At 62.7% G+C, this 57537-nt stretch carries 52 protein-coding genes and 2 tRNA genes (2 of these 54 cut by a window edge); 30 read left to right on the top strand and 24 right to left on the bottom strand.

What is annotated here, in order from left to right; genetic code table 11:
• A protein-coding gene (locus M0534_RS01110) for an alpha/beta fold hydrolase (RefSeq protein ID WP_248566562.1) crosses the window boundary here: on the top strand, window positions 1–556 show its 3' portion. 260 nt of this gene lie to the left of the window's left edge; 556 of the gene's 816 nt are visible here — the last part of the coding sequence; its start codon lies beyond the left edge, outside the window; it ends in the stop codon at window positions 554–556.
• 48 nt (window positions 557–604) lie between these two features.
• On the opposite strand, the gene M0534_RS01105 is transcribed toward M0534_RS01110, so the two are convergent.
• Window positions 605–2635 (bottom strand): FAD-dependent oxidoreductase, encoded by a 2031-nt coding sequence (locus M0534_RS01105; RefSeq protein WP_248566561.1) that lies wholly within the window; start codon window positions 2633–2635, stop codon window positions 605–607.
• 25 nt (window positions 2636–2660) lie between these two features.
• Between M0534_RS01105 and M0534_RS01100 the strand changes: the two genes are divergently transcribed.
• From M0534_RS01100 to prpR, 3 genes are read left to right on the top strand one after another with little or no spacing between them, the layout of a single operon-like run.
• Complete coding sequence (locus tag M0534_RS01100; protein WP_248566560.1) at window positions 2661–2906, top strand: hypothetical protein; 246 nt, start codon at window positions 2661–2663, stop codon at window positions 2904–2906.
• A 16-nt stretch (window positions 2907–2922) separates the two neighbouring features.
• Complete coding sequence (locus M0534_RS01095) at window positions 2923–3900, top strand: quinone oxidoreductase family protein (protein WP_248566559.1); 978 nt, start codon at window positions 2923–2925, stop codon at window positions 3898–3900.
• A gap of 39 nt (window positions 3901–3939) precedes the next feature.
• Complete coding sequence (prpR, locus tag M0534_RS01090; protein ID WP_248566558.1) at window positions 3940–5910, top strand: propionate catabolism operon regulatory protein PrpR; 1971 nt, start codon at window positions 3940–3942, stop codon at window positions 5908–5910.
• Between the two features lie 39 nt (window positions 5911–5949).
• Here the strand turns inward: prpR and M0534_RS01085 are convergent, their stop codons facing one another.
• The 9 genes from M0534_RS01085 to M0534_RS01045 form a co-directional block, all read right to left on the bottom strand.
• Entirely contained in the window at window positions 5950–6735 is a 786-nt protein-coding gene (locus M0534_RS01085) for an SDR family NAD(P)-dependent oxidoreductase (protein ID WP_248566557.1), read from the bottom strand.
• Between the two features lie 26 nt (window positions 6736–6761).
• On the bottom strand, window positions 6762–7658 hold the full coding sequence (locus M0534_RS01080; protein WP_248566556.1) for an aminotransferase class IV: 897 nt from the start codon (window positions 7656–7658) through the stop codon (window positions 6762–6764).
• A gap of 51 nt (window positions 7659–7709) precedes the next feature.
• Window positions 7710–8465 (bottom strand): SDR family NAD(P)-dependent oxidoreductase, encoded by a 756-nt coding sequence (locus M0534_RS01075; RefSeq protein ID WP_248566555.1) that lies wholly within the window; start codon window positions 8463–8465, stop codon window positions 7710–7712.
• A gap of 14 nt (window positions 8466–8479) precedes the next feature.
• A complete protein-coding gene (locus M0534_RS01070; RefSeq protein WP_248566554.1) occupies window positions 8480–8869 on the bottom strand; it encodes a RidA family protein in 390 nt (129 codons plus the stop codon).
• Window positions 8870–8969: 100 nt separating this feature from the next.
• The gene (locus M0534_RS01065; protein ID WP_248566553.1) at window positions 8970–9356 is read right to left on the bottom strand and encodes a nuclear transport factor 2-like protein; all 387 of its coding nucleotides are present in this window, start codon (window positions 9354–9356) and stop codon (window positions 8970–8972) included.
• 43 nt (window positions 9357–9399) lie between these two features.
• Window positions 9400–10146, bottom strand: a complete 747-nt coding sequence (locus tag M0534_RS01060) for an aspartate/glutamate racemase family protein (protein ID WP_248566552.1) — start codon at window positions 10144–10146, stop codon at window positions 9400–9402.
• A 370-nt stretch (window positions 10147–10516) separates the two neighbouring features.
• Window positions 10517–10774, bottom strand: a complete 258-nt coding sequence (locus M0534_RS01055) for a twin-arginine translocation signal domain-containing protein (protein WP_248566551.1) — start codon at window positions 10772–10774, stop codon at window positions 10517–10519.
• Window positions 10775–10787: 13 nt separating this feature from the next.
• The gene (locus tag M0534_RS01050) at window positions 10788–12887 is read right to left on the bottom strand and encodes an oxidoreductase (RefSeq protein ID WP_248566550.1); all 2100 of its coding nucleotides are present in this window, start codon (window positions 12885–12887) and stop codon (window positions 10788–10790) included.
• Between the two features lie 74 nt (window positions 12888–12961).
• Entirely contained in the window at window positions 12962–15094 is a 2133-nt protein-coding gene (locus M0534_RS01045) for an oxidoreductase (protein ID WP_248566549.1), read from the bottom strand.
• Between the two features lie 513 nt (window positions 15095–15607).
• On the opposite strand from M0534_RS01045, the gene M0534_RS01040 reads away from it, so the two are divergent.
• The 11 genes from M0534_RS01040 to M0534_RS00990 all read left to right on the top strand — a co-directional run bounded on the left by M0534_RS01040 (window position 15608) and on the right by M0534_RS00990 (window position 30780).
• Window positions 15608–16423, top strand: a complete 816-nt coding sequence (locus M0534_RS01040) for an alpha/beta fold hydrolase (protein ID WP_248566548.1) — start codon at window positions 15608–15610, stop codon at window positions 16421–16423.
• Window positions 16424–16644: 221 nt separating this feature from the next.
• Window positions 16645–16998 carry a hypothetical protein gene (locus M0534_RS01035; protein ID WP_248566547.1) on the top strand — a complete coding sequence of 118 codons (354 nt, stop codon included), beginning with the start codon at window positions 16645–16647 and terminating at the stop codon, window positions 16996–16998.
• Window positions 16999–17025: 27 nt separating this feature from the next.
• Entirely contained in the window at window positions 17026–18186 is a 1161-nt protein-coding gene (locus tag M0534_RS01030) for a class I SAM-dependent methyltransferase (RefSeq protein WP_248566546.1), read from the top strand.
• Between the two features lie 13 nt (window positions 18187–18199).
• On the top strand, window positions 18200–19795 hold the full coding sequence (locus tag M0534_RS01025) for an FAD-binding oxidoreductase (protein WP_248566545.1): 1596 nt from the start codon (window positions 18200–18202) through the stop codon (window positions 19793–19795).
• 114 nt (window positions 19796–19909) lie between these two features.
• Window positions 19910–22267, top strand: a complete 2358-nt coding sequence (locus M0534_RS01020) for a 3-hydroxyacyl-CoA dehydrogenase/enoyl-CoA hydratase family protein (RefSeq protein WP_248566544.1) — start codon at window positions 19910–19912, stop codon at window positions 22265–22267.
• Window positions 22268–22306: 39 nt separating this feature from the next.
• On the top strand, window positions 22307–24778 hold the full coding sequence (locus M0534_RS01015) for an acyl-CoA dehydrogenase (protein ID WP_248566543.1): 2472 nt from the start codon (window positions 22307–22309) through the stop codon (window positions 24776–24778).
• Window positions 24779–24885: 107 nt separating this feature from the next.
• Window positions 24886–25299 (top strand): organic hydroperoxide resistance protein, encoded by a 414-nt coding sequence (locus M0534_RS01010; protein ID WP_248566542.1) that lies wholly within the window; start codon window positions 24886–24888, stop codon window positions 25297–25299.
• Between the two features lie 11 nt (window positions 25300–25310).
• A complete protein-coding gene (locus tag M0534_RS01005; RefSeq protein WP_248566541.1) occupies window positions 25311–27368 on the top strand; it encodes an oxidoreductase in 2058 nt (685 codons plus the stop codon).
• Between the two features lie 229 nt (window positions 27369–27597).
• Window positions 27598–28374 (top strand): hypothetical protein, encoded by a 777-nt coding sequence (locus M0534_RS01000; protein ID WP_248566540.1) that lies wholly within the window; start codon window positions 27598–27600, stop codon window positions 28372–28374.
• A gap of 189 nt (window positions 28375–28563) precedes the next feature.
• Window positions 28564–30174 carry a SulP family inorganic anion transporter gene (locus M0534_RS00995; protein ID WP_248566539.1) on the top strand — a complete coding sequence of 537 codons (1611 nt, stop codon included), beginning with the start codon at window positions 28564–28566 and terminating at the stop codon, window positions 30172–30174.
• 402 nt (window positions 30175–30576) lie between these two features.
• Window positions 30577–30780, top strand: coding sequence for a hypothetical protein (locus M0534_RS00990; RefSeq protein ID WP_248566769.1), 204 nt, complete (start codon window positions 30577–30579; stop codon window positions 30778–30780).
• A 14-nt stretch (window positions 30781–30794) separates the two neighbouring features.
• Here the strand turns inward: M0534_RS00990 and cls are convergent, their stop codons facing one another.
• From cls to M0534_RS00975, 3 genes are all read right to left on the bottom strand, one after another.
• Window positions 30795–32246, bottom strand: coding sequence for a cardiolipin synthase (gene cls, locus M0534_RS00985; protein WP_248566538.1), 1452 nt, complete (start codon window positions 32244–32246; stop codon window positions 30795–30797).
• Window positions 32247–32601: 355 nt separating this feature from the next.
• Window positions 32602–32678, bottom strand: a tRNA-Pro gene (locus M0534_RS00980).
• Between the two features lie 66 nt (window positions 32679–32744).
• A complete protein-coding gene (locus M0534_RS00975) occupies window positions 32745–33059 on the bottom strand; it encodes a hypothetical protein (RefSeq protein ID WP_248566537.1) in 315 nt (104 codons plus the stop codon).
• 154 nt (window positions 33060–33213) lie between these two features.
• Here M0534_RS00975 and M0534_RS00970 point away from each other — a divergent pair, with 154 nt between their 5' ends.
• From M0534_RS00970 to yoaA, 11 genes are all read left to right on the top strand, one after another.
• The gene (locus M0534_RS00970) at window positions 33214–34542 is read left to right on the top strand and encodes a nucleoside recognition domain-containing protein (protein WP_248566536.1); all 1329 of its coding nucleotides are present in this window, start codon (window positions 33214–33216) and stop codon (window positions 34540–34542) included.
• Window positions 34543–34688: 146 nt separating this feature from the next.
• Window positions 34689–35195, top strand: coding sequence for an SUF system Fe-S cluster assembly regulator (locus M0534_RS00965; protein WP_248566535.1), 507 nt, complete (start codon window positions 34689–34691; stop codon window positions 35193–35195).
• 54 nt (window positions 35196–35249) lie between these two features.
• On the top strand, window positions 35250–36719 hold the full coding sequence (gene sufB / locus M0534_RS00960) for a Fe-S cluster assembly protein SufB (protein WP_248566534.1): 1470 nt from the start codon (window positions 35250–35252) through the stop codon (window positions 36717–36719).
• Between the two features lie 109 nt (window positions 36720–36828).
• Window positions 36829–37584 carry a Fe-S cluster assembly ATPase SufC gene (gene sufC, locus M0534_RS00955; protein WP_248566533.1) on the top strand — a complete coding sequence of 252 codons (756 nt, stop codon included), beginning with the start codon at window positions 36829–36831 and terminating at the stop codon, window positions 37582–37584.
• 10 nt (window positions 37585–37594) lie between these two features.
• Complete coding sequence (gene sufD, locus M0534_RS00950; RefSeq protein WP_248566532.1) at window positions 37595–38917, top strand: Fe-S cluster assembly protein SufD; 1323 nt, start codon at window positions 37595–37597, stop codon at window positions 38915–38917.
• Complete coding sequence (locus M0534_RS00945) at window positions 38914–40173, top strand: cysteine desulfurase (protein ID WP_248566531.1); 1260 nt, start codon at window positions 38914–38916, stop codon at window positions 40171–40173. The genes sufD and M0534_RS00945 overlap by 4 nt, the downstream gene beginning before the upstream one ends.
• Window positions 40170–40604 carry a Fe-S cluster assembly sulfur transfer protein SufU gene (gene sufU, locus M0534_RS00940; RefSeq protein ID WP_248566530.1) on the top strand — a complete coding sequence of 145 codons (435 nt, stop codon included), beginning with the start codon at window positions 40170–40172 and terminating at the stop codon, window positions 40602–40604. The genes M0534_RS00945 and sufU overlap by 4 nt, the downstream gene beginning before the upstream one ends.
• A gap of 235 nt (window positions 40605–40839) precedes the next feature.
• Window positions 40840–41361, top strand: coding sequence for a disulfide bond formation protein B (locus M0534_RS00935; RefSeq protein ID WP_248566529.1), 522 nt, complete (start codon window positions 40840–40842; stop codon window positions 41359–41361).
• Window positions 41362–41476: 115 nt separating this feature from the next.
• Window positions 41477–43810, top strand: coding sequence for a penicillin-binding protein 1B (gene mrcB / locus M0534_RS00930; RefSeq protein ID WP_248566528.1), 2334 nt, complete (start codon window positions 41477–41479; stop codon window positions 43808–43810).
• Window positions 43807–44337: a tetratricopeptide repeat protein gene (locus M0534_RS00925; protein WP_248566527.1), complete on the top strand. Its 531-nt coding sequence runs from the start codon at window positions 43807–43809 to the stop codon at window positions 44335–44337. Before mrcB ends, M0534_RS00925 begins: the two co-directional genes overlap by 4 nt.
• Window positions 44338–46272, top strand: a complete 1935-nt coding sequence (gene yoaA / locus M0534_RS00920) for a DNA repair helicase YoaA (protein WP_248566526.1) — start codon at window positions 44338–44340, stop codon at window positions 46270–46272. It abuts the gene before it with no gap.
• A 57-nt stretch (window positions 46273–46329) separates the two neighbouring features.
• On the opposite strand, the gene M0534_RS00915 is transcribed toward yoaA, so the two are convergent.
• From M0534_RS00915 to ectA, 3 genes are all read right to left on the bottom strand, one after another.
• On the bottom strand, window positions 46330–46719 hold the full coding sequence (locus M0534_RS00915) for an ectoine synthase (RefSeq protein WP_248566525.1): 390 nt from the start codon (window positions 46717–46719) through the stop codon (window positions 46330–46332).
• A gap of 109 nt (window positions 46720–46828) precedes the next feature.
• Window positions 46829–48187, bottom strand: a complete 1359-nt coding sequence (gene ectB, locus M0534_RS00910) for a diaminobutyrate--2-oxoglutarate transaminase (RefSeq protein WP_248566524.1) — start codon at window positions 48185–48187, stop codon at window positions 46829–46831.
• A 12-nt stretch (window positions 48188–48199) separates the two neighbouring features.
• Entirely contained in the window at window positions 48200–48739 is a 540-nt protein-coding gene (gene ectA / locus M0534_RS00905) for a diaminobutyrate acetyltransferase (RefSeq protein ID WP_248566523.1), read from the bottom strand.
• A gap of 595 nt (window positions 48740–49334) precedes the next feature.
• Here ectA and M0534_RS00900 point away from each other — a divergent pair.
• The gene (locus M0534_RS00900; RefSeq protein WP_248566522.1) at window positions 49335–50645 is read left to right on the top strand and encodes an MFS transporter; all 1311 of its coding nucleotides are present in this window, start codon (window positions 49335–49337) and stop codon (window positions 50643–50645) included.
• Entirely contained in the window at window positions 50632–51327 is a 696-nt protein-coding gene (gene tsaB / locus M0534_RS00895; RefSeq protein ID WP_248566521.1) for a tRNA (adenosine(37)-N6)-threonylcarbamoyltransferase complex dimerization subunit type 1 TsaB, read from the top strand. The genes M0534_RS00900 and tsaB overlap by 14 nt, the downstream gene beginning before the upstream one ends.
• Here tsaB and mobB read toward each other — a convergent pair.
• A complete protein-coding gene (gene mobB, locus M0534_RS00890) occupies window positions 51317–51916 on the bottom strand; it encodes a molybdopterin-guanine dinucleotide biosynthesis protein B (RefSeq protein WP_248566520.1) in 600 nt (199 codons plus the stop codon). The genes tsaB and mobB overlap by 11 nt on opposite strands.
• A gap of 182 nt (window positions 51917–52098) precedes the next feature.
• Here mobB and M0534_RS00885 point away from each other — a divergent pair, with 182 nt between their 5' ends.
• Complete coding sequence (locus M0534_RS00885; RefSeq protein WP_248566519.1) at window positions 52099–52689, top strand: NADPH-dependent FMN reductase; 591 nt, start codon at window positions 52099–52101, stop codon at window positions 52687–52689.
• A gap of 74 nt (window positions 52690–52763) precedes the next feature.
• Here M0534_RS00885 and M0534_RS00880 read toward each other — a convergent pair.
• Window positions 52764–52840: transfer RNA gene (locus M0534_RS00880), tRNA-Arg, on the bottom strand.
• Between the two features lie 191 nt (window positions 52841–53031).
• A complete protein-coding gene (locus M0534_RS00875) occupies window positions 53032–53376 on the bottom strand; it encodes a hypothetical protein (RefSeq protein WP_248566518.1) in 345 nt (114 codons plus the stop codon).
• A gap of 550 nt (window positions 53377–53926) precedes the next feature.
• Between M0534_RS00875 and M0534_RS00870 the strand changes: the two genes are divergently transcribed.
• Window positions 53927–55180, top strand: a complete 1254-nt coding sequence (locus M0534_RS00870) for a tyrosine-type recombinase/integrase (protein ID WP_248566517.1) — start codon at window positions 53927–53929, stop codon at window positions 55178–55180.
• A 369-nt stretch (window positions 55181–55549) separates the two neighbouring features.
• On the opposite strand, the gene M0534_RS00865 is transcribed toward M0534_RS00870, so the two are convergent.
• The 5 genes in view from M0534_RS00865 to M0534_RS00845 are tightly spaced (at most 15 nt apart) and all read right to left on the bottom strand, a layout consistent with a single transcriptional unit that may run on beyond the window.
• Entirely contained in the window at window positions 55550–56032 is a 483-nt protein-coding gene (locus M0534_RS00865; protein WP_248566516.1) for an RNA polymerase sigma factor, read from the bottom strand.
• A complete protein-coding gene (locus M0534_RS00860) occupies window positions 56022–56510 on the bottom strand; it encodes a hypothetical protein (RefSeq protein ID WP_248566515.1) in 489 nt (162 codons plus the stop codon). The genes M0534_RS00865 and M0534_RS00860 overlap by 11 nt, the downstream gene beginning before the upstream one ends.
• Complete coding sequence (locus tag M0534_RS00855; protein ID WP_248566514.1) at window positions 56503–57105, bottom strand: coiled-coil domain-containing protein; 603 nt, start codon at window positions 57103–57105, stop codon at window positions 56503–56505. The genes M0534_RS00860 and M0534_RS00855 overlap by 8 nt, the downstream gene beginning before the upstream one ends.
• 15 nt (window positions 57106–57120) lie before the next feature.
• Window positions 57121–57354: a hypothetical protein gene (locus M0534_RS00850; protein ID WP_248566513.1), complete on the bottom strand. Its 234-nt coding sequence runs from the start codon at window positions 57352–57354 to the stop codon at window positions 57121–57123.
• Window positions 57347–57537: the 3' portion of a hypothetical protein gene (locus M0534_RS00845; RefSeq protein ID WP_248566512.1), read on the bottom strand. 163 nt of this gene lie beyond the right edge of the window; only the last 191 of its 354 coding nucleotides appear in the window; its start codon lies beyond the right edge, outside the window; its stop codon occupies window positions 57347–57349. The genes M0534_RS00850 and M0534_RS00845 overlap by 8 nt, the downstream gene beginning before the upstream one ends.

Here is a 57537-nt window from a genome sequence, read left to right as displayed (position 1 = left end):
CGATGTGCTCTGGCAGGCGGTCACCGCGCTCCAGCTGACGCCGGTGCATCTGCTGGGTCATCACACCGGGGGCTGCATCGCTCTGGAAATGGCCGTGGCGCACAAGCCGCAGGTGCGTTCCCTGACCATCATCGGTGCGGTGCTTGCGACCGCCGAGGAGCGGGCCGAGTATCGCAAGACCTTTACCGCGCCGTACGCGCCTGATAAGGACGGTGACTATCTGAAAACCGCCTGGGACTACCTGGCCGGTCTGGGTGCCGATGTCAGCGTCGAGGTGCACAATCGGGAAATGGTGGATCACCTGCGTGCCTGGCGGGCGTTGCCACAGACCTTCAGCGCGGTCTGGGACCAGGATTTCGAGGCCCTGTATCGGGCCGTTGACGTGCCGCTGATGAATATCTGTTCCGAGGATGACGTGCTCTGGCCGTTCCACCAGCGCGCCCTGCGCGAGCGACCGGACTCCGCCAGCGCCACGGTCCGCGGTCTGGACTGGCAATGCGACCGGGATCCGGACGGCGTGGCGGATGCCGTGCGCGGGTTTCTCCGCCGGCAGTAATCCCTGCGGCGCCCGCATGACCGGGCGCCGAACCGGTCGAGCCGGCAGCTAGGCGAGTTCCCGACCCAGCCGCTCGCCCTCGTAAATCACTGCCTCGATGGCCCGCGGCGCGACACAGTCACCGATGCGGTGCAGGTTACCTTGCCGTGTTTCCTCCAGCTCACGGTAGAGCACGTCATTGCTGCGTCGGCCCAGGGCCAGCACCACGCGGTCCGCCGCCACCGGCTCCGGCTTGCCGCCCCAGATGCCGTAGATCTCGGCACCGCCGCCGGTGATGCGTTCGACAAAGGTCTGGCCGCGGATCACGACGCCGAGTTGCTGCAGGCGCGGCAGTACATGGGGCAGGTCCAGAGTCTTGAGCAGCCCCTCGCCGGCGAACAGCTTCGGCGTGACGAGTTGCACCTGGCAGCCGGCCCCGGCCAGCAATTCCGCGAGACAGAAGGGCAGGTGTTCACCGGTCTCGTCGATGATCAGGGTTCGTTGGCCGAAGACCGCTGGATCCTCAAGTGCATCGCGCAGCGCGGTTTCCACATCCGTGACATGGTCGGCATCGGCGCCGGGCAGCGTGAAGCGGTCGGGCCTGCTGGGGCTGTAGCCGGAACGTTCGAAACGCGCTCCGGTGGCACAGACCACGGTGTCCCAGTCGCCGCCCGACAGCGTATCCGCCGTAACCCGTGTCGCCAGTCGGAGTGTGACGCCGGCTCGCTCCGCCGCCTGCTGCATGTCCTCCACGGCCATGCCCCAGTTTTCCCTGCCCGGTAGGCGGCGAAGCAGTGCCAGGCGACCACCGCATTCCTCTTCCGCCTCGAACAGCGTGACCCGATGGCCGCGTTCGGCGAGACGTGCGGCGGCAGTCATGCCGGCGGGGCCGGCGCCGATAACGGCAATACGCTTGTCCTGTCCGGCGCGGACCGGGCGCAAGCGGCCCGCACCCCATTCCGCCTCACGTCCCGCGGCAGGATTCAAGGCACAGATGACGCCCTGCTGATCCAGTTGATGCTTGATGCAGATGTTGGCGCCCACGCAACGGCGAATTTCCTCGGGCCGGCCCTGCCGCAGCTTGTTGACCAGCTCCGGGTCGGCCAACTGGGTCCGCGTCATTGCCACCATATCGGCCCAGCCGTCGGCGATGATCCGGTTCGCCGTGTCGCCACTGAGAATGCGGCCGACAATAAAGACTCTGGCCCGGTCGCCGACCACGGCCTTGGCCTGGCGTCCGAAGTCGGCCATGAAGCCTTCGGGCAGGCTTCCCATCGGGGCCACTGCGATGTGCAGTGCGTGATAGCCACCGCCGGTTATGCTGAAATAGTCGAACAGGCCGGAGGCGGCGAGGATCTCCAGTTGGGCGCTGGCATCTTCACCGGTAATGCCCGCCTCGCCGATGAACTCGTCGAACGATAGGCGTACCCCGACCGTGATGCGGTTGCCGACCCGATTGCGGATGGCGTCGCCGATCTGCAGCAACAGGCGGCACCGATTCTCGACCGAGCCGCCGTAGGCATCGGTTCGACGGTTGAAGGACGGACTCAGGAACTCGCCGACGAACTGGGCATGGGCCCCGTGGATCTCCACGCCATCCGTACCGGCTACCGCGGCGTTCTCGGCGGAGCGCGCGAACCCGTCGATGACCTCGCGAATTTCCGCCTCGCCGACTTCCATGGGTGTTTCGCTGGAAAACGCGGACGGCATGGCGCTGGAGGCCCAGAGCGGGCGCCAGTCGTCGATATGCAGCATTCCCTTGCCCTGGGCGCCGCTGGCGAAAAGTTGGACGAATATCCGGCCGTCATGCGCATGGACTGCGTTGGCCAATGCCTCGTATCGGGGAATGACACGCCGCTCATAGGCGTTGCTGCCGCCCAGGTAGTTGTGGCCTGCCGGATGCGCCGCCTGTTGTTCAAGCACGAGCAGCGCACAGCCTCCCCGCGCACGCTCGGCGTAGTAGTCGATATGGCGCTGGCTTATCAGGCCGTCGTCGGCGTAGAGCTGCGCATGCGCCGAGGCCATGATGCGATGGGATACGCGGGTTGGACCGATGGTCAGCGGTGACCACAGCTCGGGCCAGCGAGAGACGGTCGGCATCGCGTTTGCTCCTGCGGCGAATGGCATGCAGGTTGCTGCAAACCGCATGCCGAAGAATCCATTCGAACGAAAGCCGGGCGTAGTGCCTGTTTCAGACCAATGCCTGTTGAAAAAATGGAAAATTGGTTGCGAAACTAAAACAGTTCCTTCTGGTGCTCTTGTCCCGGCCGCGGGTTCGGCGCGACAGGAGCGCATCCTGGTGGTGCAGGTGCCTGGCATGTCACTTGCTGGTTTCAATTTGGTAAACGAAAAAATCGACGTTGCATGTTGAGAGCGAGGAGAACGATGTGAGCATGGCGATTGTTCAGAACGCCCTTGGTGGGCCCGAGGCTCTGGAGTGGCGCGATCATGACCCCGGCTCTCCGGGACGGGGCGAGGCATTGCTGCGGCAGACCGTCGTGGGTGTCAATCTGATAGAGATCGGGATGCGGCAGGGGGCCTATCCCGGGCCGAATCCGCCCTTCGTTCCCGGATTCGAAGGCGTTGGTGTGGTGGAGGCCGTAGGGCCGGGCGTGGATCAGGTAAAAGTGGGGCAGCGGGTTGTGTACGCCTACCCACCGCTTGGCAGTTACGCCGAGCAGCGGGTTTTCCCGGCGGAGTTTCTTGTACCGCTGCCTGATGATATCGACGACGAAACCGCGGGAGCGGTGTTCATGAAGGGCCTCACCGCCTGGATGCTTGTTGAGCGCGTGCACCCCGTGCAGGCGGGTGAGACGATTCTGGTCCATGCGGCTGCCGGTGGAACCGGGTTGCTGATGTGTCAGTGGGCCAAGGCCCTCGGCGCAACCGTGATCGGAACCGTCGGCACTGACGAGAAGGCTGCGGTGGCGCGGGACCATGGCTGTGACTATCCGGTGGTCTACACCCGGGATAATTTCGTTGATACCGTCCGCGAGGTTGTGGGTGATGCCGGCCTTCCGGTGGTCTACGACTCGGTGGGCCGGGATACATTCGATCGCTCGATGGCATGTCTGGCACCGACCGGCACAATGGCGCTGTACGGCATGGCCTCCGGGGAGCCTGACCCCTACTATCTTATGCGCATGGGCCTGGACAAGTCCTACTTCCTCACCCGTCCGGCCGTTTTTGTCTATGTCAGTCGAAGGGACTGGCTCCTGCAAGCCGCCGATCGGCTGTTCGGCTTGATCCGGTCCGGCGATATCAGGGTCGAAATCCAGGCCCGGCACCCCTTGCGGGAGGCAGCACTGGCGCACCGCGACGTGGAAGCCCGGCGTACCACCGGTTCCACGATTCTATTGGTCTGATAGGAACGTGCGGGCACCTCGCCCGCCGGGAGAGAAAGTGTGGTTGGAGCAGATCAGGTCGGCCCCAAGGCTGGCGTCCCTCGTATTCCCCGCATTGTGGCGATCAGCTACAAGGGACTGACCCGGCTGATCAACAGTGTTATTCCGCATTATCGGGGCATAGCGTCGATACGCACTGTCGACAAGGTTTTCGACGAAGCCGTCGCCGCAGCCGAGGGGTTGATTGCCGCCAACGAGGTCGATGTCATCATCAGCGCTGGTGCCAACGCCTCCTACCTCCGAGAACGCTTGTCGGCGCCGGTGATCCGTATCAATGTCTCCGCCTTCGACATCCTGCGGGCCATGCTCAAGGCACGGAATCTTTCCGACAAGGTAGCGCTTATCACCTACCGGGAAACCGATGCCGAACTGCAGGAAGTGAAGCAGCTCATCAATCTGGACATCGAGCAGCGTTCCTACACCACGATTGAGGACGCCCGCCTGCAGTTCCGCGAACTCAAGGCTGAGGGCTACGGTGTCATTGTTGGTTCCAGCTTCATCACGGATCTCTCCGAGAGCGAGGGACTTACCGGGATCCTGGCCTATTCGCCCCAGGCGGTGCATCAGGCCGTGGACGCTGCCATCGAGGTGGCGCGGACACAACACATCGAGAAAACCCGCCGCAACTGGCTCGATCAGGTGATCCGGCACCTTAACGAAGGGGTCATCGCCGTGGACCCGGACGAACGGGTGCAATGCTTCAATCCGGCCTCGGAACGCATTCTCGGCGTCAGTGCCGACAAGATGCTGAATCGGCGCCTCAGCGAATTGCTGCCGTCCATGGGCCTGCGGGATACCCTGGCCAGTCAGGAAGTGGATCTGCATCAGATTATCCGGGTGGGCTCCCGGCTGCTGATGGCGAGTCGTGTGCCCCTGATGGAATACGGCGTCAACAGCGGTGCGGTCATCACCTTCCAGGATTCCACCAGCATCGAGAATGCCGACCGCAACATCCGCTCCCAACGCCGTACCCGTCACTACACTGCCAAGTACCATCTTGAGGAAATCATTGGCGAGTCCCGGTCCCTGGGCCGGGTCTGCGAGCTGGCCCGCCAATATGCGGCATCCGAGTCCACCGTGCTCCTGACGGGTGACAGCGGCACCGGCAAGGAACTGTTCGCCCAGGGGATCCACAATGCCAGCCCCCGGGCAGGGGGTCGGTTCGTGGCCGTGAACTGCGCCGCTTTTGCCGAGAGCCTGCTGGAAAGCGAGTTGTTCGGCTATGAGGAGGGTGCCTTCACCGGGGCGCGCAAGGGCGGGCGGACCGGCCTGATAGAGGCCGCGCACGGTGGCACGCTCTTCCTGGACGAGATAGGGGACATGCCCATCAACCTGCAGACACGCCTGCTGCGGGTGTTGCAGGAGAGGGAAGTCATGCGGCTGGGCGGCACGCTGGCCGCGCCGGTCGACGTGCGGGTCATCGCCGCAACCAATGTTGACCTCAAGGAGCGGATGATCAGCGGTGAGATGCGGGAGGACCTGTACTACCGGCTGAATATTCTTGTACTGCAGATCCCGCCGCTGCGAGAGCGGGGGGATGATGTCTTGGTGCTGGCGGACTATCTGCTGCGTCGGCATCTCACCCAAATGGGTTGCGACCGCGATCCCCGGCAGTTGCTTGAAATGCTGGAGGACAAGTTGCGGTCCTATTCCTGGCCCGGCAACGTGCGGGAGTTGGAAAACCTGGCGGAACGCCTGGCGGTGTTCTTCATGCACGCCGATGGCTGGTCCCGGGAGCAGTACCGGCGGGCCCTGTATTCGGTGGTCCCGGAACTGGTCACCGAGGTCGTCACGGATGATCCGAAGTCCCTCAAGGCGGAGCGGGAACGGATCGAGCTGAACCACATCCAGCGGGTGGTGGCGGAGTGTGACGGCAGTCTGCCGGAGGCGGCCAAGCGACTGGGCGTCAGTCGCACCACGCTGTGGCGCAAGCTGAATCGGGCCAATGCAGCCCGGGCGAGGAACGACTGAGTTGGTTGCCGTCTCGCCGGATCGAAGGTTTGCTCGGTCTCAGGTCAGCAGAGGCGTCAGTTCACCCAGGGTAATGCCGCCGTCGAAAACGACAGTCTGGCCGGTCATGTAACCGGCCGCCGGCGAGGCGAGGGTTGCCAGAAACTCGGCCATCTCCTCGGGTCTGGCCACGCGTCGCAGAGGGACGGCGGCGGTAAGCTTTTCCAGCCCGTCCGGGCCCACGGAGTTCACCGGGTCGGTGGACTGTGCGGTCCAGATCAATCCGGGTGCCACTGCGTTGACCCGGATGCAATGGGGGCCCAGTTCCACGGCCAGGGCCCGGGTCAGGCCCTCGATGGCGCCCTTGGAGGCACAGTAGTGCCCGTGGGCGGGCCAGCCCCAGGCGTGGCCCTCGATAGATGATACCGACAGGATCACCCCGGAGTTGCGGCGGATCATTCCTGGGGCAACGGCCCGGGAACACCGCACTGTGCCACCGAAATTGACATCCATGGTCTGGTTCAACTGCTCGTCGGTCATTTCCGTGAACGGTGCGGTGCGCGCAATGCCGGCATTGTTGACCAGCACGTCGACGCTACCCCAGGTTTCCTCCAGCTCAGCCACCATGGCATCCACCGCCGAGGTATCAGCGACGCTCAGGGTGTAGCTTTTGGCCTGGCCGCCACGACTTTCGATGGCCTTCCGGGTCTGGGCCAGTCCCTCGGCGTCGGTATCGCAGATGGCGACCCGGGCACCCAGCTCGGCGAAACGCCGGGCTGCATGGCAACCGATGCCGATCTGGCTGGCGGCGCCGGTGACGAGCACCACCTGGTTGTCGAAGGACATGGCTGAATTCTCCACGGTTGTCGGATTCATGAATGGATGGGGGTGCCGTGCTCGCCGGCTTCACGGCTGGCCCAGTAAAGGCGGTCCAGCTCCCGCGTGATCGGTCCCGGAGCCGGGCCGCGCAGTGTTCGGCCGCTAATCTCCCGAACGGGGAGTGCGCCGCCGGCGGTACTGGTGGTGAACACTTCATCCGCGGTGCACAGGTCATAGACCGTGAGCTGTCGCAGTTCGACCGGTACGCCGGCGCGCTCGGCGAGTTCGAGAAAGGTCTGCCGGGTGATGCCGTGGAGTATGTCCACGGCCGGGGTGTACAGGATGCCGTCGCGGATCATGAACAGGTTGGAGGCGGGTCCCTCTGCCACGAAACCGTCCTTGTTGAGCCAGACAAGATCATCGTAGCCGGCCGCGCTGGCCTCCACCTTGGCCAGCTGGAAATGCATTCGACTCAGGCACTTGTAGCGGGGGTCCAGGGTGTCCGACGCGAAGCCCCGCAGCTGCGACACCATAAGCCGAATACCCTGTGACCGCTGCTGCTCGTCGCCAAGGAAGATATAGGGGGCGGCCCAGATCACTTCCGTGGGCTGATGTACCCGGGGGTCGGCGACCACCTGTTCAGGAACGCCGCGCGTGATGATGAAGCGGATGCTGGCATCATCCAGGCCGTTGCGTCGGACCGTTTCGATGATGGCCTCGCCCCACTGTTCGCGATTCAGCGAGGTGTGCAGATGCGCCGCCTGCAGGGAATCGAAGAAGCGATTCACATGCTGCCGGAGCTTGAAGATGCTGCCCTTCCAGGCCGAGACGACGTCGAATACGCCATCCCCGAGCAGGAAGCCCTGATCAAACACCGAAATCCCGGCCCGGGATGCCGGAAGGTACTCGCCATTCAGGTAGACAACGGGTTCCTGCTGGTCCTGCTGCATGATTTTCTCCCTTGCCGGGGCAGGCCGGCCCCGATGTTTTACGCCGCGAATCTAGAGAAACACGTCGCCGCCATTGGGGCTCAGGGTCTGGCCGACGAAATGCCTTGAATCGTCACTGGCCAGAAACACGTAGGCCGGCACGATGTCGTCGATGGGCGCGATCCTGCCCTTCGGGATCGAGGCCCGGATCTGGTCCAGGACCTGTGGGTCCACATTGGCCAGAATCGGTGTGTCCGTGGTGCCGGGCGCGACGCAGTTGGCGCTGATGTTTCGGCTGCCGATCTCCAGGCTGAGGGAGCGCGTGAAACTGATCATGGCGGCCTTGGCGGCGGTGTAGTGGGAGAAGGCCGGTGCGCCCTTGTAGGCTAGTTGGGAGGCGGTGTTTATGATCTTGCCGTCATCCCGATCGTACATCCCGGGCAGCACCGCACGGGTGCACAGGAACACACCCCGCAGGTTGATGGACATCAGCTGATCCCACATCTCGGTGGGCATTTCATGGACCGGCGACATGCTGGCGATGCCGGCGTTGTTGACCAGGATGTCGATTCGGCCGAACTCCGCCTCTACCTGGCGAACCATGTCTTGCACCTGCTGCTCGTCGGACACGTCCGCCTGCACCGCCAGGGCCCGGCGGCCCAGGGTGCGCAGTTCCCCGGCCAGTGCCTCGGTGGCGTCCTGTTCCCCCGCGTGGGGATAGTTCAGCGCCACATGGGCGCCCTCCCGGGCGAAGGCGAGGGCCACGCCGCGGCCGATGCCGCTGCTGGCGCCGGTGATCAGTGCAAATCGGTTGTCGAGCTTGGCCATGAACCCGGACTCCTTCAGTCGCAGCGCGCCATTACGTCGATTTCCAGCATCAGGCCGGGCAGGGCCAGACTGCTGACCTCCACGGTGGTATCCGCCGGATAGGGAGGCGTGAAATAGCGCTTGCGGCATTCAACGATATGGTCGAAATACCGAACGTCGGTAAGGTAAATGTTGACCTTGAACACCCGGTCAAGGCCGGATCCGGCCTGGCGCAGCACATGCTCCAGATTGCTGAAGACCTGGCGTGCCTGGGCCTGGAAGTCATCCGCGCCGACAATGTTGCCTGCGGAATCAATGGATGCTTGCCCGGAGACATACACTGTCCGATCTACAATGGTTGCTTGGGACATATTGAATGGCTTATGCCAATCGAGTTCGGCTTGGCAGTGCTGAATGTCTTTCATGTGACGAACCCCAAAAAAATGGGCGCCGGGCGGCGCCCCAAGTTGCCCGCTCGGGCGGAGGAAGGGGCATGCGCCCCGAAGCATTCGTTGTGCAGCGCGATCAGCGCAGCACGTTCTCGCCACTCATGAACACATAGACGCGCTGGAAGCGGCCATCCTTGCAGTACCAGTGGTTGCAGTTGTGCAGTTCCACCTTGCCGCCTTTCTCGTCTTCCAGAATCACGTCGAAGCGGGAGGAAATGCGCTCCGCTTCCGCGTCCACGGTGTGTTCGAAATTGCCGTGCCAGATCTTGGTGTAGGAGCTGAACAGGGTTTCGAACATGTTCTTGATGCCCTGGTCGCGGCCTTCATGAACGATGGGCTGCGTCTGGACACAGAGGAAGGCATCCGCGTTGAAGCAGTCCAGCACCGGCTCCAGATTCTTCTTGTCGACATTGGCGAAATAACGGTTCACGGCCAGGTCGATCAGGTAGTCGCGGTCGATCATGGTTTTTTTCCTCGTGGTTTGTTGTGATCCTTGGTTCCGGGAATCAATTGCCGAAGCTGTGGAAGAGGGCGTCGTTGGGTGCTTCCGGCTGGGGGAAGGCGCGCTTGCTGTGGCTCAGGTTCATCGCAAGCATCGCCTCGCAGAACTTGTACATGACCAATCCCGGGTTGATCACCGGTACCGGCAGACGTTCGGCCAGGTAGGCGTGTGACTGGTGCATGGTGGTGGAGCCCAGCACGATGACATCGGCACCGTCTTCCTCGATGGCCCGCAGGGACTCCTCTTCCAGTTTCCGGAAGATCACCTCTTCCTTGCCGGCCAGAAGTTCCTTGAGATCGGGGCGGGTGTCGATGTTGCGCATGGAAGCCAACCGGTCCCACAGCTTGTATTCATTAAGATTCTTTTTGTAGAAGTGATACCACTTGTCCCACATGCTGATGATTGAGAATTTCTGGCCCAGCATGCAGGCGGCGTAGTAGCCCAGACCGCCGGGTCCGAAAACCGGGATGTCCAGGCGGGAGCGCAGCGGATACAAGGCGGAATCGCTTACCGTGTCGATGCACACGGCGGCATAGCCCTCATTCTGGGCCGCCAGGCCCGCTTCCATCACGGAAAAGTCCATCAGCAGGGCGTCATGGTAGCTGTCGCCGAAGGCCGCACCGGCCTTCACCGAGACGAATTCCGCCGCGTAGCCGGGCGCGATGATCTCGTCGGGCAGTTGCTTGGAACGGTTGGCAACGCTGTCCTCGTCCATGGGAATCGGCACAATGATCTTGACGCGCTTGGTCATGGTTCCTCCGGGGATTTTTGCTGGTATTCGGGCGGACTGCTCAAGTCCCCCTTTTAGTCCCCGGAACGGGAGCAAAACCCGGGCCAGTACGGCTGGCGTCCTGATGCGGATCACGGGAAATACTGTGCGGACAAGAGCTTGTCGTCGCTTTTAACGGGGTGATTTGACGTCAAATAAACTTTCAGGCCTCGGCTTTGTTGCGCATTGGGCTTGCTGGTTTCAGGCGTGAAACGTAAGGCGTGAGATCATTGCGGGTCGGATGTCGGGGCAGGATGAGGTAGTGCGGAGCCGGCAGAGGTGGATGCCCGTTTCGGTTGGGAAACCCGCCATCGCCGAGTTGTGACTCGGGATGGCGGGATCCGGTGTCGATTCAGCTCATTGCAAAATAGCCGACCGGTGCCACCACACTTGTGGTGGCGGTGGTGGGTAGATCGCAGCAGCCCGCCCAGCGGGCGTCTTCCTTGTAGAGGCGTCGCAGTTCGTCATCTCCCACCGGTCGGGTGGCCGGCCCGGTTTCCGGGGCGCTGCGACCAAGGGCCATGGTAGGCACGGCCAGGCTGGCGGTGCCGAAAGCGGAGGCCTGTAAAAAGCGCCGCCGGGACAGCTTGAAGTGATTGCCGGTTTTCATTGCCGTAGGCTCCTCAGAAGTCGTCGAACACCGCCGGGCGGGCAGGCGCCTCGAAGTTTTCGAGCTGCTCCAGGTCCCCAGGCATGATGTACCGTTCCTTGTTCTCAAACAGTTCCCGCCCCGCAAGCATGCCCTCGTAGATGGCGTGCTGGATCTGGCGCGGTGCCATGCAATCACCGATGCCGTGCACCGTGATCTCCGGCATTGCCTCCTTGAGCGCAATGTACAGACTGTTGTCCGACTTGTGACCGGTGGACAGCACCACGGTATCGATGCCCTCCAATACCTCCTCGTGCCCATTGAACAGGCTGAAAAGGGTTACCCGGTTGCCGTCGATCTCCTTCGCCCAGGTAACGGTTCGGTGTTTCAGGCCCTTGGTGAACAGTTCCTTGTACAGTACCGGCAGATCCAGGGTTGGTGCCATCATGGGGAACAGTGATGTATGCCGGGTGACCAGTTCCACCTCGTGGCCCCGATCCAGCAGCAGTTCGGTAGCGCCGGCGGTGTAACGGGTGCCGTCGTCATCCAGCACCAGCACGCGTCTACCAATTTCTTGATTCTGCAGCAGGACCTCGTAGAAGGTCACAACGTTGGGCTGGTTGACGCCGGGCAGTTCGTGGACCGTCGGGTTGACGCTGCTAAAGCCGTCCCGGGCAGGCGTGGAGCCGGTGGCCACTATAACGCCGTCCGGTTCCATGTCCCGGATCATGTCCACACCGGCCTCGGTATTGAGGCGGATATCCACGCCGTTCTTTCGCATGTGGTGGTCAAGATCGCGGATGATCCAGCCGAAGGTGTGACGACGTGGAGTGCGCAGAATCATCTGGACCTGGCCGCCCAATGCGTCGGATTTCTCCAGCAGGGTCACGTTGTGGCCCCGGGAGGAGAGCACTTCGGCGGCTTTCATTCCCGCCGGACCGCCGCCCACGACAACGTATTTCTTCGCCGTTTCCGCCTGTTTCAGGGTCTGCAGGCCGAAACGCCCCTCCCGTCCAGCGGCGGGGTTGAGGATGCAGGTGGTTGGCTGGCCCTGGAAGATGCGGCCGATGCAGCCCTGGTTGCAGCGGATGCAGTGATAGACATCCTCAACCCGGCCTTCCTTCATCTTCTTGACGATTTCCGGGTCGGTGATCTGGGCGCGGGTCATGGCCACCATGTCGGCCTCGCCCTGGGCGACGATGTCCTCGGCGCTGTAGACGTCCTTCATGCCGCCGACGAGGAAGACCGGGATGTCGCCCACTTCCCGCTTCAACTGAGCGGTCTTCTCCAGCAGCCAGCCGTCGGGCAGATCCGAGGGGCCGATGGCGTAGGTGATGCTGTGATACGTACCCGCCGTCGTGTTGATGAAGTCCACCAGGCCGGTGGCCTTGAGCTTCTTGGCCACCTCGATGCAATCGTCGGCCGTGAGGCCGCCGGGCACGAAGTCGCTGACCGGGATCCGCACGCCGACCACGAAGTCCGGGCCCACCTTTTCCCGGACCGCCTCGATCACCTTGATGGCCAGCCGCAGGCGGTTGTCGAGACTGCCGCCGTACTCGTCGGTGCGCTTGTTGAACAGTGGCGACAGGAACTGATGCAGCAGATAGCTGTGGCCGATATGCACCTCGGTGCCGTCGAAGCCGGACTCCCGGCAGTAGGCCGCACTCTGGGCCCACCAGCGCTTGAGTTCCTCGATGTCGGCCTTTTCCATGGCCTTGGGGATCTCGTGGGTAGCCGGCGAACGCACCTGTGAGGGCCCCCAGAGAATGCGGTAATCGTCCATCGGCGTGCTGGTGGCGTTGAGTCCGAAGTGGTTCAGCTGGGCGAAGATCTTGCTGCCGTACTGGTGCACGCCGTCGGTCAGCATGCGGTCGCGTTTGATGATCTCCTTGCGGAAGCCCCAGCCGAAGTTGCGCATACCGGTGGTGGACGTCGGATGTACCAGCCGGTTGCCGGCGATCATCAACCCCATGCCGCCCCGGGCACGCTCCACCTTGTAGTCGATGTGCCGCTGGTTGGTCATGCCGTCGATGTCATAGGCCTTGACATGGGCTGTCTGGAAGATCCTGTTGGGGACCGTGATGTTGCCGATCTGCAGAGGTGACAGCAGATGTCGAAACGTGTCATTGCTCATGGATAATCAACCCCGTGTAAGGGGCCGCCTGGGCGGGATCTGCCCAGGCGGCCGGATAGCGTTCCTGTTCTGGCTCAGCCCTTCATGGCGGGCGGTGCCGTCGTTGTACCGAGCATGGCCCGTTCCCAGGAATCGTCGAATTCCTCCAGTTCGCCCTGCTCGATGTAGCGCGAGTGATCGAACAATTCGCGCCCTGCCAGCATGCCTTCGTAAATCACATCCTGGAGCTGACGGGGCAGCAGGCAGTCGCCGATCCGGTGCAGATTCTCCACCTGACCGTCCAGCTCCCGGAACAGGGCGTCGTCCGCTTCGTGCCCGGCGGCGATGATGAAGGTGTCAGCCTCCAGGACTTCACTGTCCTGATCGGTGAAAAGATTGAACAACTGCGCCTTTTCACCTTCCACGCGCCGCACCCAGGAGTTGATCGTGTACTCCAGGCCCTTGCGAAACACATGCTGGTAGTTCACCGGCAAGTCCAGGGTCAGGGCCAGATTGGGAGAAAGGGCGTTGAAGCGACTCACCAGATGCACGCTGTGGCCACGGTCCAACAGGTACTCGGCGGTTCCGAGGGCGTAGCGGCCACCATCCTCGTCGAACAGCACCACCCGCTTGCCCACGGCCGAGGAGTCCTGCAGCACTTCCGGCACGCTAAGCACGTTTTGCTGGTCCATGCCGGGCACGACGTCCACCGCCGGCCGGGTGGAGGTGAAGCCCGTTTTCAGGGGGACGGATCCGGTGGCCAGCAGCACGCCGTCGGCACCGAAGGCCTTCACGGTCTCGGCATCGGCGGGCGTATTGAGGCGTACCTCGACTCCGGCCTTGCGGATCTGTCGTTCCAGGTCCTCCGTGACGAAGGCGAACTTCTGCCGCCGCGGTAGCATTGCCGCCAGGTTGACCTGGCCGCCGAGGCGCTCGGATTTCTCCAGCAGGGTCACGCGGTGGCCACGCTGTCGCAGGGCCAGGGCCGCCTTCATGCCGGCAGGCCCGCCGCCCACGACTAGCCAGTGGGCCGATCGGCCCGCCGGCTCCAGCGTATGGGGCCCGAAGCGCTGCTCACGGCCGGCCGCGGGGTTCACCACGCAGGAAATGGCATTGCCGACCATCAGCCTGGCGATACAGGCCTGGTTGCAACGGATGCAGTTGTTGATTTCGTCCTCGCGGCCTTGCAGAAGCTTGTTGGCAAACTCCGGGTCCGCGATCTGGGTGCGGGTCATGGCGATCATGTCCGCGGCTCCGGCTTCCACCAGCTCCTCGGCCCTGGCCGGGTCCACGATGTGACCGACGATGAACATGGGGATGTCCCGTACGGAACGGATCGCGGCGCGCATTTTCGCGCCGCGTTCCACCAGCCAGTTCTCTTCATAATCGCCAGGGGGGATCTGGTCGGCATGGGCGGCATAGGTGCCGGCGGTGGCGCTCACGTAGTCGACCATGCCCGTGGCCACCATCAGCTTGGTCATCTCTATGGCCTGGTCGGCTTGCATGCCGTCCACCGTGCACTCGTCCATGGACACCCGGATGCCCACCGTGAACTCCGGTCCCACGGCCTTGCGTACCGCCTCGATTGTCTCAATCGGGAAGCGCACGATGTTCTCGAGGCTGCCGCCGTACTCGTCGGTCCGCTTGTTGTAGACGAAGGACAGGAATTGCTGGTGCAGATAGCCGTGGGAGTAATGCAGTTCCACGCCATCCAGGCCGGCGGCCTTGGCGTTGATGGCAGCCTGCGCGAAATGCGCCGACACCTCGTCCATCTCCGCCTTGGTAATCTCCTTGGAGCATTCGTTGTAGGCCGGGGACTTCATAGCCGACGGTGCCCAGAGTACCCGGTAGTCATCGAGTGCGCCGGAGCGGCCCTGTGGGCCAAAATGCATGATCTGGGCAACGATTCGGCCGCCGAAGGCATGCACCGCCCGAGCCATTTCGGAGTCCCGCTCGATATTTTCGTGGCGGTTGCCGCGCACTAGTGTGCGGCCGGGGCCGGTGGAGGTCGGGTGAACGTGGCGTCCACCGGTCACCAGCAAGCCGCAACCTCCCTGGGCACGCGCCGCCTGATAGTAGATGTCCCGATTGTTGGTCAGACCATCCCTAGAATGATAGCCCTTGGCGTGTGCGGTCTGCATGAGCCGGTTGCGAACGGTGAAGCCACCGATCTTCAGCGGTGAAAGCAGGTGGGGGTATTTTTCCAGGCCGGGCTTGCTGTCACTCATTCTTCGAATCCTCTCTCCGTGCTGTGTGTGCCGTCGATTCTGCCGTCGACGGCTGACCCGAAACGAGTTGCAACCCCGATGCCAGTCTTCGGGCCGTGCGGTCAGTCATCGGCAGTATCGTTGCAGCAGCGGGCGCTCGGGGCTCACCTGGTCCGAGCCGGGTTGCCGTAATGGAATCGTAGCTGTTTCACCCCTGAAACCACGGGCGTTCCGCGAGGAAACAGCGCGTCACTGCCGAGTCGTTTGCGGATCCAGGGGCGGAACGCGATGGGAGCCGCCATGGATATGCCGGTGCGGGTTGCATTGATGTCAGCGGCCGCGGTTTTCGAAAGCGAAACGCAGTCTGGCACAGGCATTGCTGCATACGGGCCAGGATCGGGCCAGACGGCCTGGCATGTGAACGGTGTCGCTCGCGCCTGGTAGCGGGTGCGGCACGGATCGGGAGATGCGGGTAAGGGTGCCGCCGCCCGGGATCGCGGGTCTGGCGGCGTCCCCGCAACGGAGAGCAATGGCATGCAAATTCGCAAAGGATACGTGGATACCGCCGAGGGGCAGGTACATTATCGGTCCACCCAGGGAGCTGGTCCGCCGGTCGTGTTCCTGCACCAGACCGCCAGTTCCTCGGCCATGTGGAAAGGGATGATGACCATCATGGAGGGGCGTCGCTGTATTGCGCCGGACACGCCGGGCTTTGGTGGCTCCTATGATCCGGAAGACGTCCCGGACATTGGCTATTACGCGCAGGTCATGACCGAGGCGCTGGATGCCCTGGGTGTTCGCGAGTTTCACCTGTGTGGACACCACACCGGATCGTGTATTGCCGTGGAGATGGCTGCGGCAATGCCCGGCCGGGTGCTCAGCCTGACCATGTTCGGCCCACCGCAGCTGACGCAGGATGAGAGGGATCAGTTTCGCCCGCACTTCTCGACGCCTTTCGCGCCGGATGCAGACGGCGCCTACCTGAAAGCCACCTGGGACTATCTGGCCGGGCTGGGCGCGAACAAGGCCCTCGATCTCCATCACCGCGAGGTGGTGGACACTTTGCGCGCCTGGCATGGCCGGGTGCAGGCATACGCTGCGGTCTGGGAACAGGATTTCCCGGCATTTCTCGAGCAGGTCACATGCCCGATGCTCTTGCTTTGCGCCCGGGACGACGTGCTCTGGCCCTATTTTCAGCGGGCCGCCGAAGCGCGTCCGGATGCGCTGCTGGAGGTGGTGCAGGGAGCCAACTTCGAACCGGATCTGGACGCTTCCAGCAGTGCCCGGGCCTACGAGGCGTTCCTGGGCCAGAACGGTGCCCGACAGCGTGAAGCGGTGTCACAACGCTGAAACCGGGGGTTTAGTGCTTGCAACCCGTTCGCCAGGTTGGCTTCCGTGCGGCGCAATGGAAAAGGGAAAAAACAAATTATCACAATGGGTTGCGATTCTTCGTCGGGTCCTGGGCGGGGCGGCACGTTCCTTGCGATTCCCGGGCTAGAACGACAAACACGCGTGCAAGCAACACAAGCGTGTCATGCGCGCGATTGACGCGAGAGAGGGGAGAACGACAGATGTCACGCAAGGCCAAGGGCAAGCGCCCGAATTTTTTCGAGAATCCGGAAGTTGATCGTGTGCTGGCCATCATCATGGCGGTGGCCGGCGAGGTGTCGGTGCTGCGGGACCGGCTGGACACCATGGAGCGTCTGCTGGACAGCCGCGGTGTGCTGACCCGGGACGATATCGAGGCGTACCGGCCGGATGATGCCGTTGAAGAAGAACGGCAGGCCTGGCGGTCAGAATATCTGGAACGCGTGCTGCGGGTGGTGCACCACGAGCTGGAATCCGAGGCCTCCGGTGAGTCCCGCCAGCAGTATGAGGATACGGTGAAGGAACACCAGAAAGAGCTGAGTGAAAAGCTGACCTGAACGTTCGATTCCGTAGGAGGAAGAACCATGTCCACGCAAACACAGCACGGCATTCTGCCGCAGGCCAATCACGATGAACTGGCGCGCCAGGAATTCGTCCGCAGTTTCAAGATTCATCTCGCGTCCCGTGTGTCTCCCGGCAACCGGGCTATTTATGACACCCGCGCCGAGCCGGAATTCGAGAAGGAGCACGGTCGCAAGCCGAAGGACCACCGTGAGGTGGGCAAGGCGATGGCGCGCCAGCCTTACTACCAGATGTGGAGCTCGCTGCAGCGGACCAGTCAGGAAATGATGTGGGATGCGGTTTCCAGTGCCGTGGACCGGCAGCGGGACGAGTTGATTGACGGTGCCCGCGCGCTGAGTGGCAAGGCCGGTGGTTCCCTGACCCTGGACCCTTCCCTGGAGATTCCGCGTTACCACAAGGCAGTGGACATCCACTGCATGCCGGGCGGTTACCACACGGATTTCGCCGAGGATGATGTCACCGCCGGTGCCACCTATGACCGCGCCGTGCACATCTATGCCATGGGTCGACTGGGTGAGCTCAACGACGACATGGGCCAGACGCCGGTGCTCTGGATGAAGAACGAGCAGGCGGCTTTCCAGCCCAGGCGTATTCTGGACATGGGTTGTACCGTCGGCCACAGCACCATGCCCTGGGTTGACGCCTATCCGGATGCGGAGGTCCACGCCATCGACGTTGGTGCGCCGGTGCTGCGCTATGCGCATGCCCGTGCCGAGGCCCTGGGCAAGAAGGTGCATTTCTCCCAGCAGAATGCGGAGCGGACGAACTTCGAGGACGAAAGCTTCGACCTGATCGTCTCCCACATCCTGTTCCACGAGACCTCGTCCCAGGCGCTACGGAACATTCTGGAGGAATGTCACCGGCTGCTGAAGCCGGGCGGCATGATGGTGCATGTGGAAGCGAAGCCCTACGAGGGCATGCACCCCTATGATGCCTTCATGCTGGATTGGGATACGTTCAACAACAATGAGCCGTTCTGGCGGGCGTCCCACAGCGTTGATTACAACCGTCTGGCGGAGAGTGTGGGCTTCGACGGGGACAAGGTGATCACCAAGATGGTGCCCAGTGCCCTCGGCGAGAAGGCCAAGGCACGGACCACGCTGCACCAGGGGGGCGACTTTGCCGGCTCCGGCGAGTGGTTCCTGTTCGCCGCCACCAAGTAGAGGGCGGGCCGCGATGAGCAGTCAGATGGAATCCCGGGAGGGCGTTGCCGCCCTCCCGGCGCGGCTGGCCGAGCGCTTGGGCGCGGAGCATGTGCTGACCGGCGATGAGGAACGTCGCTATTTCTCCACGGATTTGAGTTTCCAGCCCGGTGAGTTGGCCGATTGCGTGATCCGACCGGGCTCCACGGAGGAGCTGTCGGATGCGGTTCGGCTGTGCGCCGAGGCCGGGGTGCCTGTAGTGCCGCGCGGAGGCGGCATGTCCTACACCAGGGGCTACGTGCCGGAGCAGGGTCGTTCGGTGCTGGTGGACATGCGACGCATGAACCGGATCCTGGAAATCAATGCCGATGACATGTACGTCACGGTGGAATGCGGGTGCACCTGGAAGCAGCTCTACGAGGCGCTGCAGGAGCAGGGCGTGCGGACGCCTTATTACGGCCCGCTGTCCGGGATGTATGCCACCGTGGGCGGCGCCCTGTCCCAGAACAGCCTGTTCCTGGGGTCCGGTCTCTACAACACGGCGGCGGAGAGTTGCCTGGGCCTGCAGGTGGTGATGGCCGACGGTCGTCTGGTGCAGACGGGGTCCGGTGCCCAGAAGCACAGTAACGGCTTCTATCGACACTTCGGTCCTGATCTCACCGGCCTGTTCACCGCAGACACCGGTGCCTTCGGCTTCAAGGCCGTGGCTACGCTGCGCCTGATCCCCAGCCCCCGGGCCACGGAATATCTGTCCTTCGGCTTCGAGAGCTTGGACGCCATGCTCAAGGCCCAGACGGACATTGCACGGCTGCGGATCGCCTCCGAATGCTACGGCTTCGACCCGTACTACAACAGCAGTTTCGAGGACATGGGCTTCACCCTGGGGGAGGGGATGAAGATGCTGGGCAAGATCGCCACCAGCGGTGGGGTCAAGGGTCTGGTGAACTCGCTGAAGGTGGCGGTCTCGGGCCGCAAGGTCCTGAGCAAGGTCAATTACTCCCTGCACATGACCTTCGACGGTATTGATGCCGCTGCGGCCCGCAGTGGCCAGAGGGCGGCCTTCGAGCTCTGCGAGGCGGCCGGCGGCCGCGAGATCGACCATTCCATTCCGGTAGCCTTTCGGGCCGAGCCGTTCAACGGCGTGCGCACCATTCTGCTGGGCGCGAAGGGCGAGATCTGGCTCCCGGTACACGGTTTTTTCCCGCTGTCCCGGGCTCGGCAGGCCGCCGAGGCTACCGAGCAATTCATTCGTGACAACCAGGCACTGATGGAGCGCCACGGCATCAAGACTTCCTACCTTACCGCGTTCTCCGGTTCGGAGTTCGTGATCGAGCCCAGCTTCTACTGGTTCGACCGCCTGGGCGACTTTCGACTGGACCTGATCGAGCCGGAATTCCGTGCGAAGTGGAAGGATATCCCGGAGGATCTGGACACGCGTCAGGTCGTGCTGCGCCTGCGCGCTGAATTGCGCGATCTTTTCGACCAGCATGGGGCCTGCCATCTGCAGATCGGCAAGTACTACCCGTTCCGCGATGTCATGGCCAGCAACGAGACCTGGGAACTGCTGCAGGGTGTGAAACGCCTGGTGGATCCCGAAGGTCGAATGAACCCCGGTTCCCTGGGGCTCTGACCGGCCTGCCGACGCCCTGCCGGAGGCCGCCTTGTCCGATTTCTCCCTCCGTCCGGCGTCGTTCTTTTCCCGCCGGCGGGGCTGAGCCCGTCGGCTTGATCGACTGGAGGAAGAATGCAGAACACTTTGCCGATCCGGCGCGTCGCCGTTCTGGGTGCCGGCGTGATGGGTGCCCAGATCGCCGCCCACTGTGCCAACTGCGGGCTGGATACCGTGCTCCTGGAACTGCCTGCCGAGGGCAATGATCCTGATGCCCGGGCCCGCGAAGCGGTTCAGCAGTTGGCCGGCATGCGACCGGCACCCCTGGCGACTGCCGGGTGTGCCGACCGCATCCATGCCGCCAGCTACGATACGGGGTTGCCGTTGCTGGCGGGCTGTGACCTGGTGATCGAGGCCATCGCCGAGCGGGATGACCTGAAGGCGGCGCTCTACCAGCGTGTGGTGCCGCACCTGGCCGATCATGCGCTGTTTGCCAGCAACACGTCGGGGCTCTCCATCGACGGGCTCGCCACGCATCTGCCGGAGATGGTCCGCAACCGTTTCTGCGGCGTGCATTTCTTTAATCCGCCCCGCTACATGGCATTGGTGGAGCTCATTCCGGGGTCCGCCACCGACGGCTCCGTGCTGGACGGGCTGGAAACCTTCCTGACCTCGGTGCTGGGCAAGGATGTGGTGCGTGCGAACGACACTCCCAACTTCATTGGTAACCGGGTGGGGCTTTTCTCCCTGATGGCCTCGGTCTGGCACGGGCGCCGACTGGGCCTCAGCCCGGATCTGGTGGATGCCCTCACCGGACCCCTTATCGGGCGCCCGAAGTCCGGTACCTACCGCACCGCCGACGTTGTCGGACTGGATACCATGGTGCATGTGGTGGAGGGGCCGGTGCCCCGGCTGCAGCACGATCCGTGGGTCCGCTGCCTGCAGTTGCCGGACTGGATCCATGAATTGATTGCCCAGGGACGGCTGGGGGCCAAGTCCGGTGCCGGTGTCTATCGCAAGGGCGCCGACGGCATCGAGGTGTACGATCCGGAGCTGGGCGACTATCGAGCCCAGGCAGCGCAAGTCTCGCCGGCGGTGCAGGAGGTCCTGGCCATCGCCGAGCCGGCGGAGCGCTGGCGCCGGTTACGGGAGATGGAGGACGACCAGGCCCGGTTCCTCTGGGCCGTTCATCGCGAACTTTTCCTGTATGCGGCCTGGACCCTGGCCGAGATTGCGCCTTCCGCCGCCGAGGTTGACCGCGCGTTGCGCAATGGCTTTGCCTGGAGAGAAGGCCCCTTCGAGATCTGGCAGTCGATTGGCTGGCAGACCGTTGCAGAGTGGCTGCGGGAGGATGAGGAAGGTATCGCCGACGTCGAGCTACCGGGTTGGGTGCGGCAGGTGTCAGCCGTCCATGGCCCGGAGGGCTCCTGGTCGGCGTCGGAGAACCGCTGGCGGGCCCGGTCCGACTTGCCGGTGTACCGGCGCCAGGCCTTTCCGTCGCGACTCCGTGGCGAGCCTGCCGCGCAGAGCGGCGCGGTCTGTGCCGAAACCGCGGCGGTGCGGCTCTGGCACCGCGATCCGGAGGTCGGGATTCTCAGCTTCCTCAGCAAGGGCAACAGCTGTTCGCAGGCCGTGCTGGACGGAATCCAGGAGCTGCTGGAACGGGCGGAACGGGAGTATCGCGGCCTGGTGATCTGGCAGCCGTCCGGCCACTTCAGCGTTGGTGCCGACCTCAAGGCAGTGCTCGCTGCCGCCCGTGCCGGCGATCAGCCCGCCATCGAACGATTTATCCGGGGTTTCCAGCAGGCGGGCCAGGCTATCCGTGATGTCCGTATTCCGGTGGTGGCCGCAGTCCGCGGAATGGCACTCGGGGGCGGCTGCGAACTGCTCCTCCACTGCGATCGCGCGGTGGTCCACCAGGAGGCCAACATCGGGCTGGTGGAAGCCGCCGTGGGCGTGATTCCCGCCGGTCGTGGTTGCACGATGCTCGCGGCAAGGGCCCAACGTGCCGGACCGGGGCGCCGACCGGCCGATGTGGCGCAGGCCTATTTCCGCACGCTCTCCGCGGCGCGGCGTTCGACCAGCGCGCTGGAGGCACGGGACCTGGGTCTGCTGCCGGAATGCAGCCAGATTGTCGCGCATCGGGACGAACTGCTGCACGTGGCGGAGACGCAGGCGCGGGCTGCCGCCGAGAGCGGCTACGTGCCGCCGGCTTTCGGACGGATCCGGGCCCAGGGCAGGGATCTGCTGCGCAAGCTGGTTCAGGAACTGGAGCTGGGGCATGAGCAGGGTCGCCTGAGCGATCACGACCTCGCCATAGGGACTCGTTCCGCTACCGCCATCTGCGGTGGTGACGTGGCCCCGGACAGTCTGTTGCCGGAGACCCATTTCATGGATCTGGAACTTGAGGGCTTTCTCGCCCTGGCGGCGATGCCGGCGACCCAGGATCGTATTGAACACATGCTGCGCACGGGCAAACCGCTGCGCAATTGAGCGCCGGGGTAGCGCCGGAGCATTTCCAAGGAGGTCATTGTGACGTTGGTCATACTGCTGTTGATTGCCATTGCACTGCTGGCCCTTGCCTACCGCGAGGCATCGGCCACTGTCTGGAGCGGCGTGCTGCCGGCGGTGCCGGTGGTGTTGCTCGTTACGGGTGTAATCGGCACGGCCGGCTTGTTGGTGGGCCTGGCACTGACCCTGCCCGTGTCCCTGCTGTTGCTGGCACCGTCGGTACGCCGGACGGTGCTCACGGGACGCCTGTTCTCACTGTTCAAGCGGGTCCTGCCCCCCATGAGCCGAACCGAACGCGATGCCCTGGAAGCCGGGGATACCTGGTGGGAAGGCGAGTTGTTCAAGGGGCGGCCGGACTGGAGCCAGTTGCATGACATGCCGGTTGGGGAACTCAGCGAGCGCGAGCAATCGTTTATCGATAACGAAACCGAGCGGTTCTGTCGACTCCTGGACCAGGATCGCATGGAGCGCAGTGACCATGACATGACTCCGGAGGCGTGGGATTTTGCGCTCAAGAATGGTTTCTTCAGCTTCATCATTCCCGAACAGTACGGCGGGTTGCACTTTTCCGCATACGCGCAGAGCTGCATCGTTTCCAAGATTGCCTCGCGCAGCTTCTCGGCGGCGGTAACGGTGATGGTGCCGAACTCCCTCGGCCCGGGTGAGTTGCTGATGCAGTACGGCACCGACGAGCAGAAGGACCATTGGCTGCCGCGGCTGGCCGATGGTCGGGAGATTCCGTGCTTTGCCCTGACTGGTACCGAGGCCGGCTCCGACGCGGCTGCCATGCAGGACGTGGGTATCGTCTGCGAGCAGGAATACCAGGGCAGGAAGACCCTGGGTATTCGCCTGAGCTTCGACAAGCGCTATATCACGCTGTCGCCGGTGGCGACAGTGCTGGGCCTGGCCTTCAAGATGCATGATCCGGATCAGCTGCTGGGAGAGCAGAAGGAGTACGGCATCACCTGCGCGCTGGTGCCCACCAGCCACGAGGGAATCCGGGTGGGGCGACGTCATTTCCCGATGGCCCTGTCGTTCATGAATGGACCGGTGCAGGGGCAGGACGTGTTCATCCCCCTGGACTGGATCATCGGCGGGCCGGACATGGCCGGCAAGGGCTGGCGCATGCTGATGGAGTGCCTGTCCGTGGGCAGGGGAATCTCCCTGCCGGCGCTGGGAACGGGTGCCGGCAAGATGGCCTATCGCATGACCGGCGCCTATGCCCGGATCCGCCGTCAGTTCCGCCTGCCCATCGGCAAGTTCGAGGGCGTCCAGGAGGCCATGGCGCGGATCGGTGGCCACACCTATCGCATCGAAGCCGGTCGGCGTCTCACCGCCGCGGCTGGCGATATGGGTTACCGGCCGTCGGTGGTGGCGGCCATTGCCAAGTTCCACATGACCGAGATGATGCGGGTGGTGGTCAACGATGCCATGGATGTGCATGGCGGGCGCGGCATCATCTTCGGACCGCGCAATTACCTGGGTTACAGCTATCAGTCCATTCCGGTGGGTATCACCGTCGAAGGCGCCAACATCCTGACCCGTAACCTGATGATATTCGGCCAGGGAGCTATCCGCTGTCACCCCTATGTGTTCGCGGAGATGGAAGCGGCACGCGCCGATGACCTTGCCGAGTTCGACCGGCTGCTGACGCGGCATGTCGGCTATTCCATCAACCGCGGTGTGCGGGCCTTCGTCCTCGGTCTGACCGGGGCGCGTCTGGCGACGGCGCCGGTCAGTGATGACACGGCCCGGTACTACCGGCAGCTGGAGCGCATGAGTTCGGCCCTGGCCTTCGTCTCCGACGTGGCCATGGGCGTGCTGGGCGGCGAGCTGAAACGTCGTGAGCGGCTGTCCGCCCGCCTCGGCGATGTGTTGAGCGAGCTCTATCTGGCCACCGCCGTGTTGAAGATGTACCACGACGCCGGACGGCCGCAGGAACAGCTTCCCTACGTGCGCTGGGCCCTGGACGAGTCCCTTAGCCGAATCTATGACGCTTTCGACGGGTTCTTCCGCAACTTCCCCCGGCGCCTGATGGCCGCCGGCATGCGCTGGCTGGTGTTCCCCCTGGGGCGGCCCTACCACGCGCCGGAGGATGCCGACGGTCAGGCCATTGCCGAGAGCATGATGCAGTCCGGTGGCGTGCGGGATCAGCTGACCCGCTTCGGCAGTTGGAGTGCCGATGACCCCAATGACTGCATGGGGCGCATGGAGCATGCCATGGAGGTGTTGGACCGGATGGAGCCGCTTTACGATCGCTTCCTGAAGCTGGTGGCGAAACGCGAGATCAATGGCTTTACGCTCCAGGAGCGCCTGGACTCCGGTGTCACGCAGGGACTGCTTACCGAGGACGAGGCACGTCAGCTTGCGGAGTACGACGCCATTCGGTTGGACTGCATCGTCACTGACGCCTTCGACAAGGCGGAATTGGCCTCCGGTCATGGGCGGGAGGCAGCCACCGAGCCGGTGGCGGGGCAGGTTGCCCAGGGCTGAGGGGCCCACATGACGGGAGATCGGCGCTATCGCCATCTCCCGTTTTTCATCCCGGATAGCTGCGCTGCCCGGACAGGAACGGATAATCCATCACAAGGGGACTGACTATGAAGACTTTCTATACCGCGGAAGTGACCGCCTCCGGCGGCCGCGCTGGCGCCGCCCGTTCAGACGACGGCGTACTGGACCTGGCCCTGAGCCTGCCGAAGAGCATGGGCGGCGACGGTGCGAAGACCAACCCGGAGCAACTGTTTGGCGCCGGTTACGCGGCCTGCTTCGAGAATGCCGTTATCTTCGTCGCCCAGCAGCAGAAGCTGCCGCTAGAGGACACCCGGGTCACCGCGCGGGTTGCCATGGGCCAGCACGACGACGGGCGCTTCGGCCTGGAAGTATGGCTCGACGTCAGCGGCAAGGGTATCGAGGGCGCTGAGTTGGAGTCGGTGGTGGCCGAGGCGGACCGCCTGTGTCCCTATTCCAACGCCGTCCGCGGCAACATTCCGGTGCAGATCTCCATCGTCTGAGGAGCATCGCCATGACAGACATCACCGAAGCCCGGTCCGCCCGGGTCAATCCGGAACGGCTGAGCCGGGTCTGGGAGCCTCTGACCATCGGCACGACGACGGTCAAGAACCGCATCATGATGACGGCCCAGAGCATTCTCTACGGGGAGAATCACCTGCTGGGGGATCGCCATGTGGAGTACTACCGGGAACGGGCTCGGGGTGGTTGCGCGCTGTTCATCTGCGAGCAGCAGGGTGGGCATCCCATTGCCACCGGATCATTCCACAGCGGCTGCTCGGCCTACGACCCGCGCTCGATTCCCCAGTACGCCAAGCTGGCTGAGGCGGTGCACGAGCATGGCGGCCGCCAGTTCGTGCAGCTGTTCGCACCGGGGGTCCACGACAAGGGCAACATGATCATGGACCACTGGCATCCCCTGTGGGCGGTGTCGCGGACCACATCGGTGGTGCACAAGGAGGTGCCCTATGTCATGGAGAAGGAGGACATTGCCGAGCTGGTGGATGCCTTCGCCCAGTCGGCGCTGAACGTGAAGTGCGCGGGCTGTGACGGCGTCGAGCTGCATGCCGCCCACAGCTATCTGTTCGGCCAGTTCCTCAGCCCGGCCTACAACTTCCGTACCGACGAGTACGGCGGCTCTGTTGCCAACCGGGCTCGAGTGCTGGTCGAACTCGGCGACGCGATCCGCAAGCGGGTGGGTACCGACTTCACTGTCGGGGTGCGACTGTCTTTTGACGAGTTCATTGGCGAGGCGGGCATTACCCCGGAGCAGACCGAGGAGGTACTGGAAATCCTGGCTGCCACCGGGTATTTCGATTTCTTCAACATCAGCGGCGGCGGCTACCACACCCTGCACATGGCAGTGGCGCCCATGTCCGTGGATTACGGCTTCATGCTGCCGTTCGGCAAACGCGCGAAGGCCGTGGTCGGCGACCGGGCAAAGGTCTTCATCGTCGGTCGCATCGTCGACCTGGAAATGGCAGAGGAAGCGCTCGCGGATGGTTGTGCCGACATGATCGCGATGACGCGGGCGCAAATGGCCGAGCCGCACCTGATCAAGAAGACCCGTGAGGGGCGGCAGCAGGAAATCTTCGGCTGCATGGGGGCCAATGAGTGTGTCGCCCGCAGTTTCGAGAACCGGCCATCGGTATGCCTGGTGAACCCCACCGTGGGACGTGAGCGCCAGTGGGGCAGTGACAAGCTGAACCCGGTTTCCGATGACCAGCGCAAGCGCATCATCGTTGTGGGCGGTGGCCTGTCCGGCATGCATACGGCACAGATTGCCGCCCGCCGCGGGCACCATGTCACCCTCTGGGAGGCCAGCGACCGCCTCGGAGGTCATCTGAACCTGCTGCAGCAGTTGCCCACCCGCAAGGAATGGGCCATTGCCATCGACAATCTGCGCCGGGCCATGGACAACCATGGTGTGGACGTGCGGCTGAATTTCACCGCCACCCTGGACAGCCTGAAGGCCGAGGCGCCGGATGCCGTAGTCATTGCCACCGGGTCCGCGTTCACCACCGACGGCTATAGCCAGTACCGGCCGGAGCGTCGTTCGATTCCGGGGCATGATCAGCCCCATGTGCTGGATGTGGGCACCGCGGCGGAACGCGCGCTGGGCGATCCGGAATCGCTGGGCCGGAGGGTGCTGATCGTCGACCAGACCGGTGACTACCTGCCGGTGGGGCTGGCCGAATTGCTGGCGACCAGGGGCGAGGCTGAAGTGGAGCTGCTGACGCCCTACGAAATGGTTGGCGAGGATGTCCTGCGGCGGCTGGAGTATCCACACGTGATTCCGCGCATCACCGGGGCAGGGGTCAAGCTCAGCACCCAGGTGTTCGTCGAGGCCATTCGCGAACGACAGGTGGACCTGTATCCGGTCTGGGGCGGCGAGCCGCGCACTACGGAAGTGGACAGCGTGGTGATTTCCATCAACCGCGTCCCCGAGGAATCACTGTACCGGGCCTGCAAGGGGCAGTTCCCGCAACTGGAGCGGGTGGGTGATTGCGTCGCCCCACGTCGGCCCGCTGCCCTGACGCATGATGCGGAAACGCTGGGCCGTCGCCTCTAGGCAGGCACTGAGTTAAGGGAACACCGATTTAGCCCCGCGTCTGCGCCTGGGGAGTCTTCTCGGGACGCAGACGCTTAGTGTGGTGGGCGCATTCTATTCCCCTGCCGCGTCTTCCGGTAAATTGGGCAACTTGAAGTAACTGATTACCCGCCGGCGGGATTCTTCTGGAGCGCTCTGCATGTTGTCCGCCTTTTTTTTCTCGCTTTTACTCCTTGGGGCTCAGGCAGAGATGGCACAGGCGCCTTGCGATGACGTGCTGACTCGCTCAAGACAACTGGATGATCAGGAGCAGGCGTTGAGCCTTTTGGGGAGGTGCCTTGCTTCGCGCACCTCGCAGGAGATGCATCTCCGCGTGGTCGCGGAGATGGCCGCGCGGAGCCTGCAGGCCGGCGATGAGCGCGCCTATTGCCGCTTCGGAAAACTGCTGGAGGCAAAGCTGGAGAAGGCGGCGGACGAGGCCATGCCGACCGCGTTGCAGGGCGGGCGCGAGGCGCGTTCGGAAATCGCCTGTAACTGTGACCGCTTTCTGGTCGATGCCCGCGCCGCCGGCCTGGATCTGCTGACTGACGAATTCGACCCCTTGTGGCGTCCTCGCTGGCAACCCGAGGTGCCGGTGCGAACCGTGCACGACAGCGTCGAGGTCATCGGTGACCAGGAATACCGCATGCTGGTGAGCCAGCAATCCGGAACGGATCGTTACTGCGTGTTTGTCAACGAGGATCTGCGTTACGCCGAGAGCCGCCCGGCGCTCAGCGACGGCTTTCTCGAATCGAGCCTGTTCACCCACCAGGACAGCCAGCGAACCCATGCCGTAGTCCGCTGGCTGCGAGGCGATCGTGGTGAGACGCTGCAGATCATTGACCTTGAACGCGGTCAGGTCGTGCGCAACACGGCCAGCGCCGACCCGGTGCATTACGACATCACCGACGGCCGTGTCAGCTACCGCTACACCGATTCGGACAGCGATGGCGCGCCGAGCCCGGAGACCTCGGAAGGGCACTTCTGATCGCCGCCTGCCGGCCGGTGTCCCTCAACGCAATCCCCACCCCCATCCTGTTTCCTTCTACCCGAGAACCCCTGATGCGCCTGCACCGGAAATGTGCGCCGGCGGATATTCTCTGCTAGCGTCAAGGATGATTAGTATTAAGAAATATAAGAATAAATATTAATAATCATTAGCTAATAGTGATGCCCAATGGCCGGGATTTCGCTACATACCCTACGTGGTGATTTGTTCGGCGGTCTGACCGCTGGGATCGTGGCGTTGCCACTGGCCCTGGCCTTCGGTGTGGTTTCCGGTGCCGGTGCGGCAGCTGGCCTGTATGGCGCCATCGTGCTGGGCTTCGTTGCGGCAATTCTGGGCGGCACCCGGGTCCAGATTTCCGGCCCGACCGGGCCGATGACCGTGGTTTTTGCCTCGGCCCTGGCCGCCCTCGGCGGCAGCATCGAGATGGCCATGGCCGTCGTGCTGGTGGGCGGGATCCTCCAGATCCTGTTCGGCTTGGTTAAGACCGGGGTCCTGGTACGGTATATCCCGTATCCGGTGATCTCCGGTTTCATGAGCGGCATCGGTGCGATCATTATTATTCTTCAGATCGCGCCGCTGCTGGGTGCCGATCCCTACGCGTCGCCCCTGCGGGCGCTGGCCGGTGTCGGCGACTCCATCGCCGGGCTGAACCTGCAGGCCCTGGCGCTTGGCGCGCTGACGCTACTCATTGTCTTCCTGACGCCGATCCGGATCAGCCGGTTTGTGCCCTCGCCGTTGCTGGCCCTGGTCGCCGGCACGGGGCTGGCTGTGTTGCTGGGCATGAATGTGCCGATGATCGGGGAGATCCCGACCAGCTTGCCGGAGCTGCATATTCCGCAGTTCTCCCTGGCGGACTGGAGCCTGATCTTCACACTGGGGCTGACGCTGGCCCTGCTCGGGAGCATCGACAGCCTGCTGACGGCGCTGGTGGCGGATTCCATCACACAGACACGGCACAAGCCGAACCGGGAACTGGTGGGGCAGGGTATTGGTAACGTGATGTGCTCCTTCGTCGGCGCTCTGCCCGGGGCCGGGGCGACCATGCGCACCGTGGTCAACGTCAATTCCGGCGGGACCACGCGGGTCAGTGGCGTGGTCCATGCGCTGTTTCTGTTGGCCCTGGTCATGGGGCTGGCACCGCTGGCCGCGCAGATCCCTCTGGCCGTGCTGGCGGGAATCCTGATCAAGGTCGGTATCGACATTCTTGACTACCGGCTGCTGCGCCTGGTGCGACGGGTGCCGCAGCTCGAGACCATGATCATGGCCGTGGTCTTCTTCCTGACCGTGCTGGTGGATCTGGTCGTCGCGGTCGGAGTCGGCGTGGTGCTGGCCATGGGTTTGCTCACCTGGCGGGTGGCGCGGGAGTCGAACATAGCGCTGGATGACGGCAATGGCGCAAGCAGTGACCTGCCGACTATCCGCCGCGGCGTCCGCGTGGTGCAGGTCAAGGGGGCCCTGTTCTTTGGCACCACCAGTCAGGTGCTGGACCGGATCGAAAAAGTGGACGCCGTGATGGGGACAAAGGTGATTGTCTTCGATTGCCGCAAGGCGGCTTACATGGATCTCACGGCGATCTTTACGCTGGACGACCTGGCCGCTCAGTTGCTGGCGCGAGGCGTGGCCTCCCGGGTCGTGGCGAAGGCGGATGTCTGCAAGCAGTTACGCCAGATCGACACGCCCCACCTGCGTGACGAAGTAATCTACGACAATATCGAGCGTGCGGTATCCGCCAACATCGATTTCGATCCGATACGCCTGGCGACTGCCAGCGCGAACTGAAGGCACCAGCGGCAGCTACGGCGTTCGGCGGAAACGGGCGCGTTACAAGGCTGTTTTCAGTCGTGCATGTGGGGCAACTCCCCGTGGTGGTGCATGAAAAGGTGTATAAGGGGCAACTGCTACTCTTCTTGACTGGTCCTGCAGGACAGTAATCCGAAGCCGACGCCGAGGGCATCTTATTCTGCAGTGTCAGCAGACTTCCGATCAGTAGCGGCGGATGGGCTGAGCGCCTTGCCGAGGGCTCTGCCAAGTGATGCCAACGGCTTGCCGTCTCAACATCTGTTTGGTCCGTTGCGGGCGTTACTCCTATGCTGCAAAGCATGGTGGCCTGCGCGGGAAGACAATTGACCGGGGTAGGGAAATTCGACCGGGTAACAGCGAACGTGGGGAAACCAAGCGATGATGATGCATGAGGGGATGATGGGAGGGCATCTGCTCTGGATGCTTTTCATGGCGCTGGTCATGGTGATTCCGTTCTGGCGGATTTGCAGCAAGGCCGGCTATCCGGGGTGGCTCGGCATTCTGATCCTGATCCCGTTGGTCAACCTGATTTTTCTTTATTTTCTGGCATTTTCACAATGGCCGGCGCACCGCAGATTCAAATGAAGTGTCCTGGTAACTCATAGGATCGGGGCGAACAGGTAGGCTGCCCGCGCGGCGACGCGATGCCAGAGCGGGTGCTCATCAATATCTGCCCGTGTCATCCGTCGCGAGCGCTCGAAATCCGTTTCGAACATCTGTTTCACGTCTGCCGCGAACGCCTCGTCGAAAACCAGAGCGGTCACCTCGAAATTCAGTCGGAACGAACGGTTGTCTAGATTCACGGTTCCCACGGCCGCACCGACGTCATCCACCAGAAACGATTTGCCATGAAGAAAACCGTCCTGATAGCGATATACCTCGACACCGGCGTCAAGTAGCGGTCCGATGAAGGCGTAGGCGGCGAAATAGGTCAGCCGGTTGTCGGGACGCTCGGGTATCAATACGCGGACATCGACTCCGCTGAGAGCTGCCAGCTTGAGCATGTTCAGCACGCCCTCGTCGGGCACGAAATAGGGGCTTGAGATCCAGATTCGCTCGTCTGCCGCATGCAGCGCCTGCTGCATCATCAGGCTGGCGGTTTCGAAACTGTCCGCCGGACCGGAGGGCAGCACCAGCACGGGAACACCCCGGGCGGACTCGGTAACGGGCGTCCACGGCAGGTCGAGGATGTCCTCTGTTGCCCAGTGCCAGTCCTCAACGAAGACCAGTTGCAGGGCCAGGGCTGCCGGTCCTTCGATGCGAAGGTGGGTGTCTCGCCACGGGCCCAGGGTGGGATGGCCCTCCAGGTATTCGTCACCGATATTGACGCCACCGACCCATGCCTCGCGGCCATCCGAGACCATTATTTTCCGGTGATTGCGGAAATTGATCTGAAAGCGGTTGCCGGGTCCTCGCGTGGAGTGAAAGTGGTGCACATTGACGCCTGCCTCTTCCAGGCCTGCGATATAGCTGGAGGGCAGCCGATAACTGCCGATCTCGTCATAGAGAAAATAAACCTCCACGCCGGCACGTGCGCGGGCGATCAGGCGCTCTTTCAGGGCCATGCCGAGCGTGTCGGCCCGGACGATGTAGAACTGCACCAGGAGATACCGCTCGGCGGCATCGATTCCCTCGAACAGGCTGTTGAAGGCCTGTTCCCCGTCAACAAGCAGTTCGACCTCGTTGCCGGCAAGGACCGGCAACTTTGCAAGTCTTTCAATACCCGTCAGTTCCTTGGTCGGCGTCGCCGTCTCGAAGCGATGCAGTCGCAATTCCGAGGTCTTTCCCGCCAGCGCCTGCGCCAGTTCGGAATCCTCATCCCGGCGTGCAATCACATAACCCTGAAAGCGCGACCGGCCGAACACCCAGTAGGTCGGAACCGCGACATATGGCAGCGCGTTGAGCGACACGACCCAGGCCACCGTTCCCTGCGCCGTGCGCGTTGACATCAGCGCGTCCACGGACGACACGAAACCCAGAAGATGGGCAATGGCGGCAACACCCAGAACCAGGGACCACCCGCGACGGCGACGTTTTGGCTTGACCCCCACGGCATTCTCCTGCGAGCGGACAGTTCGTGGCCGGCACTACAGGGAGGCCTGGAGCCGCCGTCCTGCGGTTGCCCCGGGATCCGCAAGGCTGCGCAGGCACTGTGCCGTACCGTAACCATTCTGCGGGCCAGCAGTGCGACGCCGCAATTTGCTGGCGCTCCCTGCCGGTTGGGTAGCGCTGAGCAGTCGTGGGCGTCAGGGCAGCCGACTGGGGGTTGAAAGGGCAGTTGTGGGCCATCCAGGCTGATCAGCCTGCCGGCAACATCAGGGAGACGCGTTCTCTCCGTGTATGTAGAAGTTCGCGGTTTAGTAGAAGAAAGGGCTTACCGGAAAACCGATAAGCCCTTGATTTGACTGGTCGGGGTGGAGGGATTTGAACCCCCGACCACCTGCACCCCATGCAGGTGCGCTACCAGGCTGCGCTACACCCCGAAACCGGTGCGAAGGATACCGCAGTGTGCAGTGGGAGCAAAGCGCTCCGACCCGGCTGGCGCCGTTTCAGTCAACCTCATCCGTGGCAGCGATGACCGTGTCGCCGTCCTTGATGCAGGGAAGGTTCACGGGCTGACCGGAGGAGCGGGTCACCGGGCCGATGCGGGTTACGATCTGGTCGCCTTCCACCGACGAACCGTCATCGTCCAGGCGCAGATCGGCACCGCCGAACGGTCGAAGCGGGGAATCCGGTTCCTCCTGCCAGGCAGCAACGCAGCTGGCGTGGGGTTCGGGAATACCGGCCGCAAGCCGGCTGGCGATGATGGTGGCGATGGCCACGGTCACGACCAGGGCCAGGGCGATGAATCCGGTAATCCGCATGGTCAAGATCCAGTTCTGCTCGGGAGATCGGTGTCGAGCATAGCCTGAACCGGCGTGCCCGGAAAATCCCCGTGGCCACGGGGCGGAATGTTCAGGCTTTACCGCTTGCCGACGCGGCCTGCATGATGCGCGGGTGTTCGTCTCGGGATGAGTCATGAACGGAATTTTTCTTGCCATCGTGCTGGTGGCCTTCCTCACCGCGGCCTTTTTCCAGCTTCGCCATGGTCCGGCGGAGGAGGGCGAGGATACGCCGATGGAGGCGCTGTCCACCGCGATGGTGGAGTCCGCCGGTGGTGCCGTGGAACTGGCCATCGGCCTGATCGGCGTGATGACGCTGTTCCTGGGCCTGATGAAGGTCGCCGAGGCGGGCGGCATGCTGACCATCATCGCCAAGCTGATCCGGCCGCTGATGGTGCGTCTGTTCCCCGAGGTGCCGGGCAATCATCCGGCCATGGGGGCGATGATCCTGAACTTCTCGGCCAATGCCCTGGGGCTTGGCAATGCGGCGACGCCGTTCGGCATTCGCGCCATGCAGGAGCTGGACAAGCTCAATCCGCGCAAGGGCACTGCCTCGGATTCAATGGCCCTGTTCCTGGCGATCAACACCTCGAGCATTACCCTGTTGCCCACGGGGGTGATTGCGTTGCGGGCAGCGGCCGGTTCCACCTCGCCCGCGGCGATTCTTCCGACCACGCTGTTCGCGACGGTCTGCGCGACCATCGCCGCGATCTGCGCCGCCAAGTTCTACCGGCGGTTTTTCCCGATCGAGAACTACCCGATTCGGGAGCACGAGGATCCCGCCGCCGGGGTCGGGCAGCAGCAGACCCAGGCCGAGGAGGAGGAAGCCTTACCGGACTCGGCCTCCGATGCCTATCCCGGCTGGGTCTCGGCCCTGGCCCTGCTTGCGATACTGTCGTTGATTCCCCTGTCGATCATCTATGGTCGCGTGATCGCGCCGTGGATCATTCCGGGCCTGATGGTGTTCTTCCTGGGCTTCGGCGTGCTGCGCGGGGTGCGGATCTACGAGGTGTTCGTGGAGGGGGCGAAGGACGGCTTCCAGGTCGCGGTGCGCATCATTCCATACCTTGTGGCCATCCTGGTCGCCGTTGGCATGTTCCGCGCCAGCGGCGCGATGGATGTGATGGTTGGGACGATCGGTGTCTGGACCGAGCGGATCGGTCTGCCGGCGGAAGCCCTGCCCATGGCCCTGCTGCGGCCGCTATCCGGGTCCGGCGCCTACGGCATTCTGGCGTCGATCATCAATGATCCCAGCATTGGTCCTGACAGCTACACGGGCATCCTGGTCAGTACCCTGCAGGGCTCGACCGAGACCACCTTCTACGTCCTCGCGGTTTATTTCGGCGCGATCCAGGTGAAGCGCATTCGCCATACACTGGCCGCGGCCCTGACCGCAGACATGGTGGCCGTGGCTGCCGCGGTGGTGATCTGCCTGACACTGTTCGGCGTGGTGGTCAGCCAGTAGGGCGGTGCGGCGCGCCTTGCCTCGGAACGCTGCGGACGACAAGACAAACGCATGAGTAAGTCAGCATTTCCGTCAAGATTGGAATTGTTGCAAAATAGTACGCTCAAACCGTACCAAATCGGTCCCATTTCGGTTAGAATCAGGACATGATTCGAATCAACCGTGAAACGGATTACGCGACCGCGATCCTCGGCGTCATGGCCGCGGAACCGGACGAGCGTTTCAGCGCCTCAGGTCTTGCGGCACGGCGTGGCCTGCCGGGTCCGGTGGTCAGCAAGATCCTGAAACAGCTGGTGCGTGGCGGGCTGTTGCGATCGCACCGCGGAGCCAAGGGTGGCTATAGCCTGGCCCGCGACGCCGGGGCGATTTCGATCGCGGAAGTCATTATGGCCATGGAGGGGCCGATCGCGCTCACCGATTGCATCGAAGGTGGCGGCGAGGCCTGCCAGTTTCATGCGCATTGTGTACTGAGCACGAACTGGTCCCGGATCAATGACGCCATTTATCGCGCGCTTCAGGACGTCAGCATCAAGGACATGATTGAGCCGTTAACGGATGATCACCCGGGGCTGCGCAATCTGGGCAGGCATGTCCGGGACAGCTTGGGTGGTTCCGCCGGACAGGCCAAGGCCTTTCGATTCGATCACGGTTGATTCGGTTCGCATTACTCCCCATGACTCGCATTGGATCCTGACAGGAGCAGTTCCATGTCTGCCAGCAGCAAGACCATCGAAGAAATCACCGGCAAACGCGGCTACGAGTACGGGTTTGTCACGGATATCGAGCAGGAATGGGCACCGCCCGGCCTCAACGAGGACACGGTGCGTTTCATCTCGGCCAAGAAGGACGAGCCGGAATGGCTGCTCGAGTGGCGCCTGGAAGCGTTGCGCGGCTTCATGGAGATGGAGCACCCGAATTGGGCCCATGTGAAGTATCCGCCGATCGATTTCCAGGCGATCAGCTATTACGCGGCGCCGAAGAATCAGCCGAAGAGCCTGGACGAGGTGGATCCCAAGCTGCTCGAAACCTACGAGAAGCTGGGTATTCCGATGCATGAACAGGAGGTGCTTGCCGGTGTCGACACCTCGGACCGGAAGCCGGAAGTCGCGGTGGATGCCGTGTTCGACAGCGTCTCGGTGGGCACGACCTACAAGGACAAGCTGGCCGAGCAGGGCATTATTTTCTGCTCCATGTCCGAGGCGGTGAAGGAGCATCCGGAACTGGTGAAGCAGTATCTGGGCACCGTGGTCCCGCGCAAGGATAACTACTTCGCGGCGCTCAACTCGGCGGTGTTTTCCGACGGCTCCTTCGTGTTCATTCCGAAGGGCGTCAAGTGCCCGATGGAGCTGTCCACGTACTTCCGCATCAATGCCGGTCATACCGGTCAGTTCGAGCGTACGCTGATCATCGCCGAGGAGGGCGCCTCGGTGTCCTACCTTGAGGGCTGCACGGCGCCGATGCGCGACGAGAACCAGCTGCACGCGGCGGTGGTCGAGCTGGTCGCGCTGGACGATGCCGATATCAAGTATTCGACGGTGCAGAACTGGTATCCCGGCGACGAGAATGGCGTCGGCGGCATTTTCAACTTCGTGACCAAGCGCGGGCTGTGTGCCGGCAAGCGTTCGCGCATCGCATGGACCCAGGTGGAAACCGGTTCGGCCATTACCTGGAAATACCCGAGTTGTGTGCTCAAGGGCGACGACTCGGTGGGTGAGTTCTACTCGGTGGCGGTGACCCGCGGTTACCAGCAGGCCGATACCGGCACCAAGATGATCCATATGGGCAAGAACACCCGCAGCACGATCATCGCCAAGGGTATCTCGGCCGGCCATGGCGAACAGAGCTACCGGGGTTTGGTGCGCGTGGCGCCGACGGCCAAGGATGCCCGCAACTATTCGCAGTGTGACTCAATGCTGATCGGCGACCAATGTGCGGCGCACACCTTCCCGTACATCGATGCCCAGCATCCGGGTGCGCAGATCGAGCACGAGGCAACGACCTCGCGCATCAGCGAAGACCAGCTGTTCTATTGCAAGCAGCGCGGCATCGGCGAGGAAGAGGCGGTTTCGCTGATCGTCAACGGCTTCTGCCGGGACGTGTTCAAGAAACTACCGATGGAATTCGCCGTCGAGGCGCAGAAGCTGCTGGAAGTCACGCTGGAGGACAGCGTCGGCTGATCGCAGCCGGCGCCAGTCGCTGCAAGACAACGACGAACATGCAAAGCCGCGGTCCGAACGGCCGCGTCGCCGCCCTGATGCGGCAGCTCAACAGATCAGGAGAGACGGAATGGCATTGCTTGAAATCAAGAATCTGCACGCAGCCGTTGAAGGCGAGGAGATTCTTCGCGGCATCAACCTCAGTGTCGATCGCGGCGAAGTGCACGCTGTGATGGGCCCCAATGGCTCCGGCAAGAGCACGCTGTCCAAGGTGCTGGCCGGCCATGATGGCTATGAGGTTACGGGCGGTCAGGTGCTGTACGACGGCAAGGACCTGCTGGACATGGAGGCCGAGGACCGGGCCCGTCTGGGTGTGTTCCTGGGCTTCCAGTACCCGGTGGAGATCCCGGGCGTTGCCAATACCTATTTCCTGAAAGCGGCACTGAACGCGATTCGCAAGCATCGCGGCGAGGATGAGCTTGACGCGGTCGCCTTTCTCAAGCGGATTCGCGAGCGCGCCAGCCTGGTGAACATGGACGAGAACCTGCTCAAGCGTGCGGTCAACGAAGGTTTCTCCGGTGGTGAGAAGAAGCGGAACGAAATCTTCCAGATGGCGGTGCTGGAGCCGCAGTTGGCCATTCTTGACGAGACCGATTCGGGCCTGGATATCGATGCCCTGCGCATCGTTGCCCAGGGAGTGAACGCCATGCGCGACCCGGACCGCGCGTTCCTGCTGATCACGCACTACCAGCGGTTGCTTGACCATATCGAGCCGGATTACGTGCATGTGCTGGTCAACGGCCGGATTCGGCAGTCCGGCGGCAAGGAGTTGGCCGAGGAACTGGAACGCTCCGGATATGCCCTGTTCGAAGAAAATGCGGCCTGAGGGAGGTCCGATGGAAGCGGTAACCGAACTGAAAAGCGCCTACATGGAGATCTTCGAGGCGGCGGCCCAAGCTGGCGGTATGCTCGGCGAACGGCGCCGGCAGGCGATCGATTCCTTCGAGCGGCTGGGCTTTCCGACCCGCCGCATGGAGGCGTGGAAGCACGCCAAGCTTGACCCGCTGACCCGCCAGGTTTTTCCGCCGGCGGCCCCGGGCGGTGAGTTGTCGCCGGCCGTGGTTTCCCGGTTTGCGGATGTGGCGGGTGCCGTGCGCCTGGTGTTTGTCGATGGCCATTTCAGCAGCCGGCATTCGGACCTGAGTGCGGCGCCAGCCGGTGTTCGTGTGCAATCGCTGGATGCCGCCCTGCGCGAGGACACTGATCTGGTGCGGGAGCAGTTCGCCCGGGTGGTGGATGTCGATGGGCATGCCTTCGCAGCGTTGAACACGGCCTTCTCTGCCGACGGAGCGGTGATCGATATTGCCGATAACGTGGTCATGGACGCGCCGGTGGTGGTGATATTCGCCAGCAGCAGCCAGCTGGCCGGCCATGCTGCCTATCCGCGCATCCTGCTGCGCGCCGGCCAGGGATCCGAGGTGCGACTGGTGCAGCAACATCTGGGCGACGTCGACGATACCCACCTGGTGGCGCCGGTTACCGAACTGGTGTTGCGGGACAACTCCGGCGTCAGCCTCCAGCATTTCCAGGATGACGGCCCGGGTGCCTGGCACCTGGGGGCGATCAGTGCACGCGTGCCGCGCGATGCCCGCTTTGCGCTGCATACCGTTTCGGCCGGAAGCCGGTTTGCCCGCACCGATGTGCAGGTGGACCTGGTGGAGCCGGGTGCCGATTTGCGCATGAACGGTCTGTACATGGTCGATGGCAAGCGCTACGCCGACTATCACACCGTGGTGCGGCACGTCACCGATCATAGCCAGAGCCAGCAGTTGTTCAAGGGCATCCTTGGTGGTCGTGGCGAGGCGGTTTTCGACGGCACGATCCACGTGGCGCGGGATGCGCAGCAGACCGACTCCGAGCAGCAGAACAGCAATCTGCTACTCAACCCGATGGCGCTGGCGCATTCCAATCCGCGGCTGGAAATCTATGCCGACGACGTGAAATGCGCGCATGGCTCCACGGTTGGCGAACTCGACGAGGACGCGATGTTCTATCTGCGCAGCCGCGGCATCGGCCTTGACGATGCGCAGGCCCTGCTGACCTTCGCCTTTGCCAACGAGGTGCTGGACGACATGATCGAGCCGGCATTGTCGGGACAGGCGCGTCAGCGCCTGCTGGCCCTGTTGCCGGGTGGTGCGTCGCTGGAGGCGCTTGAATGAGTGTTGTTGATCCGGTCAATGGCAGGCAGGTTGCCGCGCTGGATGTCGAACGCATCCGGCGCGACTTCCCGATTCTGCGCCGTGAGGTCCACGGCAAGCCACTGGTCTATCTGGACAATGGCGCCAGTGCCCAGCGGCCGGAGGTGGTGATCGAGGCCGAGGCGGATTGTTACCGCCGTTATTACGCCAACATCCATCGTGGCGTGCATGCCCTCTCGCAGGAGTCCACCAGTGCCTTCGAGGCGGTCCGCGGCAAGGTGAAAGAGCTGCTGAACGCGCCCTCGGAACGCGAGATCGTGTTCACCCGCGGCACCACGGAATCGATCAACCTGGTTGCCCAGAGCCATGTGCGGCCGATGCTGAAACCCGGTGACGAGATCCTGATCACTGCCATGGAGCACCACAGCAACATCGTGCCCTGGCAGTTGCTCTGCGACGCCACCGGCGCGAAGCTCGTTGTCGTGCCGTTTTCCGACGCCGGCGAGCTGTCGCTGGAGGATGTGGCAAGCCGGATCACGGCGCGCACCCGGTTCATCAGCGTCATGCATGTCTCCAATGCCCTGGGCACGATCAACCCGGTGCTTGAGATCGTCCGCCTGGCGCGCGAGCACGGGCTGACGATTCTGCTCGACGGGGCCCAGGCTGCGCCGCATATGCCGGTGGACGTGCAGGCGCTGGATTGTGACTTCTACGTCTTCTCGGCGCACAAATTGTACGGCCCCACCGGGGTCGGTGTGCTGTTTGGCAAATACGAGCTGCTGCAGGCGATGCCGCCGTGGCAGGGCGGCGGCGACATGATCCGCAGTGTAAGCTTCGAGCGCACCGAGTTTGCCGAGCCGCCGGCACGGTTCGAGGCCGGTACACCCAACATCGCCGGTGTGATCGGCATGGGAGCCGCCATCGATTATTTCCGGGCGCTGGATCCGGCGGCTGTCTTCGCCCACGAGTCGGCATTGCTGAGGTACGCGGAATCGGAGTTGGAGACGGTGCCGGGCCTTCGGATTATCGGCAACGCCGCGGCCAAGGCCGGCATCCTGTCCTTTGTCATGGAAGACGCGCATCCTCATGATATCGGTACCATTCTCGATGCCGATGGGGTCGCGATCCGCGCGGGTCACCATTGCGCGCAGCCGGTGATGCAGCGATACGGCGTTCCGGCCACGGCCCGTGCATCCTTCGCGGCCTACAACACCATGGCTGAAGTCGACGCGCTGGTCGCTTCGCTGCACAAGGTGTGTGACCTGTTTGGCAGATGAGCGGCGGTACCTCGCTGTACCAGGCCGTGATCCTGGATCACAATCGACAGCCGCGGAATTTCCGACCCCTGCCCGCAGCCGCATCGCAGGCGGTGGCGCATAATCCACTCTGCGGAGATACCGTCGAAATCGGCGTGGTGGTGCGGGACGGCGAAGTCAGCGAAATCAGCTTTCAGGGCGAATCCTGCGCCGTCGCGACCGCCTCGGCATCACTCCTGACCGAGACGCTACAGGGCCGGGGCGTTCCAGCGGCCCTCAGTCTCTGTGACCAGTATGTGGCCGCCCTGGCCGGCACGGCCGACCCGCCCGAGTTGCCCGATGCCCTGCGACCCTTGCTGACGGTGCGGCGCTTTCCCGGTCGCGAGCAGTGTGCGGCGCTGCCGGTCCAGGCGATTCGTGCAGCCCTGCGACGCTTCTCCGGCGCTGACTGACCGTTTCTCCTCACCCGGGCCGCCGCCTGCCCGCGTTTGGCGACAGCGTGTCGGCGGCCGGATCCTGATTTACTCTGCCACCTGGGACGGATGCGTCCGTTCCGCTCGTCAGTCATCGAGGGTTCGTGCGGCAGTGGTCGGGTTCCCGCCCGCGGAATCGCCTCAGCGTTTCCCGATGCCCGTTTTTGTTACACTTCGCGCTTCGATGGCGGAAGCGATCCGCAGGAAAGGCCTAATGACCCTGAGCTGGATGGAGCGTCGCTCCCTGCGACTCTCGAATCTGTTTGGTTTTCTCGCCTGTTTTCTAATGCTGGGTGCTGCCTATTACATGGAGCACGGCATGGGCCTGGAACCGTGTCCGCTCTGTATCCTGCAACGCATGGCGGTGGCCGGCATGGCGGTTATTTTCATTGTCGCCATGCTGCACGGGCCCAAGGACTGGGGGCGCTTTGTCTACGGCAGCCTGATGTTACTGGCAGCGGGAACCGGGGCGGCGATTGCCGGGCGGCATATCTGGCTGCAGAGCCTGCCACCAGAGGATGTGCCCGCCTGTGGTCCGGGGCTGGAGTACATGATGAGCACCTTTCCGCTGAGTGACGTGCTGCGGATGGTGCTGCAGGGTTCCGGCGAGTGTGCTGCTGTACATAGCGTGTTTGGCCTGAGTCTGCCGATCTGGACTCTGGCGGGGTTCATCATTGTCGGTTTGTTCGGTGTCTGGGCCAATCTGAAGCCCCGGCAGCGTTCCATCTGGCTTTAAGAAAACGCTCGAGGGAATAAATCAGTGTTTCCTTGAGGGGGTGCGGGTGCCGAGCCGCGTTTCCTTTGGAATTTCTGGCCTCGATCACGACTGACGGGGCGGTTGTCGAGAAACAATGGCCAAGCCTCCCAGCAAGCGAAAAAAACCCGCGAAGCGCCGAACAAGCCGGCGTCGCTCCCGTTTCCCCTGGCTGAAACTGTTCCTGCTGGTGATCGTCTTGCTGGCGTTGGCAACCACGGCCTGGGCAGCCTGGCTGGACCAGACCGTGCGCAGCCAGTTCGAGGGCAAGCGCTGGTCGGTACCGGCCACGGTTTACGCGCGCCCGCTGGAACTGTACGAGGGCCGACGCCTGAACCTGGACCAGTTGACCGAAGAGCTGCGGGCGCTGGAATACAACGAAACCGCCTCGCCCGGAGGTTCCGGCACCTGGTTGCGCGATGGTGCCGATTTCGTCCTCAGCAGTCGGGCATTCCAGCACTGGGACGGCGCCGAACCCGCCCGACGCCTCCGTTTTTCAGTCAGCAACGGCCGCGTCAGCAATTTGCGTGACGCCGAGACCGGCGAAAGTGTCGCCATTGCCCGGCTGGATCCGGCACGCATTGGGAACATCTATCCGGGGCATCGGGAGGATCGGTTGCTGGTGCGGCTGGAGGATGTGCCACAGCCCCTGATCGACGCCCTGCTGGCCGTCGAGGACCGGGATTTCTATCGGCACTGGGGCATTTCGATCACCGGAATCGCCCGCGCGGCCTGGGCCAATCTGCGCGCCGGCCGGGTGGTGCAGGGTGGCAGCACCCTGACCCAGCAGTTGGTCAAGAATTTCTACCTGACCAGCGACCGGACGTTCGTGCGCAAGGTCAACGAGGCGATGATGGCCTTGCTGCTGGAGCGACGTTACAGCAAGGACGACATCCTCGAATCCTATCTGAACGAGGTCTACCTGGCGCAGGATCGCGACCGCGCGATTCACGGGGTGGGTCTGGCCTCGCAGTTCCTGTTCGGCGAACCGCTGGACTCGCTGGATCTGTCGCAGCATGCGCTGATGGTGGCGATGATCCGGGGGCCCTCGCTGTATGACCCGCGGCGCAACCCGGATCGGGCCCGGGCGCGACGGGATCAGGTGCTGCGGATGATGGCGGCAGAGGGCGTGATCAGCGACGCGGTGGCGGCCTTGGCCATCGAACAGTCACTGGCGGTGCGCACCCGCGTCGCCGATGCCGGACGCAGTTTTCCGGGCTTTCTTAGCCTGGTACAGCGTGATCTGCGCCGCGATTACGAACTGGAGGATCTGCGCACCGAGGGTCTGCGCATCTTCACCACCATGGCGCCAGGCGTTCAGGCCGCGACCGAGAAGGCCGTGGAACGCCAGCTCGAGGGCCGTCCGCAGGAACTGGAGGCGGCTGCGGTGATGGTCGAACCGGAGTCGGGCGAGGTGCTGGCATTGGTGGGCGGCCGCAATCCCCGCTTTGCCGGTTTCAACCGGGCGGTGGACCTGCGCCGGCAGATCGGCTCGCTGGTCAAGCCGGTGGTCTACCTGGCGGCGCTGGAATCGCCGGAGCAGTACGGGCTCGGCAGCCTGCTCGACGACTCGCCCCTGCGGATCGACGATGAACGCACGGGCAACCACTGGGAACCGATGAATTTCGACCGGCGCTTCCGCGGCTCGGTGGCGTTAATCGACAGTCTTGCCTGGTCGCTCAATGTGCCGACCGTCCGCCTCGGCATGGATATCGGCCTCGGTACCGTGCAGGGTGCCGTCGAACGCCTGGGCGGCCCGGCCAATCGCCGGCTGTATCCGTCATCCCTGCTGGGCACACAGGAACTGTCACCGCTGCAGGTTGCACAGATGTACCAGACCATCGCCGCCGGCGGCTTCAATACGCCGCTGCGGTCGGTGCGCGAGGTGACCCGGCAGGACGGCACGCCGTTGAATCGCTATCCCTTGTCCACCGACCGGATGTTCGAACCGGTACCGGTGCATCTCACCACCACGGCTCTGGTCGCAGCGATGCGTCAGGGGACCGGCCAGGGGGCCTATCGCTTTCTGCCGCAGGACTTTCTGGTGGCGGGCAAGACCGGCACCACCAATAATCAGCGGGACAGCTGGTTCGCGGGTTTCGGTGGTGACCTGCTTGGTGTGGTCTGGCTTGGACGTGACGACAATGCGGCGACCGATCTCACAGGCGCAAGCGGCGCACTGCCGGTCTGGGCGGATGCGCTCAGCGTGATCAACCCGGCACCGTTGCAATTGCGCCCGCCGGACGGTGTCGATACGGTCTGGATCGAGCGCGATACGGGTCGCCTTGCGGCTGAGCACTGCAGCGGCGTTCGGGCGCTGCCCTACAGTCGTGCACACCGACCCGAGCCGAGCCGTGATTGCGACTACCGGGAGGAAGAGCGCGATGCCGGTAGCGGTGTTGCCGACTGGTTCCGAGGGCTGTTCCAATGAGCTGGCGTTTGTTCGCACTGCTTCCGATTATCGGCCTGCTGCTTGCCGCCTGTGCCGTGGAGCCGCCGGAACGGCGACCGCCGCCCCCGCCGCCACCTCCGCCGGAGGAGCCGCCGCCGGATCCGGATGAACCGCCCCCGGAAGTCGAACCGGAACCGGAGCCCGAACCCGAACCCGAGCCGGACCCGCCGGCGCGTGGCAGTGCGGCGGTGGTGGCACTGCAAACCGATGCGGATGCCGCCTCGGCCGAAGGTGAGCATGATCGGGCCGCATCCCTGCTGGAGCGGGCACTTCGCATCGAGCCGCACAATCCAGTGCTGTGGCACAACCTGGCCGTGGTCCGCTACCGCGAGGGTGATTACGCCCAGGCGGAAGCCATGGCCATGCGTTCCAACCGTTATGCCGACGGCCGGCGCAGCCTGATGCAGCGCAACTGGCAGTTGATTGCCGTGGCCCGCGAACTTGCCGGTGACGACGCGGGTGCCGGCGAGGCACGGCAGCGCGCGGACCGTCTCGGCGGCAGCTAGATGGCATCGGTGCGTGACCTGCTCGGTCTTGCCGGTCCATTGGCCGACAGGGTTGCCGACTTCCAGCCCCGGGAGGAGCAACAGGCCCTGGCCGAGGCGGTCGAACAGGCGCTGGCCGATGGCGAGAATCTGATTGCCGAGGCCGGCACCGGCACCGGCAAGACCTTTGCCTATTTGTTGCCGGCACTGCGCGCGCGCGGTCGTGTGATCATCTCCACCGGTACGCGCACCCTGCAGGATCAGCTCTTCCACAAGGATCTGCCGGTGGTCCGGGATGCCCTGGACATGCCGGTCCGTGTCGCCCTGCTCAAGGGGCGCGGCAACTACCTCTGCCGCTACCGTATGGAGCATGCCGAGTTCGATCCACGGTTTGATCGCCGCGAGGCCGCCAGGGATCTGCAGCAGATCCGGCAATGGGCGGCCATGACACGCAGTGGCGATGTCTCGGAGCTGGCCGCGGTACCGGCAGACCGGCCGATCTGGGGCCGGGCAACCTCGACTGTCGACAACTGCCTGGGCCAGGACTGCCCCGATTATGGAGACTGCTTCCTGATGGAGGCGCGAAAGCGCGCGCAGGAGGCCGATGTGGTGGTGGTCAACCACCACCTGCTGATGGCGGACATGGCGCTGAAGGAGGGCGGCCACGGCGAAGTCCTTCCGGCTGCCGATGCCTATATCCTGGATGAGGCCCATCAATTGCCCGAGGTGGCGGCGCAGTTCTTTGGCGTGTCGGTGAGTGCCCGGCAGTTCATGGATCTGCTGCGTGATGTCACGGCCGAGGATCTGCGCGAGGCAGGGGATGAACCCGAGCTGGCCGGGATCGTCGCGGATTTGCGCAAGGCCGTGCTGGATTTTCGCCTATGCCTGGGCGAGCGACCCACGCGTGCCGCCTGGGCCAGTGTCGAGAATCGTCCGCAGGTTGTCCAGGGTGTCCAGGAGTTGGTGGACGGCCTGGCTGCGATGCACGTCTTGCTCGAGCGAATGGCGGAGCGGGGCAAGGGACTGGAGGCCTGCAATAGGCGATGTGCTGCGCTTTCGGCCGAGCTCCAGGCATTTCTGGCGCCGGTGGAAACCGAGGCGGTGCCCTGGTTCGAGACCCATAGCCAGTCCTTTATCCTGCGCCTGACACCGTTGGACGTGGGGCGTCCGCTGCAGGCCCAGATGCAGCGCCATCCCGGTGCCTGGGTTTTCACCTCGGCAACCCTGTCCGTAGCCGGCGGGTTCGAGCATTTCCGGCGTCGGCTGGGGCTAGCGGAGGAGACCCGACATGTCCGGCTGGAGAGTCCGTTCGATTACGCGAATAACGCAGTGCTCTACGTGCCTCGCGGCTTGCCGGAACCGAACGCACCCGACTACAACAGGGCGTTCCTGGAGCAGGCCTGGCCGCTGGTGAAGGCGAGTGGCGGTCGGGCGTTCCTGCTGTTCACCAGTTACCGGGCCCTGCATGCAGCGGCCGACTGGTTGCGGGAGCGCTGCGATTATCCACTGCTGGTTCAGGGGCAGGCCTCGCAACGGCAGTTGCTGGACCGGTTTCGCGACCTTGGTAATGCGGTGCTGCTGGGGACCGCGAGTTTCTGGGAAGGCGTTGATGTGAAGGGCGAGGCGTTGTCACTGGTCTGCATCGACCGGCTGCCGTTTGCCTCCCCGGCAGATCCGGTCAACGAGGCCCGCATCGCACACCTGCGACGCAACGACGGCAATCCGTTCCGTGACTTTCAGCTGCCACAGGCGGTGATTGCCTTGCGTCAGGGAGTCGGCCGCCTGATCCGGGATCACACTGATCGGGGCGTCCTCATGATCGGCGATCCGCGACTCCTGGGTCGCTCCTACGGCCGCCGCTTTCTTGACAGCCTGCCGCCGATGGCGCGCACCCGTGATGCCGCAATCGTGGCCTCGTTCCTGCAGCGGCCGGCATCACGTCCGAGTTCTGAATAGTCGGCAAGGAGGGGGAAACGCTGATGCATGGATCAGCGTTTACCTGGGTTGCCGATATCAGTCTTCAACCAGGTTGTAGGAGCCGTCCTCGTCGTGGGTCTCACGGCCGGTGACCGGCGGATTGAAGGCGCAGACCAGTCGCATGTCCTCGGTGCCGCCGCGAAGGATATGCCGGTCGTGATTGTCCAGCGCGTACAGCGTGCCGTCCTTGATCTCGTGCACCTCGCCGGTTGCCAGATCCTCGATGCTGCCATTCCCGGCCACGCAGTAAACCGCTTCCAGGTGGTTCTTGTACCAGAGGTGCAATTCGGCGCCGGCGGGGATGATGGTTTCGTGGAAGGAGAACCCCATGCCGTCCTTCTTCAGCAGAAGCCGGCGACTTTTCCAGCCCGGTCCGGACACGTCGCGATCGCCGCCAATGATGTCTTCGAGTCTGACAATTTTCATGCTCGCTCCTTGAATAGGCTTGAAAAAATCACGGCCGGCTACACTACGTCAGCCAGCCGTTTCTCTACGCTCCCCGGTCGGGCGGATGAGTCCGTCCTGCAGTCGACGCTTACTCGCCGGATGCCTTCTTTTTCAGTCCGAGTTCCTCAAGAGCGGTAACGAGGCTCTTCTCGATGATATTCAGACCCTTCTGCAGGTCCTCATCGCTGGTGGTCAGCGGCGGCAGCAGCTTGAGCACCTGATCGTCAGGACCGGCGGTCTCGATGATCAGGCCATGGCGGAAGGCGACTTCCGAAATCTTGCTGGCCAGATCATGGTTGGCGAACTCCAGCGCCTGCATCATGCCCCGGCCACGCGGACAGCCACCGCCCTTGGGGCAACTCTTGGTCGGGTTGATACAGGTGCCGCGATCGGTCGGGCAGCCGCCGGTCTCCGGATACTTCTCGCTAAGCATGGTCAGGAAGTCGCGCATCATCCTGCCGCGCCGGGCCACGTCTTTTTCAAACGTATCGTCCTGCCAGAACAGTTCCAGCGTGCGTTTCGCAGTAACCATGGCCGGGTTGAAGCCGCGGAACGTGCCATTGTGCTCGCCCGGTTCCCAGATATCGAATTCGGGCCGGATCAGGGTCAGGGCCAGCGGCAGGCCATAGCCGCTGATCGATTTCGAGACGGTGACAACGTCCGGCTTGATTCCCGCTTCCTCAAAGCTGAAGAACCCACCGCAGCGCCCGTTGCCGGTCTGGATGTCGTCAACGATCAGCAGCATGTCGTACTTGCGGCACAGTGCTTCCAGCCCCTGCAGCCATTCCTTGTCGGCAACATTGACGCCACCTTCGGCCTGCACGGTCTCGACGATTGCCGCCGCCGGCGTATCCATGCCGGAGCCGGAATCCGCAAGCATGCGGTCGATGTACTCGATGGTGTTCTGCTCCGGACCGAAGTAGTTGCAGTACGGCATCGAATCGCTGTGGGTCAACGGCAGGCCGGCGCCCTGGCGCTTGAAGGCGTTGCCGGTCACCGATAGCGATCCCAGGCTCATGCCGTGGAAGGCACTGGTGAAGGACATGATTTTCTCGCGGCCTTTCACCTTGCGCGCGATTTTCAACGCCGCCTCGACCGCATTGGTGCCGGTCGGCCCGGGGAACTGCACCCGGTAATCCATGCCGCGCGGATCAAGGATAATGCGCTTGAACGTCTCCAGGAATTCAGCCCGGGCAACGCTGGCCATGTCCAGGCTGTGCGTAATGTTGTCGTTGCTGAGATAATCGATCAACGCCTTCTTCAATTCCGGGTGGTTATGGCCGTAATTGAGCACGCTGGCGCCGGCAAAAAAATCCAGATATTTGCGGCCCTCGATGTCCTCAATCCAGGATCCCTTTGCCTTTTTGAAAACGGCAGGAAAATTCCGGATATAACTCCGGACCTGCGATTCGTTGTCGGTAATCGTTGCCATTGAATCAATGGTCATTGGGTAATCCTCTTACGGCGAAAGTTGTTCAGTGCGTGTCGGGTCGAGCGGTCCGATCAGATAAAGTTCTTCGGCTTCGTGGTTGCCGTCGGCGGGGAAATCCGCCTCGGTGAATCCGGTTGCAACCGTCATGTCGGCACCGATGCTGCGTGCGACAGAGGCAAACAGGGCCTTAGACGCCTCGTTTGACGGCGAGATCGTGGTCTCAAGCCTTGCCGCACCGGCTGCGCCCGACGATTGCAGGAAGGCTGCAAGGAGCCGTTTGCCGAGCCCGCAGCCCCGCATGGCGGCGTCCACGCCCACCTGCCAGAGGAAGATCGCATCCGGCCGCGTCGGCGGCCGATAGCCGGTCACGAAACCTACAACCCGCCCTTCATGCTCAGCGACGACGCAGGTGTCGGCGAAATCCTTGCACAGCAACAGGTACATGTAGCAGGAGTTCGGGTCGAGAACCCCCGAATCTGTCACCACGCGCCACATTTCGGCGCCGTCGGCGATGGTCGGGGAGCGAAACTTGATCGAAGCGTCGGTCTCTGGAGTGACTTGACTCAAGTAGTGTTCCTCGCCGATTTGAGACCGGCCCACCGAAGTCGGGCTGTTCGGCATGGCCCCGTTGCGAGCGCTTCGTCCAGCGCACCCTGTCACGGAAGCTCGGAAACCCACGCCTGCAGGTCGGGCTCGGCCACGTAGTCATAAAGGCGTAAAATTATGCCTCACCGGGTGGTCAATTGTCAATAAAAATCTATCGACTGTTTGTTGTTTTTAATAGTGTTTTGTTTTCATTTAACGACGCGATGATTCAAATAAAAATTCGATATTTTATTGACGAATTAATGTCTTTTTTTGGTTTTCTTCGAGCGACTTGATCCCTCGGCCCAGCCGGATCCGAATCCGTCGGCTCCTGTATTCCTGGTTACAGTTATCGTGAGGGCGATGGCGAGCCGTTGCCCCATTGCCGCGACTGAACCGGAGTCCGGTTCCGCTCGCCTGGCGAGGCGTGGCCATGGCAGTGCTTCCTGAAAAGGCGCGAACACGAATCCCGGCATGGTAATACGGCGCCGTTTCCTTTAGCTTCGCGGCGCTGGATCCTGCTTCCCGGCGCGGACCCGGCGAAGCCAGTTCCATTGACGCGACGAGCCGGCCTATCATGCTGCGGACCCTTGGTTCCCTGTCACCGCTGTTCCTCTCCATGGGCATCCTGCTGCTGGGCGGCGGCCTGCTCGGTACCTTGCTTGCCGTGCGCATGGGGGTGGAGGGTTTTCGCCCCGATATCATCGGCCTGGTCATGGCCTGCTATTCGGTTGGCTTTGTCATGGCCACGCTGGTTTGTTCGCGGATCATCCAGAAAGTTGGTCACATCCGCTGTTTCGCCGCGTTCGCTGCGATCGCGGCCTGTTCCGCGCTTGTTCATGGATTGCACGTGGATGCCTGGTTGTGGGCGGGCATGCGCATCACCTTCGGCTTCGCCGTCGCCGGTCTGTACATGGTGACCGAAAGCTGGTTGAACGACCGCACGCCCCGTGAGTTTCGCGGCCGGGTTCTGGGTATTTACGTGGTCGTTACCTCGGTCTCCCTCGGCTCCGGTCAGTTCCTGCTGAACGTCTGGGATGTCTCCGGCTACCAGCTGTTCAGCCTTGCGGGTATCCTCATGGCCGCGGCGCTTGTTCCGGTGGCGCTGACCCGGGTGACATCGCCGGAGATTCTGCCAACCCGTCGCGTCGGCTTACGCACCCTGTACGCGATCTCGCCGGTGGCCACGGTAACCGCATTCGGAGCCGGTCTCAGCAACGGGGGCTTCTTCGCCCTGGGCCCGGTGTTTGCGGTGGGGATGGGGTTTTCCACGGCGGAAGTGGCGAGTTTCATGGGCGCTGCCATCCTCGGTGGGCTGTTCCTGCAATACCTGATCGGCCGCCTGTCGGACCATTTTGACCGCCGCCGCGTCATCATCGTGGTGACGAGCCTGCTGGCCATGGTCAGTCTGGTCATTGCCAGTGTGCAGTCGCCCGCACTGACGCTAATAATCGGCCTGGCGGTTTTCTGGGGCGGGCTGAATTTTACGGTTTATGCGCTGGGCTTGGCCCTGGCGCATGACTTCATGCAACCGGAGGAACGGGTACCGGCGAGTGCCACGTTGTTGTTGGTGCACGGTACCGGCATGATTCTCGGCCCGCTGTTGCTGGCTCGTTTCATGGCCGGCCTGGGTAGCCAGGGCCTGTTTCTGGGGCTGGCGATCATCGCCGTCTGCATCGCCGTTTACGGCTGGTACCGCGATCGCGTCACCGACACGATTCCGGTCACCGATCAGGAGGTCTACCGCGCGGTACCGCAGGTGGTAGCCTCAACGCCGATGACGCCGGTATTGGAGGCGGATAGCGAGGACACGCAGTTGGAATTCGATTTCGACGCATCCCCGGGTGATACCGGTGGGTGGCAGGGGGCAGGCGATGTCGACGGCTGATACGCCGGTCATTATCGCGCTTGATGCCTGCACCGAGGCCTGCAGCGTGGCGCTGACGACAGGCGGCAACGTGTTCTCACGACATGCCGTGATCCCGCGCGGCCATGCCCGGGAACTTTTGCCCATGCTGGACGGCTTGCTGGCCGAGGCCGGCGTGTCCCGCGATGCAATCGGCCTGGTCGCCTATGGCCGCGGGCCGGGCGCCTTCACCGGCGTGCGGATCAGCGTGGCGGTCGCCCAGGGGCTAGCCCGGGGGCTTGGTTGCCCGGTGATCGGCGTGTCCAGCCTGCAGGCGGTGGCTGATGTCGCCGGCCGGGACGCGGGCCCTCATCGGGTTGCGGTGGCCATTGATGCGCGTATGGGGGAGGTCTACTGGGGGCTGTACGAACGCCTGGAAGCGAACCAGCCCTTGAAATTGCGCGACGAGGAAGCGGTATTGCCCCCGGCTGCGGTCACCTTGCCCACGGGCTGGACCGAATGGCAGGCCGCCGGGACTGGATGGGCCGTTCATTCCCAGGCCCTGCTGGCGGCGCTGGGTACAGCGCCAGCCCGCATCCTGGATCAGGCCCTGCCCGATGCGCGTTGCCTGTTGCCCCATGCGGTAGCGGCCTGGCGCAACGGCACGCTCGAGAACGCGGCATCGGCGCGGCCGGTTTACCTGCGGGACAACGTTACAGGATAGCCCGTTGCACGCGGCAGAGCGTTCGCACGAAGCCGAGAACGCCATCGACGTCGTTCAGGTCCAGTGCCGTGATGTCGCGGCCACCGCCTGGCGGCGGCGTATCCGTGGCGAGCGCCAGCACAGCCGGATCGCGCGGGAATCGGAAGCCCCGTGCCAGTTCACGGCGGTAGACTTCGAGCTTCGGAATCGGCTCGTCGCGAAACCCTTCGACCAGGATCAGGTCAAGCTCGTCCTGGTCCAGCAGGGCAAGTTCCTCGATCAGTTGCGGGTCCTTCTCCGTCGCCTTCTCCTGAATCAGGACCCGGCGGTGGCCGGAGCTGATCAGGATCTGACCCGCTCCGGCGCCGCGCAGCACGTGGCTATCCTTGCCGGGGTAGTCGACATCGAATCGATGGTGGGCGTGCTTGATGACCGCGATGCGCAGACCCGACTGCCGCAGTGGCGGCAGCAGCTTCGCCAGCAGTGTGGTCTTGCCTGCACCGCTCCAACCGGCAAATCCGAGCAACGGGCAGCGGCTGCCGATATTAACCGGCCATTCGGGGACTGCAGCGCGATGGCGCTCGGTGGAGAGTTCGATATCTCGGAGCATGTCTGCTGAGGTCTTTACGAGGACCGGGCAAGTATCCATGGCCCGCGCGGCGAATGCCAGGGGATCCCTGGCCGTTTGCACGGCCAGCGCATTTCATACCACGGCAGCAATGGGCGTGGATCCGGGGCATCCGATGTTCGAACCGGATCAGCGTTTCCCTAAATCCTTTGCGAGGTGATCCAGTGGAGAGCAAACAGCCGTTGATACTCGTAGTCGCGGGCAGTACCCGCGGTGCATCATTCAACCGTAAGTTGGCCAGTTGTGCGGCGGACATTGCCCTGCAACAGCAGGCGCGAGTGGAACTGATCGAACTGGCCGATTACCCGATGCCGCTGTACGACGGTGACCTGGAGACACGGGAGGGGGTGCCAGAGTCGGCCCGGGCGCTGAAGGCACGGTTCCTGGCCTGCGACGGCTTCTTCATTGCATCGCCGGAGTACAACGGTTTCTTCCCGCCGCTGCTGAAGAACACCCTTGACTGGATTTCTCGCCGAGAATCGGACGAGGAGCCGCCGCTGGTAGCCTATGCCGGAAAGGTCGCCGCGTTGGGCGGCGCGTCCCCCGGACGCCTGGGCGGCATGCGCGCGTTGGCGCACCTGCGCACGCTGCTTGCTGGTATCGGCGTGCATGTGGTGCCTGGCCAGGTCACGGTCGGCCAGGCGGGTGACGCGTTTGATGCCAACGGTCAGTTGCAGGACCAGGCAACGGCAGAGGCGCTGCGGGATTTGATGGCCCGGTGCATCCGCACCGCCCGGCTGCTGGCCGCGGACTGAATCGCCGCCGGCTGGAAGCCCGGCAACCATTGATCCCGGCCTGACCGATTTTCCGGTTCAGACCCCTGGGAAAATGGTGCCCTGGGCAGGATTTGAACCTGCGACCTACCGCTTAGGAGGCGGTTGCTCTATCCAGCTGAGCTACCAGGGCGATGACTCGGGTCAAGAGCCTAACCGAAGACCTGCAGGGCTGCCACGGCTTGGTGGCTTGTTGGTCGGGTGGGTCAAGGATGGAGTTCGCGCGGGCGCGGTGGCGACACTGAAGACCCGGAACAGGTCCGGGCCTTCAGAAACTGGTGAACCCGCGGGACGTGCGAATTCCACCGCAATCCCGCGACTGCTTCAGGGGCAAATGCCGTCTCTGACGAGGCCCCTGTGGGCGTACGGATACTCTTCCTCCACGAGGTCGCAGACTTCTGCAACGACTTCCTCGGAGGACCTGTCGTTATCCACTTCCTCGGTGCAAGCGGTTTCGATAACGGCGTATGCATATCCGTACTGGCCGAGCACGTGATCGCAGACTTCGGCAACGTCGTCCGCAAGGGATGCGTCGTTGTCCGGAGACGGCACCTGCTCCTCGGAGCAGGCAGCCATAAGGAACATCGCGATGACGCCGAATCCGACGACGTACAAGGACTTGAGCCTTGCGCCGCGGGCTTGTTGTGACTTGATTGTTTTCGCCGGCATGGTCTTCTCCACTGAATTAAGGAAACACAAATCTATTCGCACCTCTGCGCCCGAGACCGGTTTTGGTCATCTGGCAAGACTCGGTGCCGGTTCGGTAGCCAGAGCTACCGGCCGGTGACGCAACACAGCCAGGGGCCAAAACCGGCCGGACCCTTCGGGTTGGGCCGCATTTTACCCGATTGCTGCGTTGCGCTGCTTGACTGCAGAATGACTGCGGCGCTGCGCAGCGCGCCTTGGCTAGGAAAAAATGCGGACGCCAACGCAGGCGTGCCAATAGATCAGTGTTTCCTTGAATATACGCATGATAAAGAAAATGCGCCGCGAGTTTAGCAGGTAGGAAGATTAGCAGGCGCGGGACATGATCGGCGAGGAACGCCGGGGAGGGGATTGGTGGAGCCGAGGTCCACCGACTCGCTGTTTCAGAAAGTTGCTACCGGAACCACTAACCACTGATTTATAAATAAAATCTCGCACATACCCTGTTCAGCATGTTGCATGATGTTGCTGGTGATTGTATTATTTATGATGGGTATTATGTGAGGTAGCGGTCATGCCGAAAGTAGCGAGAGAGTTGTCAGCAACCGACGTGCGGAACATGAACACACCCGGTTACCACGCGGTAGGTGGTGTGTCTGGTCTATACCTGCAAGTCACCAAGAACGGGGGCAAGACGTGGATTCTCCGTGCGATGGTGGGCAGTAAGCGTCGAGACATTGGGTTAGGCGGCTTTCCCACCGTGCCGCTGACTGATGCTCGTAAGAAGGCGCGAGAGATGCGCGATATGATCGCGCGGGGGGTTGACCCTGTTGTTGAGCGCAAGGCCGCACAGGACGCACTGAAGGCCGCTCAGGAGCAATTCCTTACCTTTGAGGCTGCGGCGAGGCGTTACCACAAAATCAAGGCACCTGAGTTTAAGAGCGAGAAGCACAGACAGGATTGGATTAAAAGTCTTGAGATGTATGCGTTCCCATACGTTGGGGAGCGTTCTGTCGCTGAGATGACCAAGAAGGACGTGCTAGAGGTTCTGGAACCTATATGGAATGAGAAAACCGAGACGGCCACTAGAGTCAGGCAAAGGATGGATTTGGTGTTCTCGTGGGCAATCGCGTCTGACTACAGGACAGCGGATAACCCCGCGCGGTGGAAAGACAACCTCGAACACAAACTTGCGAAGCCGAGCGCAATCACTAAGGTCGCACACCACAGGGCGCTCCCTTGGAAGGACGTGCCAGCGTTCGTGGTTGATCTGCGGACGCGTGATGGCATTGGTGCTAGGGCGCTAGAGTTCGCCATATTGACGGCTGCACGGTCTGGCGAGGTGAGGAAAGCCACCTGGGATGAAATAAACCTAGAAGAGAAGTTGTGGACGCTACCCGAGCATCGCATGAAGGCGGGTAAGCAACACAAGGTGCCACTGTCCACTGCGGCCATTGATATTTTAAGATCAATGCCGCGAACCTCCGACTACGTATTCCCCAACACCAAAGGCGGTCCAATCTCGGACATGACGATGAGTGCCGTATGCAGGCGCATGGGTGTTGATGCGGTGCCGCATGGCTTCCGGTCTAGTTTCAAGGATTGGGCGCGGCACTACACATTCAGAGATTCGGAAGGTTTCCCGCATCGGTTTGATGATGAAGTGAGCGAACTGGCGTTGGCACACGTCAACTCGGACGCAACGCGGGCTGCATATGCTCGGGATGAACTGCTACCGCAGCGGCGGGAGATGATGAACTACTGGTCCGAGTTCTTGGACGCAAAAGAGCCTAATCACCGTGCTGATAATGTGGTGCCGTTCCAATAACCGGGGATTTATGTACGTTTCTGAGGTGATTTTGTACGAACGTACCTAACACGGTAGTGCCCTACAGGGTTGGGGTTAATTAAATAAAATTAACGCTAAAAAGCACTATTAAAAAATAAGCCGTTTTTCTTGCAATTACATGTTATTTCGGCTAATTTCTTCCTTCCAATTAACTACGGAGTAATGCCTATGGGAGGAAATTATGTACATTTCAAATCGGGAGGTTCAACAACGTTATTCCATCAGCCGGACCACGCTATGGCGGCGGGTCAATGAAGGGAAAATGCCACCGCCGAGGGAGATATTGGGACTGAAACGGTGGTCTGTGGCTGACTTGGAGAAGTGGGAAAAGTCTCTATAATCAGAAAGTTAGGAATCTTCTTCTTGAATCATCAGGCGGGCGCGGTGTAGGCGGCTGCGGACGGTTCCCAATGGGACGTTGGTCTGTTCTGCGATTTCTTCGTATTTCAGGCCATCCAAGGCGTTGAGCAGCAGGGTCAGGCCCAGTTCTACGGACATTCCATCTACTGTGTCGCTGATGCGGGAGAGGGTCTGTTCCTGTTCGATGATTCCATCTGGTGTGTCTAGGTGGGGTGTTTCTGGTTCATCGTCGCGGTCGGCTAGAGGAAGGCGTCTGCTTTTCGTTTTGATGTGGTTGAGGCAAGTTGTGACGGCAATCTTGTGCAGCCAAGTTCTTGGGGCCGCGTCGCCACGGAATCCGTCCTTGAATCGCCACGCCTTAACGAATGTGTCCTGCGCTACGTCTTCTGCATCTTCTCCAACGTACCTTCGGCAGACATTTACGATGTAACTGAAGTGGTCCCGGTACAGTTGGTCTATGTCAATTTTCATCGTCGGCGCGGATGATCTCTCCTTCGATGTAATCACCACCCTCGATTCCCAGCAGATGCGCTAATCGTTCCTTGGCCCTCTGGCTGGTGTCGTCTACGCTGAAGTTGTTTTGCACGTAAGCGACAGACCGTTCCGCATAGCGGTGGGGCATGTTGCTTTTTGCTAGTGCTAACAACAGCTTGTCCGAGTATTCGCGTTCAGTAGCTACCCGCTCACCCTGATAATAAATTCCTTTTTCAATGCCGGTCAGCCCCCGCCTAATCATCTCCTGTTCTATTTTTAGGCACGCTTTTTCCCGTGCATCGTCCACCTGCTTACGGAAATCGGGTTCGCGTGCCATCAGCGCGTAGACGGCGCGGCCAGTGACACCACAAGCGGCAGCGGATGCTGAGAGATTTCCAGTCTGTTCTAACAGGTCGAGAATCTTGGCCTGCTTTTCGGGAGTCAGTTTGTACGGCTTCCCGACTGGATTAGGCACCGTTCAATGATCCAAGCGGTAGCGAGTTGTAGGTTTCGATCCCGTGGGTGAGGATGAAATCCCGTTTTTCCGCGTCGCTCATCTCGCTTCGTGGCTTTTTGGGTACGGGCGCTGTGCCCTTGGCAGCGTTACTGGACCGCGTACCGCCTCCGGTCTGACCACGGCCACGAAACACCCCTTCGAATCTTTCCTGTTCACGAAGCGATGCCACGTAGTCGGATACTGGCTTGTCACCGACCATCACAGCGCCGTCCCGATATTCGGCGGCACCCGTGAGCATCGGACGCACTAGTTCGGGGATTGCACCGTGGTCTGCGATAGCGCGATCAACCGCTCGTTCAGTCTCAGCGAGTTGAAGGCGGGCCTGTAGTTCGCTGAGGGTTTCTTCGGTGCCGGAAAGGCGTTTTTCGTATTCACTCGCTGCTGCCTGAGTGTCGGCCAGTTCGCGTTCCCGCTCCTTGAGCGCCAGCCGACGGGTGGCAGACTCCTGATTAAGTTTGGCGATGTGGTCACGTGCGTCTGCAATCTCTGCATCACGTTCGGCCAGCGCGGCCTGAAGTTCTTCAATACTTGGTTCGGTGGTTTCTTCAGTCATAAATTATGATCTCCTTCACAGTGGCAATTTGTTGTACACATCAATTCCAAACTCTTGAATTACATAACTTTTTTCGTCGTTCGTCATTCGGTTTCGGCGGAGCTTGGTCAGGTCCGGGCCTTTGGCTTGCTTGGCCTGGAGGCGATCAACTTGTTCCGTGCGGTATTTCTCTCTCAGTGCATCGGCCAGTTCCGCCTCGCGTTCGGCCAGTTCCTTCTCTAGCGCCTCTCGCGCCTTTACTTCATCCATTGGTTTCTCCTGTTGTTGCCTCTCTGTACAAATCCAAAACTTCAAAAAGTTTGGGGCTGGTGCCGCACTGCCACACGATGCGTTCCAAGGTCTCGCTGGTGTACTGATCCACCCAATGACCGTACATACCGAGCCAGTTTGCGGTGTGGATTGTGCGGAGGCGTTCGGGAATGTGGGGCAGAT

Source organism: Methylonatrum kenyense (genome assembly GCF_023195885.1).
In the GTDB taxonomy this organism is placed as follows: Bacteria; Pseudomonadota; Gammaproteobacteria; order Nitrococcales; family Aquisalimonadaceae; genus Methylonatrum; species Methylonatrum kenyense.
The sequence above is the reverse complement of the archived record's forward strand: the minus strand, read 5'-3'. Positions and strand labels throughout refer to the sequence as shown.

Excerpts from the sequence above, each read along its gene's own strand:
- M0534_RS01105 (WP_248566561.1), bottom strand. The coding sequence starts at position 2,635 with ATGCCGACCGTCTCTCGCTGGCCCGAGCTGTGGTCACCGCTGACCATC.
- M0534_RS01100 (WP_248566560.1), top strand. The coding sequence starts at position 2,661 with ATGCAGGTTGCTGCAAACCGCATGCCGAAGAATCCATTCGAACGAAAG.
- M0534_RS01085 (WP_248566557.1), bottom strand. The coding sequence starts at position 6,735 with ATGTCCTTCGACAACCAGGTGGTGCTCGTCACCGGCGCCGCCAGCCAG.
- M0534_RS01080 (WP_248566556.1), bottom strand. The coding sequence starts at position 7,658 with ATGCAGCAGGACCAGCAGGAACCCGTTGTCTACCTGAATGGCGAGTAC.
- M0534_RS01075 (WP_248566555.1), bottom strand. The coding sequence starts at position 8,465 with ATGGCCAAGCTCGACAACCGATTTGCACTGATCACCGGCGCCAGCAGC.
- M0534_RS01070 (WP_248566554.1), bottom strand. The coding sequence starts at position 8,869 with ATGAAAGACATTCAGCACTGCCAAGCCGAACTCGATTGGCATAAGCCA.
- M0534_RS01065 (WP_248566553.1), bottom strand. The coding sequence starts at position 9,356 with ATGATCGACCGCGACTACCTGATCGACCTGGCCGTGAACCGTTATTTC.
- M0534_RS01060 (WP_248566552.1), bottom strand. The coding sequence starts at position 10,146 with ATGACCAAGCGCGTCAAGATCATTGTGCCGATTCCCATGGACGAGGAC.
- M0534_RS01055 (WP_248566551.1), bottom strand. The coding sequence starts at position 10,774 with ATGAAAACCGGCAATCACTTCAAGCTGTCCCGGCGGCGCTTTTTACAG.
- M0534_RS01050 (WP_248566550.1), bottom strand. The coding sequence starts at position 12,887 with ATGAGCAATGACACGTTTCGACATCTGCTGTCACCTCTGCAGATCGGC.
- M0534_RS01045 (WP_248566549.1), bottom strand. The coding sequence starts at position 15,094 with ATGAGTGACAGCAAGCCCGGCCTGGAAAAATACCCCCACCTGCTTTCA.
- M0534_RS01040 (WP_248566548.1), top strand. The coding sequence starts at position 15,608 with ATGCAAATTCGCAAAGGATACGTGGATACCGCCGAGGGGCAGGTACAT.
- M0534_RS01035 (WP_248566547.1), top strand. The coding sequence starts at position 16,645 with ATGTCACGCAAGGCCAAGGGCAAGCGCCCGAATTTTTTCGAGAATCCG.
- M0534_RS01030 (WP_248566546.1), top strand. The coding sequence starts at position 17,026 with ATGTCCACGCAAACACAGCACGGCATTCTGCCGCAGGCCAATCACGAT.
- M0534_RS01025 (WP_248566545.1), top strand. The coding sequence starts at position 18,200 with ATGAGCAGTCAGATGGAATCCCGGGAGGGCGTTGCCGCCCTCCCGGCG.
- M0534_RS01020 (WP_248566544.1), top strand. The coding sequence starts at position 19,910 with ATGCAGAACACTTTGCCGATCCGGCGCGTCGCCGTTCTGGGTGCCGGC.
- M0534_RS01010 (WP_248566542.1), top strand. The coding sequence starts at position 24,886 with ATGAAGACTTTCTATACCGCGGAAGTGACCGCCTCCGGCGGCCGCGCT.
- M0534_RS01005 (WP_248566541.1), top strand. The coding sequence starts at position 25,311 with ATGACAGACATCACCGAAGCCCGGTCCGCCCGGGTCAATCCGGAACGG.
- M0534_RS01000 (WP_248566540.1), top strand. The coding sequence starts at position 27,598 with ATGGCACAGGCGCCTTGCGATGACGTGCTGACTCGCTCAAGACAACTG.
- M0534_RS00995 (WP_248566539.1), top strand. The coding sequence starts at position 28,564 with ATGGCCGGGATTTCGCTACATACCCTACGTGGTGATTTGTTCGGCGGT.
- M0534_RS00990 (WP_248566769.1), top strand. The coding sequence starts at position 30,577 with ATGATGCATGAGGGGATGATGGGAGGGCATCTGCTCTGGATGCTTTTC.
- M0534_RS00975 (WP_248566537.1), bottom strand. The coding sequence starts at position 33,059 with ATGCGGATTACCGGATTCATCGCCCTGGCCCTGGTCGTGACCGTGGCC.
- M0534_RS00970 (WP_248566536.1), top strand. The coding sequence starts at position 33,214 with ATGAACGGAATTTTTCTTGCCATCGTGCTGGTGGCCTTCCTCACCGCG.
- M0534_RS00965 (WP_248566535.1), top strand. The coding sequence starts at position 34,689 with ATGATTCGAATCAACCGTGAAACGGATTACGCGACCGCGATCCTCGGC.
- sufB (WP_248566534.1), top strand. The coding sequence starts at position 35,250 with ATGTCTGCCAGCAGCAAGACCATCGAAGAAATCACCGGCAAACGCGGC.
- sufC (WP_248566533.1), top strand. The coding sequence starts at position 36,829 with ATGGCATTGCTTGAAATCAAGAATCTGCACGCAGCCGTTGAAGGCGAG.
- sufD (WP_248566532.1), top strand. The coding sequence starts at position 37,595 with ATGGAAGCGGTAACCGAACTGAAAAGCGCCTACATGGAGATCTTCGAG.
- M0534_RS00945 (WP_248566531.1), top strand. The coding sequence starts at position 38,914 with ATGAGTGTTGTTGATCCGGTCAATGGCAGGCAGGTTGCCGCGCTGGAT.
- sufU (WP_248566530.1), top strand. The coding sequence starts at position 40,170 with ATGAGCGGCGGTACCTCGCTGTACCAGGCCGTGATCCTGGATCACAAT.
- M0534_RS00935 (WP_248566529.1), top strand. The coding sequence starts at position 40,840 with ATGACCCTGAGCTGGATGGAGCGTCGCTCCCTGCGACTCTCGAATCTG.
- mrcB (WP_248566528.1), top strand. The coding sequence starts at position 41,477 with ATGGCCAAGCCTCCCAGCAAGCGAAAAAAACCCGCGAAGCGCCGAACA.
- M0534_RS00925 (WP_248566527.1), top strand. The coding sequence starts at position 43,807 with ATGAGCTGGCGTTTGTTCGCACTGCTTCCGATTATCGGCCTGCTGCTT.
- yoaA (WP_248566526.1), top strand. The coding sequence starts at position 44,338 with ATGGCATCGGTGCGTGACCTGCTCGGTCTTGCCGGTCCATTGGCCGAC.
- M0534_RS00915 (WP_248566525.1), bottom strand. The coding sequence starts at position 46,719 with ATGAAAATTGTCAGACTCGAAGACATCATTGGCGGCGATCGCGACGTG.
- ectB (WP_248566524.1), bottom strand. The coding sequence starts at position 48,187 with ATGACCATTGATTCAATGGCAACGATTACCGACAACGAATCGCAGGTC.
- M0534_RS00900 (WP_248566522.1), top strand. The coding sequence starts at position 49,335 with ATGCTGCGGACCCTTGGTTCCCTGTCACCGCTGTTCCTCTCCATGGGC.
- tsaB (WP_248566521.1), top strand. The coding sequence starts at position 50,632 with ATGTCGACGGCTGATACGCCGGTCATTATCGCGCTTGATGCCTGCACC.
- mobB (WP_248566520.1), bottom strand. The coding sequence starts at position 51,916 with ATGCTCCGAGATATCGAACTCTCCACCGAGCGCCATCGCGCTGCAGTC.
- M0534_RS00875 (WP_248566518.1), bottom strand. The coding sequence starts at position 53,376 with ATGCCGGCGAAAACAATCAAGTCACAACAAGCCCGCGGCGCAAGGCTC.
- M0534_RS00870 (WP_248566517.1), top strand. The coding sequence starts at position 53,927 with ATGCCGAAAGTAGCGAGAGAGTTGTCAGCAACCGACGTGCGGAACATG.
- M0534_RS00865 (WP_248566516.1), bottom strand. The coding sequence starts at position 56,032 with ATGAAAATTGACATAGACCAACTGTACCGGGACCACTTCAGTTACATC.
- M0534_RS00855 (WP_248566514.1), bottom strand. The coding sequence starts at position 57,105 with ATGACTGAAGAAACCACCGAACCAAGTATTGAAGAACTTCAGGCCGCG.
- M0534_RS00850 (WP_248566513.1), bottom strand. The coding sequence starts at position 57,354 with ATGGATGAAGTAAAGGCGCGAGAGGCGCTAGAGAAGGAACTGGCCGAA.